Source organism: Variovorax sp. P4_B11, assembly GCF_056402355.1.
Window position 1 is genome coordinate 1 of sequence record NZ_JBFUHO010000029.1, and the last position, 53,870, is coordinate 53,870.

At 69.1% G+C, this 53,870-nt stretch carries 54 protein-coding genes, 1 tRNA gene and 1 pseudogene (1 of these 56 running past the window's edge); 26 read left to right on the forward strand and 30 right to left on the reverse strand.

Features of this window, described 5'->3' with window-relative positions; translation table 11 throughout:
* Positions 1-148 precede the first annotated feature (148 nt).
* The 3 genes from AC1DYD_RS23305 to AC1DYD_RS23315 form a co-directional block, all read right to left on the reverse strand.
* Positions 149-1,126, reverse strand: coding sequence for a Bug family tripartite tricarboxylate transporter substrate binding protein (locus AC1DYD_RS23305; protein WP_478175125.1), 978 nt, complete (start codon positions 1,124-1,126; stop codon positions 149-151).
* Between the two features lie 157 nt (positions 1,127-1,283).
* Positions 1,284-1,487 carry a hypothetical protein gene (locus tag AC1DYD_RS23310; protein WP_478175126.1) on the reverse strand — a complete coding sequence of 68 codons (204 nt, stop codon included), beginning with the start codon at positions 1,485-1,487 and terminating at the stop codon, positions 1,284-1,286.
* Positions 1,484-3,229: an FAD-dependent monooxygenase gene (locus AC1DYD_RS23315; RefSeq protein ID WP_478175127.1), complete on the reverse strand. Its 1,746-nt coding sequence runs from the start codon at positions 3,227-3,229 to the stop codon at positions 1,484-1,486. Before AC1DYD_RS23315 ends, AC1DYD_RS23310 begins: the two co-directional genes overlap by 4 nt.
* A gap of 74 nt (positions 3,230-3,303) precedes the next feature.
* Here AC1DYD_RS23315 and AC1DYD_RS23320 point away from each other — a divergent pair, with 74 nt between their 5' ends.
* The gene (locus AC1DYD_RS23320; protein WP_478175128.1) at positions 3,304-4,080 is read left to right on the forward strand and encodes a LuxR C-terminal-related transcriptional regulator; all 777 of its coding nucleotides are present in this window, start codon (positions 3,304-3,306) and stop codon (positions 4,078-4,080) included.
* A 7-nt stretch (positions 4,081-4,087) separates the two neighbouring features.
* Here AC1DYD_RS23320 and AC1DYD_RS23325 read toward each other — a convergent pair whose 3' ends face one another.
* Positions 4,088-5,104: a fumarylacetoacetate hydrolase family protein gene (locus AC1DYD_RS23325; RefSeq protein WP_478175129.1), complete on the reverse strand. Its 1,017-nt coding sequence runs from the start codon at positions 5,102-5,104 to the stop codon at positions 4,088-4,090.
* Positions 5,105-5,203: 99 nt separating this feature from the next.
* On the opposite strand from AC1DYD_RS23325, the gene AC1DYD_RS23330 reads away from it, so the two are divergent.
* The 3 genes from AC1DYD_RS23330 (at position 5,204) to AC1DYD_RS23340 (ending at position 7,643) form a co-directional block, all read left to right on the forward strand.
* Positions 5,204-6,373 (forward strand): DUF3108 domain-containing protein, encoded by a 1,170-nt coding sequence (locus tag AC1DYD_RS23330; protein ID WP_478175130.1) that lies wholly within the window; start codon positions 5,204-5,206, stop codon positions 6,371-6,373.
* A 116-nt stretch (positions 6,374-6,489) separates the two neighbouring features.
* A complete protein-coding gene (locus AC1DYD_RS23335) occupies positions 6,490-6,768 on the forward strand; it encodes a BTH_I0359 family protein (protein ID WP_478175215.1) in 279 nt (92 codons plus the stop codon).
* 41 nt (positions 6,769-6,809) lie between these two features.
* Positions 6,810-7,643: a ChaN family lipoprotein gene (locus AC1DYD_RS23340; protein WP_478175131.1), complete on the forward strand. Its 834-nt coding sequence runs from the start codon at positions 6,810-6,812 to the stop codon at positions 7,641-7,643.
* Here AC1DYD_RS23340 and aptA read toward each other — a convergent pair.
* Entirely contained in the window at positions 7,627-8,961 is a 1,335-nt protein-coding gene (aptA, locus tag AC1DYD_RS23345) for an omega-aminotransferase AptA (RefSeq protein ID WP_478175132.1), read from the reverse strand. The genes AC1DYD_RS23340 and aptA overlap by 17 nt on opposite strands.
* A 92-nt stretch (positions 8,962-9,053) precedes the next feature.
* Between aptA and purU the strand changes: the two genes are divergently transcribed.
* Genes purU through AC1DYD_RS23360 form a run of 3 tightly spaced genes read left to right on the forward strand, consistent with a single transcriptional unit; the run spans position 9,054 to position 10,987 of the window.
* Entirely contained in the window at positions 9,054-9,899 is an 846-nt protein-coding gene (gene purU, locus AC1DYD_RS23350; protein WP_478175133.1) for a formyltetrahydrofolate deformylase, read from the forward strand.
* Between the two features lie 10 nt (positions 9,900-9,909).
* On the forward strand, positions 9,910-10,257 hold the full coding sequence (locus tag AC1DYD_RS23355) for a CidA/LrgA family protein (RefSeq protein ID WP_478175134.1): 348 nt from the start codon (positions 9,910-9,912) through the stop codon (positions 10,255-10,257).
* A 4-nt stretch (positions 10,258-10,261) separates the two neighbouring features.
* Positions 10,262-10,987 carry an LrgB family protein gene (locus AC1DYD_RS23360; protein WP_478175135.1) on the forward strand — a complete coding sequence of 242 codons (726 nt, stop codon included), beginning with the start codon at positions 10,262-10,264 and terminating at the stop codon, positions 10,985-10,987.
* A gap of 154 nt (positions 10,988-11,141) precedes the next feature.
* Here AC1DYD_RS23360 and AC1DYD_RS23365 read toward each other — a convergent pair whose 3' ends face one another.
* Genes AC1DYD_RS23365 through AC1DYD_RS23375 form a run of 3 tightly spaced genes read right to left on the reverse strand, consistent with a single transcriptional unit; the run spans position 11,142 to position 16,841 of the window.
* Positions 11,142-11,879 (reverse strand): SGNH/GDSL hydrolase family protein, encoded by a 738-nt coding sequence (locus AC1DYD_RS23365; RefSeq protein WP_478175136.1) that lies wholly within the window; start codon positions 11,877-11,879, stop codon positions 11,142-11,144.
* A 35-nt stretch (positions 11,880-11,914) separates the two neighbouring features.
* Positions 11,915-15,214 (reverse strand): acetyl-CoA carboxylase family protein, encoded by a 3,300-nt coding sequence (locus AC1DYD_RS23370; RefSeq protein ID WP_478175137.1) that lies wholly within the window; start codon positions 15,212-15,214, stop codon positions 11,915-11,917.
* A gap of 4 nt (positions 15,215-15,218) precedes the next feature.
* Positions 15,219-16,841 (reverse strand): AMP-binding protein, encoded by a 1,623-nt coding sequence (locus tag AC1DYD_RS23375; protein WP_478175138.1) that lies wholly within the window; start codon positions 16,839-16,841, stop codon positions 15,219-15,221.
* Positions 16,842-16,916: 75 nt separating this feature from the next.
* On the opposite strand from AC1DYD_RS23375, the gene AC1DYD_RS23380 reads away from it, so the two are divergent.
* From AC1DYD_RS23380 to rocF, 3 genes are all read left to right on the forward strand, one after another.
* Complete coding sequence (locus AC1DYD_RS23380; RefSeq protein WP_478175139.1) at positions 16,917-17,651, forward strand: TetR/AcrR family transcriptional regulator; 735 nt, start codon at positions 16,917-16,919, stop codon at positions 17,649-17,651.
* Complete coding sequence (locus AC1DYD_RS23385) at positions 17,648-18,895, forward strand: branched-chain amino acid ABC transporter substrate-binding protein (protein WP_478175140.1); 1,248 nt, start codon at positions 17,648-17,650, stop codon at positions 18,893-18,895. The genes AC1DYD_RS23380 and AC1DYD_RS23385 overlap by 4 nt, the downstream gene beginning before the upstream one ends.
* Before the next feature lie 276 nt (positions 18,896-19,171).
* The gene (gene rocF / locus AC1DYD_RS23390) at positions 19,172-20,083 is read left to right on the forward strand and encodes an arginase (RefSeq protein WP_478175141.1); all 912 of its coding nucleotides are present in this window, start codon (positions 19,172-19,174) and stop codon (positions 20,081-20,083) included.
* A 24-nt stretch (positions 20,084-20,107) separates the two neighbouring features.
* Here rocF and AC1DYD_RS23395 read toward each other — a convergent pair whose 3' ends face one another.
* The 4 genes from AC1DYD_RS23395 to AC1DYD_RS23410 all read right to left on the reverse strand — a co-directional run bounded on the left by AC1DYD_RS23395 (position 20,108) and on the right by AC1DYD_RS23410 (position 26,022).
* The gene (locus AC1DYD_RS23395) at positions 20,108-20,752 is read right to left on the reverse strand and encodes a DUF2242 domain-containing protein (RefSeq protein WP_478175142.1); all 645 of its coding nucleotides are present in this window, start codon (positions 20,750-20,752) and stop codon (positions 20,108-20,110) included.
* A gap of 92 nt (positions 20,753-20,844) precedes the next feature.
* The gene (locus AC1DYD_RS23400; RefSeq protein ID WP_478175143.1) at positions 20,845-21,471 is read right to left on the reverse strand and encodes a nucleoside/nucleotide kinase family protein; all 627 of its coding nucleotides are present in this window, start codon (positions 21,469-21,471) and stop codon (positions 20,845-20,847) included.
* 55 nt (positions 21,472-21,526) lie between these two features.
* Positions 21,527-22,798, reverse strand: coding sequence for a Glu/Leu/Phe/Val family dehydrogenase (locus tag AC1DYD_RS23405; protein WP_478175144.1), 1,272 nt, complete (start codon positions 22,796-22,798; stop codon positions 21,527-21,529).
* Between the two features lie 83 nt (positions 22,799-22,881).
* Entirely contained in the window at positions 22,882-26,022 is a 3,141-nt protein-coding gene (locus tag AC1DYD_RS23410; protein ID WP_478175145.1) for an L-glutamate gamma-semialdehyde dehydrogenase, read from the reverse strand.
* A gap of 93 nt (positions 26,023-26,115) precedes the next feature.
* Between AC1DYD_RS23410 and AC1DYD_RS23415 the strand changes: the two genes are divergently transcribed.
* The gene (locus tag AC1DYD_RS23415) at positions 26,116-26,598 is read left to right on the forward strand and encodes an Lrp/AsnC ligand binding domain-containing protein (protein WP_478175146.1); all 483 of its coding nucleotides are present in this window, start codon (positions 26,116-26,118) and stop codon (positions 26,596-26,598) included.
* On the opposite strand, the gene AC1DYD_RS23420 is transcribed toward AC1DYD_RS23415, so the two are convergent.
* Positions 26,595-27,524 (reverse strand): LysR family transcriptional regulator, encoded by a 930-nt coding sequence (locus AC1DYD_RS23420; protein WP_478175147.1) that lies wholly within the window; start codon positions 27,522-27,524, stop codon positions 26,595-26,597. The two genes, AC1DYD_RS23415 and AC1DYD_RS23420, sit on opposite strands and share 4 nt — an antisense overlap.
* A 150-nt stretch (positions 27,525-27,674) precedes the next feature.
* Here AC1DYD_RS23420 and AC1DYD_RS23425 point away from each other — a divergent pair, with 150 nt between their 5' ends.
* On the forward strand, positions 27,675-28,391 hold the full coding sequence (locus tag AC1DYD_RS23425) for an SDR family NAD(P)-dependent oxidoreductase (protein WP_478175148.1): 717 nt from the start codon (positions 27,675-27,677) through the stop codon (positions 28,389-28,391).
* Between the two features lie 86 nt (positions 28,392-28,477).
* Positions 28,478-28,696, forward strand: a complete 219-nt coding sequence (locus AC1DYD_RS23430; RefSeq protein WP_478175149.1) for a 2-hydroxymuconate tautomerase family protein — start codon at positions 28,478-28,480, stop codon at positions 28,694-28,696.
* A 52-nt stretch (positions 28,697-28,748) separates the two neighbouring features.
* Here AC1DYD_RS23430 and AC1DYD_RS23435 read toward each other — a convergent pair whose 3' ends face one another.
* Genes AC1DYD_RS23435 through AC1DYD_RS23445 form a run of 3 tightly spaced genes read right to left on the reverse strand, consistent with a single transcriptional unit; the run spans position 28,749 to position 31,901 of the window.
* Positions 28,749-29,999, reverse strand: a complete 1,251-nt coding sequence (locus AC1DYD_RS23435) for a metal-dependent hydrolase family protein (RefSeq protein WP_478175150.1) — start codon at positions 29,997-29,999, stop codon at positions 28,749-28,751.
* Between the two features lie 28 nt (positions 30,000-30,027).
* Positions 30,028-30,519 carry a GAF domain-containing protein gene (locus AC1DYD_RS23440; RefSeq protein ID WP_478175151.1) on the reverse strand — a complete coding sequence of 164 codons (492 nt, stop codon included), beginning with the start codon at positions 30,517-30,519 and terminating at the stop codon, positions 30,028-30,030.
* 14 nt (positions 30,520-30,533) lie between these two features.
* Positions 30,534-31,901 carry an MFS transporter gene (locus AC1DYD_RS23445; RefSeq protein ID WP_478175152.1) on the reverse strand — a complete coding sequence of 456 codons (1,368 nt, stop codon included), beginning with the start codon at positions 31,899-31,901 and terminating at the stop codon, positions 30,534-30,536.
* A gap of 124 nt (positions 31,902-32,025) precedes the next feature.
* Between AC1DYD_RS23445 and AC1DYD_RS23450 the strand changes: the two genes are divergently transcribed.
* Positions 32,026-32,940 (forward strand): LysR family transcriptional regulator, encoded by a 915-nt coding sequence (locus AC1DYD_RS23450; RefSeq protein WP_478175153.1) that lies wholly within the window; start codon positions 32,026-32,028, stop codon positions 32,938-32,940.
* On the opposite strand, the gene AC1DYD_RS23455 is transcribed toward AC1DYD_RS23450, so the two are convergent.
* The 4 genes from AC1DYD_RS23455 to AC1DYD_RS23470 form a co-directional block, all read right to left on the reverse strand.
* Positions 32,937-33,353: a GFA family protein gene (locus AC1DYD_RS23455; RefSeq protein WP_478175154.1), complete on the reverse strand. Its 417-nt coding sequence runs from the start codon at positions 33,351-33,353 to the stop codon at positions 32,937-32,939. The two genes, AC1DYD_RS23450 and AC1DYD_RS23455, sit on opposite strands and share 4 nt — an antisense overlap.
* Positions 33,354-33,367: 14 nt before the next feature.
* On the reverse strand, positions 33,368-33,832 hold the full coding sequence (locus tag AC1DYD_RS23460) for an SRPBCC family protein (RefSeq protein ID WP_478175155.1): 465 nt from the start codon (positions 33,830-33,832) through the stop codon (positions 33,368-33,370).
* Positions 33,833-33,834: 2 nt separating this feature from the next.
* The gene (locus AC1DYD_RS23465) at positions 33,835-34,197 is read right to left on the reverse strand and encodes an ArsR/SmtB family transcription factor (protein ID WP_478175156.1); all 363 of its coding nucleotides are present in this window, start codon (positions 34,195-34,197) and stop codon (positions 33,835-33,837) included.
* Positions 34,198-34,345: 148 nt separating this feature from the next.
* Entirely contained in the window at positions 34,346-35,032 is a 687-nt protein-coding gene (locus AC1DYD_RS23470) for a YggS family pyridoxal phosphate-dependent enzyme (protein ID WP_478175157.1), read from the reverse strand.
* A gap of 39 nt (positions 35,033-35,071) precedes the next feature.
* On the opposite strand from AC1DYD_RS23470, the gene AC1DYD_RS23475 reads away from it, so the two are divergent.
* The 3 genes from AC1DYD_RS23475 to AC1DYD_RS23485 are packed head-to-tail and all read left to right on the forward strand — an operon-like array spanning position 35,072 to position 38,263.
* Positions 35,072-36,115: a type IV pilus twitching motility protein PilT gene (locus AC1DYD_RS23475; RefSeq protein ID WP_478175158.1), complete on the forward strand. Its 1,044-nt coding sequence runs from the start codon at positions 35,072-35,074 to the stop codon at positions 36,113-36,115.
* A gap of 37 nt (positions 36,116-36,152) precedes the next feature.
* Positions 36,153-37,289, forward strand: coding sequence for a PilT/PilU family type 4a pilus ATPase (locus AC1DYD_RS23480; RefSeq protein WP_478175159.1), 1,137 nt, complete (start codon positions 36,153-36,155; stop codon positions 37,287-37,289).
* Positions 37,290-37,342: 53 nt separating this feature from the next.
* Positions 37,343-38,263 (forward strand): NAD(P)-dependent oxidoreductase, encoded by a 921-nt coding sequence (locus AC1DYD_RS23485; protein ID WP_478175160.1) that lies wholly within the window; start codon positions 37,343-37,345, stop codon positions 38,261-38,263.
* 17 nt (positions 38,264-38,280) lie between these two features.
* On the opposite strand, the gene AC1DYD_RS23490 is transcribed toward AC1DYD_RS23485, so the two are convergent.
* Complete coding sequence (locus AC1DYD_RS23490; protein ID WP_478175161.1) at positions 38,281-39,048, reverse strand: BON domain-containing protein; 768 nt, start codon at positions 39,046-39,048, stop codon at positions 38,281-38,283.
* Between the two features lie 199 nt (positions 39,049-39,247).
* Here AC1DYD_RS23490 and AC1DYD_RS23495 point away from each other — a divergent pair, with 199 nt between their 5' ends.
* Positions 39,248-40,690, forward strand: a complete 1,443-nt coding sequence (locus AC1DYD_RS23495) for a patatin-like phospholipase family protein (RefSeq protein WP_478175162.1) — start codon at positions 39,248-39,250, stop codon at positions 40,688-40,690.
* Between the two features lie 13 nt (positions 40,691-40,703).
* On the opposite strand, the gene AC1DYD_RS23500 is transcribed toward AC1DYD_RS23495, so the two are convergent.
* Both AC1DYD_RS23500 and AC1DYD_RS23505 read right to left on the reverse strand, forming a co-directional pair.
* The gene (locus AC1DYD_RS23500) at positions 40,704-41,339 is read right to left on the reverse strand and encodes an SIS domain-containing protein (RefSeq protein ID WP_478175163.1); all 636 of its coding nucleotides are present in this window, start codon (positions 41,337-41,339) and stop codon (positions 40,704-40,706) included.
* 63 nt (positions 41,340-41,402) lie between these two features.
* On the reverse strand, positions 41,403-41,801 hold the full coding sequence (locus tag AC1DYD_RS23505) for a YraN family protein (RefSeq protein ID WP_478175164.1): 399 nt from the start codon (positions 41,799-41,801) through the stop codon (positions 41,403-41,405).
* On the opposite strand from AC1DYD_RS23505, the gene rsmI reads away from it, so the two are divergent.
* Positions 41,801-42,748, forward strand: coding sequence for a 16S rRNA (cytidine(1402)-2'-O)-methyltransferase (gene rsmI, locus AC1DYD_RS23510; protein ID WP_478175165.1), 948 nt, complete (start codon positions 41,801-41,803; stop codon positions 42,746-42,748). The genes AC1DYD_RS23505 and rsmI overlap by 1 nt on opposite strands.
* A gap of 98 nt (positions 42,749-42,846) precedes the next feature.
* On the forward strand, positions 42,847-43,341 hold the full coding sequence (locus AC1DYD_RS23515) for a macro domain-containing protein (RefSeq protein ID WP_478175166.1): 495 nt from the start codon (positions 42,847-42,849) through the stop codon (positions 43,339-43,341).
* A 21-nt stretch (positions 43,342-43,362) separates the two neighbouring features.
* Here AC1DYD_RS23515 and AC1DYD_RS23520 read toward each other — a convergent pair whose 3' ends face one another.
* Positions 43,363-44,091, reverse strand: coding sequence for a glutathione S-transferase (locus tag AC1DYD_RS23520; RefSeq protein ID WP_478175167.1), 729 nt, complete (start codon positions 44,089-44,091; stop codon positions 43,363-43,365).
* Between the two features lie 224 nt (positions 44,092-44,315).
* Between AC1DYD_RS23520 and AC1DYD_RS23525 the strand changes: the two genes are divergently transcribed.
* Both AC1DYD_RS23525 and AC1DYD_RS23530 read left to right on the forward strand, forming a co-directional pair.
* Entirely contained in the window at positions 44,316-44,660 is a 345-nt protein-coding gene (locus AC1DYD_RS23525) for a c-type cytochrome (protein ID WP_478175168.1), read from the forward strand.
* 58 nt (positions 44,661-44,718) lie between these two features.
* Complete coding sequence (locus AC1DYD_RS23530) at positions 44,719-45,597, forward strand: lipase family protein (protein ID WP_478175169.1); 879 nt, start codon at positions 44,719-44,721, stop codon at positions 45,595-45,597.
* A gap of 39 nt (positions 45,598-45,636) precedes the next feature.
* On the opposite strand, the gene AC1DYD_RS23535 is transcribed toward AC1DYD_RS23530, so the two are convergent.
* Positions 45,637-46,011, reverse strand: coding sequence for a hypothetical protein (locus AC1DYD_RS23535; RefSeq protein ID WP_478175170.1), 375 nt, complete (start codon positions 46,009-46,011; stop codon positions 45,637-45,639).
* 103 nt (positions 46,012-46,114) lie between these two features.
* Here AC1DYD_RS23535 and soxR point away from each other — a divergent pair.
* Positions 46,115-46,429: pseudogene (gene soxR / locus AC1DYD_RS23540) on the forward strand (redox-sensitive transcriptional activator SoxR); the annotation flags it as partial.
* Between the two features lie 54 nt (positions 46,430-46,483).
* On the opposite strand, the gene AC1DYD_RS23545 reads toward soxR, so the two are convergent.
* Positions 46,484-47,059 (reverse strand): flavin reductase family protein, encoded by a 576-nt coding sequence (locus AC1DYD_RS23545; RefSeq protein WP_478175171.1) that lies wholly within the window; start codon positions 47,057-47,059, stop codon positions 46,484-46,486.
* Between the two features lie 158 nt (positions 47,060-47,217).
* On the opposite strand from AC1DYD_RS23545, the gene AC1DYD_RS23550 reads away from it, so the two are divergent.
* A complete protein-coding gene (locus tag AC1DYD_RS23550; RefSeq protein ID WP_478175172.1) occupies positions 47,218-47,649 on the forward strand; it encodes a VOC family protein in 432 nt (143 codons plus the stop codon).
* Positions 47,650-47,658: 9 nt separating this feature from the next.
* Here AC1DYD_RS23550 and AC1DYD_RS23555 read toward each other — a convergent pair whose 3' ends face one another.
* From AC1DYD_RS23555 to AC1DYD_RS23570, 4 genes are all read right to left on the reverse strand, one after another.
* Entirely contained in the window at positions 47,659-48,549 is an 891-nt protein-coding gene (locus tag AC1DYD_RS23555; protein ID WP_478175173.1) for a LysR family transcriptional regulator, read from the reverse strand.
* 132 nt (positions 48,550-48,681) lie between these two features.
* Positions 48,682-49,284, reverse strand: a complete 603-nt coding sequence (locus tag AC1DYD_RS23560; protein WP_478175174.1) for a hypothetical protein — start codon at positions 49,282-49,284, stop codon at positions 48,682-48,684.
* Positions 49,285-49,556: 272 nt separating this feature from the next.
* Positions 49,557-49,631 (reverse strand) — tRNA-Arg (locus tag AC1DYD_RS23565).
* 40 nt (positions 49,632-49,671) lie between these two features.
* Positions 49,672-50,310, reverse strand: a complete 639-nt coding sequence (locus tag AC1DYD_RS23570) for a TetR family transcriptional regulator (RefSeq protein WP_478175175.1) — start codon at positions 50,308-50,310, stop codon at positions 49,672-49,674.
* Between the two features lie 160 nt (positions 50,311-50,470).
* On the opposite strand from AC1DYD_RS23570, the gene AC1DYD_RS23575 reads away from it, so the two are divergent.
* Both AC1DYD_RS23575 and AC1DYD_RS23580 read left to right on the forward strand, forming a co-directional pair.
* A complete protein-coding gene (locus tag AC1DYD_RS23575; protein WP_478175176.1) occupies positions 50,471-51,724 on the forward strand; it encodes an efflux RND transporter periplasmic adaptor subunit in 1,254 nt (417 codons plus the stop codon).
* A 13-nt stretch (positions 51,725-51,737) separates the two neighbouring features.
* Positions 51,738-53,870, forward strand: partial view of an efflux RND transporter permease subunit gene (locus AC1DYD_RS23580; RefSeq protein WP_478175177.1) — the 5' portion only. Its footprint extends 1,029 nt past the window's final position; the window shows 2,133 of its 3,162 coding nt (coding positions 1-2,133); the start codon lies at positions 51,738-51,740; its stop codon lies beyond the right edge, outside the window.

Below are 53,870 nucleotides of genomic sequence, written 5' to 3' on the forward strand. Positions count from 1 at the left end.
AAGGCGGCCTGCGGCCCCCTCGGGGGGCAGCGACCCACACGCAGCGGGGGAGCGTGGGGGCCCAGGCCGGCGCCGGGCCGCCCCAAGGCGGCCTGCGGCCCCCTCGGGGGGCAGCGACCCACACGAAGTGGGGGAGCGTGGGGGCCCGTCAGTCCAGCTTGATGCCGGCGGCCTTGATGATCGGGCCCCAGCGCTGGGATTCGGCGCGCGACAGGGCCGCGAACTGCTGTGGCGTACCGGGCATCGCCTCCATGCCGAAGTCGTTGAAGCGCTTCTGCACCGCCGGCGTACTGAAGGCGCGGTTGAGGTCGCCATTGAGCCGGGCGACGATCGGCGCCGGGATGCCGGCCGGTCCGACGACTCCCTGGAAGGCGAACACTTCGGAATTCAAGACGCCGACTTCCGCCAGCGTCGGCACCTCGGGCAGCAATTTCGAGCGGCTGCCCGAGCCGATCGCCAGCACGCGCACTTTCTTGCCCTGCATGATCGACAGACCCGAAGCCAGGTCGAGGAACATCGCCGGCACTTGGCCGCCCATCACGTCGGCCATCGCCGGCGCCGCGCCACGGTACGGGATGTGGGTGATGAAGGTGCCGGTGCGGACCTTGAACATCTCCATCGCCAGGTGGTGCGGCGAGCCATTGCCGGGCGAGGCGTAGTTGACCTTGCCCGGATTGGCCTTCACGTAGGCCAGGAAGGCCTTGAAGTCCTGGGCCGGAAAGTCCGGGTGCACCACCAGCGCCAGCGGGAACTTGCCGATCGCGCCGATGTAGCTGAAGTCCTTTTCGGGGTTGAAGGGCAGCTTGCTGAACAGGTGTTCGTTGAAGGCCAGCAGCGCGTTGTCGGCCGACATGATGGTGTAGCCGTCGGGCTTGGACTTGGCGACCAGTTCGGCGCCGATGTTGGTCGAGGCGCCGGGGCGGTTGTCGATCACGATCTGCTGGCCCAGCGTCTGGCGCATGGCCTCGGCCAGGGTGCGCGCGATGACGTCGGTGCCGCCGCCGGCCGGATACGGCACCACCCACTTGATCAGCTGGTCGGGATAGGCGCCCTGGGCGCGCGCCCACGGTGCTGCAGCGGCGGCCGCGGTGGCAGCGAGGGTGGTGAGCAGGGTTCTGCGATCCATCGAAAAGTCTCCTGGTTTTGAGTGTTCTGGAATGTAAGGGCTCCGACCACGAAGTGACGAGCGTGGGGGCCTCTCAGACCGCCGCCGGGCCGCCCCAAGGCGGTCTGCGCCCCCTCGGGGGGCAGCGAGGACACGCAGTGCCGAGCGTGGGGGCCCGTCACACCGACAGCGAAGGCAGCGGCAAGCCGTCGAGCGCCTGCGCGAGCGCGACGCGGCAGCGGGCTTCGTCACCGACCTGCTCGAACAGCAGCAGTGCGAGCCGGGCGAGGAACAGCGATTCTCGCTCGGGGCCGGCCTCGCTGATGGCACGCGCGCATTCGGCATAGACGCGGTCGCGCGCCTCGGATGGCAGGGCAGTCATGCGGTCTCCTTGGGGGTCAGGGATGCGGCGCGCGCCAGGGCCCGGCGCAGCGCACCCGACGGCGGCCGGCGCCAGCGCGCGGCCACATGGCCGTCGGGACGCAGCAGGTAGACGGCGCCCTGCTGCGCACCGAGCGCCGCGAACACCTGCGGCTCGGCATCGCCCGGCGACAGTTCGCACAGCGCGACCGGCAGCGGGCCCGACTGCGCCTGCTCGAGTTCGGCACGCAGCCCGTCGTCGGCCTGCGGGAGGTTCAGCAGCAGCACGGTGAAGGCCGGGCCGATCCGGCTCGTGAGATGGAGGCCGTTGACCAGCGCCTGCTCAGTCATCGCCTCGCCGGGGCACGGGCCGGCCGCCAGGTCGTCGCCCTCGCTCGACAGCGCCGATCCCGCATAGCCCACGGCCTGCGTCTGGCGCGGGTTGATCAGGTTCGCGATGCCGCGGTGCGCGCCCGACAGCGACAGCGCGGCCTCGCGCAGCAGGTCGAAGCCGCGCGAGGGCGGCGACATGAACTCGGTGCTGCGCATCGCGTTCTCGGCGTTGATGGCGAAGGCCGCGATGCGCTCCTGCGAATAGCTGTCGAGCAGCGATGGGGCGGACACGCCGCGGGCCACCAGCGCCAGCTTCCAGGCCAGGTTGTCGGCATCGTCGAAGCCCGAGTTGAGGCCGCGCACGCCGAAGATCGGCATCGCATGCGCGGCGTTGCCGGCGAACAGCACGCGGCCGTGGCGGTAGCGCTCGAGCGTCATCGCACCGGCGCGGTAGACCGAGGTCCACACCGTGTGCCAGGGCAGGTGGCCTTCGCCGATGGCATCGAGATGCCGTTGCACGAACGCCTGCACCGCCGCAGGCTGCAGTGCCTCCTCGGTGCTCTGGCCGGCGCGCAGCTGGTAGTCGATGCGCCAGATGTCGTCGGGCTGCTTGTGCATCAGCACGGTCGAGCCCGGGTTCCACGGCGGGTCGAACCAGGCGCGGCGCTCGGTCGGATGCGTGCTGTGCAGCTCGATGTCGATGATCACGTAGCGGCCTTCGTAGCCGGTGCCCACCAGTTCGAGGCCGAGCGACTTGCGCACGAAGCTCTGGCCGCCGTCGCAGGCTGCCAGCCACTCGCCGCGCAGCGCGTAGTCGCCGAGCGCGTTGCGGGCCGCGAGCACTAGGCCGTCCGCATCTTCCACGAAGCCGGTGAGCTCGGTGCCCCAGCGGATGTCGATCAGCCCGGGCGTGGACGCGTTGCGGCGGACGATCTCGTCCAGCAGGTACTGCTCGATGTAGTACTGCTCGAGGTTGATCATCGGCGGCAGCTTCTGCCGCTCGTCGTGCGGCATCTCGAAGCGGAACACCTCCTCGGTCTTGTAGAAGCTGCGGCCGCCGGTCCAGGGCAGGCCCTTGGCCAGGAAGGCCGGCAGCGCGCCGAGGCGCTCGACGATCTCCAGGCTGCGGCGCGAGATGCAGGCCGCGCGGCTGCCGACGCAGACCGTGTCGTCGGCCTCCAGGATCACGCTGCGCACGCCGTGGTTCGCGAGCCCCAGCGCGAGCGACATGCCGACCGGCCCGCCGCCGGCGATCACGACCGCATGACGGCCGGGCTCGACGCCTTGCTCCAGCGGCGGCAGCCCGGGCGCGAAGCGCGTGTAGTGGAAGGCGCCGACCGAGGGCGGCAGCTCGGCGGCCAGCGGCGGCAGCGGGCCGGTGGCGGCGTCGCCGGCCCGGGCGGCAGGGGAAATCACGGCAGCGGTGTTCATGGAAGGGGATTGTCCGGATGCGCCGGCAACGGCTGTGTCATAACTTCGTACGAAGTGATTACCCTTGAATTGAAATGAAACGCTGGCCCGTTCGTGCCAACAGCGGGGCCCTGGCGGCGCCGGTCGTCAGCAGCGTGCTGGCCGGGATCGGCACGGCGCATCTGGCCGCGAGCTACCTGGCGGCCATGCACGAGGTGCTGCCGGTGACCTTCTGCACCGTGTTCGCAGCCGGCGCCAACGGCCGCATCGAAACCATCTCGGCGGCCAGCAGCTATGGCCATACGGCGGAACGCACCGCCGAACGCTATGTCGCCGAGCGATTCGACCGGCTCGATCCGCACATGGCCTGGCTGGCCGGCCGCAAGCTGCCGAAGCGTCCGCAACTCTGGCTCGGCCACCATCGCGCCGAAGAGGTCGAAGACCCGGCCTACCGGGCCGCCTGCTACGGCGATGTCGGCATTCGCGAGCGCGCCTCGGTGCTGTCGCTGCTGCCGAGCGGCCAGCGCGCCGCGGTGAGCTTCTACCGCAGCCTGGCCCAGCCCGACTTCGGGCTGGCGGATTTCGCGCTGCTCGAAACCCACGCCGCGCTGCTGGCCGACGCCACCGCCGCCCACGGCCGCAGCGCAGTCGCTGCCCGCGAGGCGGCGGAACCGGCGCTGGCCTCGCGCCTGCTGGGGCTGAGCCTGCGCGAACGCGAGGTGGTCGGCCACCTGCTGGCCGGCAAGACCGCCAAGGAGGCGGCGCGCGAGATCGGCATCGCGCTGACGACAGTGCGCACGCACCAGTACCGGGCGTTCCGCCGGCTGGGGATACGGGGTTTGAAGGAACTGTTGCGCGGGGTACCGGGCTGAGCGCCGGCTACCTTGCCGCCGCCGGCGCCACCACTTCCTGGTCGATCGCGCCGAACACCGACTGGCCGTCGGGGTCCTTCATCTCGATGCGGATGGTGTCGCCGTACTTCATGAACTCGGTGCTGGGCTGGCCGTCCTGGATGGTCTCGATGCAGCGTTTCTCGGCGATGCAGCTGTAGCCCTTGGGCCATTCCATGCGGCCCTTCTTCTCGACGCCCTTGTTGCTCACGGTGCCGCTGCCCACGATGGTGCCGGCGCGCACGTTGCGGGTCTTGGCGATGTGCGCGATCAGCTCGCCGAAGTGGAAGGTCATTTCCTCGCCGGCGTCGCACATCCCGACCTTGCGGCCGTTCCAGGTGCTCTGCAGCTGCAGGTGCACGCGGCCGCCCAGCCAGGCCTCGCCGAGTTCGCCCGGCGTCACCGCCACCGGGCTGAAGCCGGTCGCCGGCTTGCTCTGGAAAAAGCCGAAGCCCTTGGCCAGCTCGGCCGGGATCAGGTTGCGCAGGCTGACGTCGTTGGCCAGCATCACGAGCCGGATGCCGTCGAGCGCCTGGGCCGGCGTGGCGCCCATCCTGACGTCGCCGGTGACCACCGCGATCTCGGCCTCGAAGTCGATGCCGAAGGCCTCGCTGGCGACGACCACCGGATCGCAGGGGCCGATGAAGTCGTCGCTGCCGCCCTGGTACATCAGCGGGTCGGTGTAGAAGCTCTCGGGCACCTCGGCATTGCGCGCCTTGCGCACCAGCTCGACATGGTTCAGGTAGGCCGAGCCGTCGGCCCACTGGTAGGCGCGCGGCAGCGGCGCCATGCATTGCGCCGGATCGAAGGGGAAGGCGTGGCGGGCCCGGCCGGCATTCAGCGCATCGTAGAGATCCTGCAGCTGCGGGCTCATGAAGCCCCAGTCGTCGAGCACCTGCTGCATGCGGCTGGCGATGCCGGTGGCGTAGTGGGCGCTGGCAAGGTCGCGCGAGACGACGACGAGCTGGCCGTCGCGCGAACCGTCTTTGAGGGTGGCGAGTTTCATGGGTGGCGGCGGATGCCGGCGCGGCATCGCTACTAAACTGGTTGGACGGGCGGCAGTGTACCGAGGTGAACCTCTGGACCGGCGCCCGCTCCATTCTCGATGCCGCCCGCCACCCTGCCCGATGCCCCCGACCTTCCGCGCGCGCCCTGGCGCGGGCTGGCACTGCTCACCGCGGTCGTGGCGCTGGTGCACCTGGCGCTGCTGGAGCTGGCGCCGCCGTTCACGGGAGAGCGTCCCTCGCCGCTGGCGAACACCTTCATCACGCGCAGCATCGTGATCGCGCCGCCGCCGGCGCCGCATCCGGAGCCCGCCGCCGCGGCACCGGCGGCCAGGACGCCGCCACCGCCCAGGCCGGTGCGGCCACGGCCCGCGCCACGCCCTCGCCCCGCGGTCGAGCCGGCACCCGCGCCGGCCGTCGACCACGCGATGCCGCCTCCCGCACCGCCGCACGACCTCATCGCCCAGGCGGCGATCGATGCGGGCGACGCACCGGTGCCCGACGCAGGGGGCGCCGGGCAGGCACCCGGCGCCTCGGGCGTATCCGGCGACTCGACGCCGAACGCCGGGGCCGGCGGCGGCGACACCGCGGGCAGCATCCCGGGGCCGGCGACGCTGCAGGTTCCGGGATCGGTGCGCCTGGCCTTCGCCGCCACGGCCCAGCAAGGCGCGCAGCCGCTGCAGGGCGTGTTCGGCGAGCTGGTCTGGCTGCAGGATGGCAGCCAGTACGACCTGAGGCTGGCGTGGACCTTCCTCTTCAAGACGCTGCGCAGCCAGCACAGCAGCGGCCGCATCGGCGCGACCGGCATCGAGCCCCTGCGCTTTTCGGACACCCGCAAGACCGAGGTCGCGTCCCATTTCGACCGCGACCGGGGACAGGTCGTGTTCAGCAGCAACGCGCCCAGCGCGATGCTCCTGGCCGGTGCGCAGGACCGGCTCAGCGTGGTGCTGCAGCTCGGCGCCCTGCTGGCGGGCGATCCGGCGCACTACCCGCCGGGCGCGGTGATCGCGGTGCAGACGGTCGGCCCGCGCGACGCCGAGATCTGGACCTTCAACGTCGAAGGCGAGGAGGAGCTCGGCGTGCCGGCCGGCCAGTTCAAGGCACGCAAGCTCACGCGCAATCCGCGCGAGCCCTTCGACGACAAGATCGAGCTCTGGCTGGCGCCGGCGCTGGGCTGGCTGCCGGTGCGGATCAAGCAGACCCAGACCAACGGCGACTTCATCGACCTCCAACTGCGCAGCCAGAGCGCGTTGCGGGCGTCGAATCCGTGACAAAAACACACACGGATACAGGCGCCCGCCTACAAAGCAACGCTGGATATTGAAACTGGCGCGTTGATTGCTATCTAAACACCATGAATGCCATCGACATCCTCACAGGGCCCGATATGCAAATGCTCTACGACTCCGACTCCTTCGTCGTCGTGCACGTGCAGCCGACCGAAGGCGATGCGCCCGCGGCGCCCCACCTGCCGGTGTTGGCACGCCACGGTTTCGAGATCGTGGACAAGCGCTCGGGCAAAGAGGTCTACCTCGACGGCTCCTGGGCCGAGTTGTTCCAGCAGCAGATCGCAGCCTGGCAGCGCAACACCCCCACCCAGGAAGAGGTCGAGGACACGCTCGAAGGCTACGCCGAGTTAGCGCACACTCCGGTCCTGGTTCACTGAAGACTGCGGTCCGGCAGCACCCTCCGGGGTAGCATCGCGGGATGACGCCCCGACGCTCTCGCGCCCCCTCCTTGCCGTTGCGCCCTCTGGCGCTGGTCGTCGGCATCGCCTGGCTGGCGGCCTGCACCACCCCCGCCCCTTCCGCATCGGAAGGGCTGACCGCCGCCCGCGTCGCGGCGCAGATGCCGGCCGACGCCCTGTTGCTGGGCGAGCAGCACGACGCCGTCGAGCACCAGGCGATCGAACGCGAGACCGTGCTCGCCCTGGTCCAGAGCGGCCACCTGGCCACCCTGGCGCTGGAAATGGCCGAGGAAGGCCAGAGCACCGCCCACCTGCCGGCCGATGCGACCGAATCGCAGGTGCAAGCCGCCCTCGCCTGGAACGACAAGGGCTGGCCCTGGGCCGCCTACGGCCCGGTGGTGATGGCCGCGGTCCGCGCGGGCGTGCCGGTGATCGGGGCCAACCTGCAGCGCGCCCACATGCGGGACGCGATGGCGGATGTCTCGCTCGATGCGCAGTTGTCGAGCAGCGCACACACCGCCCAGCAAAAGGCCGTGCGCAGCGGCCACTGCAACCTCTTGCCCGAATCGCAGATCGTCCCGATGACGCGGATCCAGATCGCCCGCGACCGCGCGATGGCCCAGGCCATTGTCAAGGCCAGGACACCGGGCAAGACCGTGCTGCTGGTCAGTGGTGCCGCCCACGGCGACAAGCGGCTGGGCGTGCCCCAGCACCTGCCGACCGATGTCTCGGTGAAGGCGGTGCGGATGCAGGCCGGCGCCGCAGGCAGCGGCGCCGGGAGCTTCGATGCCGTCTGGCAGACCCCGGCCCTGCCCGAGAAGGACTACTGCGCCGACGTCAGGCGTTCTTCCTGATCGAATCCGCCAGCGTGTTGACCAGCGTGTCGATGTGCGACTTCTCGACGATGTAGGGCGGCGCGATCACGACCACGTCGCCGGCCGGGCGCACCAGCGCGCCCTTGTGATAGCAGTCCAGGAAGATGTCGTAGGCGCGCTTGCCCGGCAGGCCGGCGATCGGCGCCAGCTCGACCGCCGCGGCCAGGCCCAGGCTGCGGATGCCGATCACGTTCGGCAGCCCCTTGAAGGTGCCGTGGAAGGCATCGCCGAGCACCTTGCCCATCTCGCCGGCGCGCGGGAACAGCTGCTCCTTCTTGAACAGGTCCAGCGTCGCAATGGCCGCGGCGCAGGCCACCGGATGGCCCGAGTAGGTGTAGCCGTGGAAGAACTCGACCACGTGCTCCGGCGCCGAGGTCTTCATCATCTCGTCGTAGAGCTTGTCGCGGCAGATCACGCCGCCGAGCGGAATCACGCCGTTGGTCACGCACTTGGCGAAGTTCAGCATGTCCGGCACGACGCCGTAGTAGTCCGACGCGAAATTGGTGCCCATTCGCCCGAAGCCGGTGATGACCTCGTCGAAGATCAGCAGGATTGCGTGCTTGTCGCAGATCTCGCGCAGCTTCTGCAGGTAGCCCTTGGGCGGCAGGTACCAGCCGGCCGAACCCGCGACCGGCTCGACGATGATCGCCGCCACGTTGCTCGGGTCGTGCAGCGGCAGGATCCGCTGCTCGAGGTCGGCCAGCGGATCCTCGGCCCAGACCGGCTCCTGGTTGTGGATGTAGGCATGGTTCACCGGATCGTGGATGAAGCGCATGTGGTCCACGCGCGGCAGGAAGGCCGAGCCGAACACCTTGCGGTTGCCCGGGATGCCGCCGACCGACATGCCGCCGAAGCCGACGCCGTGGTAGCCCTTCTCGCGGCCGATGAACAGGTTGCGGTGCCCTTCGCCGCGGGCGCGGTGGTAGGCCAGCGCGACCTTCATCGAGGTGTCGGCCGCCTCGCTGCCCGAATTGCAGAACAGCACCTTGTTGAGGTCGCCGGGCGCCATCGCGGCGATTCTCTCGGCGGCGGTGAAGGCTTTGTCGTTGCTGACCTGGAAGGCGGTGGCGTAGTCGAGCGTGTCGAGCTGCTTCTTGATCGCCTCGTTGATCGGCTTTCGGTTGTGGCCCGCCCCGACGCACCACAGCGACGAGATGCCGTCGATCACCTTGCGGCCGTCGTGGGTCGTGAACTCCATGCCGTCGGCCGCCACGAAGACCCGCGGGTCTTTCTTGAACGAGCGGTTGGGCGTGAAGGGCAACCACTGGTTGTCCATGTTGAGGTCGTTGAAGGCCATGAAGTCACTCCTGCAAGTTCGGGCTGTCGGGTAAACGGGCATTTTGGCACCAGCCGCCGCCCGCTGGCGGCCCTGCGACAATGTGCGGCCTTATGAACTCCGCGTACATCCTCACCCTCTCATGCCCCGACCGCACGGGCATCGTGCATGCCGTCTCCGGCTTCCTGCTCGAGCGCGGCGGCAACATCGAAGAAGCGGCGCAGTACAACGACCACGACACCGGCCTTTTCTTCATGCGCGTGCGATTCGCCTGCGAACACGGAGAGAACATTCTGTGCGAGCAGATCGGCGCACTCGCGGCCGAATTCGGCATGCGCTGGAAACTGCACGCCGCCGCCGAACCGATGAAGACCGTGATCCTGGTCAGCAAGGAGGGTCACTGCCTGAACGACCTGCTGTTCCGCTGGAAGAGCGGCCTGCTGGCGATCGATGTCCGCGCCATCATCTCGAACCACCGCGACTTCTACCAGCTGGCCGCCAGCTACAACATCCCCTTCCACCACATCCCGGTGACCGCCGCGACCAAGGCGCAGGGCGAGGCGAAGCAGCTCGAAATCATCGAGGCCGAAGGCGCCGACCTGGTGGTGCTGGCGCGCTACATGCAGATCCTCAGCAACGACCTGTGCGGCAAGCTGGCCGGCCGCGCCATCAACATCCACCACTCGTTCCTGCCGAGCTTCAAGGGCGCCAAGCCCTACTACCAGGCGCACGACCGCGGCGTGAAGCTGATCGGCGCCACCGCCCACTACGTGACGGCCGACCTCGACGAAGGCCCGATCATCGAGCAGGATGTCGAGCGCGCCGACCACACCGACACCGTCGAGGCGCTGACCGCCCGCGGCCGCGACACCGAAAGCCAGGTGCTGGCACGGGCCGTCAAGTGGCACAGCGAGCACCGGGTGCTGCTGAACGGCCACCGCACGGTGGTCTTCAAGTAGCGCTGCCCTCATGAACGGTCTGCGCGGCATGGCCTGGCTGCTGGTGTTCCAGTCGGTCGGCGAACTGCTCTCGCGCGGCTTGTCGCTGCCGCTGCCGGGTCCGGTGCTCGGGATGATCCTGATGCTCGGGGGCCTGCGCTTCGCGGTGGTGCGCGAGCCGGTGGCCGAATGCGCCAGCTTCCTGCTCGCCCACCTGTCGCTGCTGTTCGTGCCGGTCGGCGTCGGCGTCATGACGCACCTCGCACTGCTGGGCCAGTACGGCGGGCGCATGCTGCTGGTGATCGCGCTGTCGACCTGGATCGGCCTCGCGGTGACCGCGCTGGTCCTCTATGGGCCCGACCGCCGCAAGAAGGCGTAGCCGCATGCCGCGCTTCGTCGAACTCTGGATCTACCTGTCGGCCACGCCGCTGTTCGGCCTGACCGCGACGCTGGTCGTCTACCTGCTCGCGAACGCGGCCTACACCCGGACCGGCGGCGCCCCCTGGGCCAACCCGGTGCTGTGGTCGGTGGTGCTGCTGGCCGGCGGCCTGCTGGCCACCCGCGTCGACTACCCGACCTACTTCGCCGGCGCGCAGTTCATTCATTTCCTGCTCGGGCCGGCCGTCGTGGCACTGGCCTGGCCGCTGTGGCTGCGGCGCGCCGAACTGCGGGCGCGCTTCGGCCGATTGCTGCTGGCCTCGTTGCTCGGCGGCGCGGCGGCCGGCGGTTCGGCAGTGGTGCTGGGCTGGGCCGTCGGCCTGCCGCACGATGTGGTGCTGTCGCTCGCACCCAAGTCGGTCACCGCGCCGGTGGCCATGGGCATCTCGGAAAAGATCGGCGGCATCCCGGCACTGTCGGCCGTGTTCGCGGTGCTCACGGGCATGATCGGCGCGCTGTCGGGCAAGTACCTCTTCGATGCGCTGCGCATCGGCACCGACGCCACGGGCTACGCCGCCCGCGGCTTCGGCCTCGGCACTGCGGCCCACGGCATCGGCGCCGCACGCGCGCTGCACGTCAATGCCGACGCCGGCGCCTACGCGGGGCTGGCGCTCGGCATGCAGGTCGTGCTCGCCGCCCTGCTGATGCCGCTGATCTTCAAGCTGTTCTAGGGCGTGTTCCCACTATTTCCAGGGTCGCGAAATAGCGGGAACACGCCCTGGCTGCGGTTCGGATTGTCCGGTCGGCGGCCGTAGGCGTTCGGCACGCCGTCGTGGTCACGGCTCCAGACATCGCGATGGCCGTTCCACTCGCAGTGACCAAAGGCTATTTCCGAAACACCCGCAGATCGATCGCGTCCGCCATCGCCGCGTAGCCTGCATTGCCCGGATGGAGGTGGTCGCCGCTGTCGTGCAGTGGATTCAACGCCCGCGGATCGGCCGGATCGCGCATGACCGCATCGAAGTCCACCACGGCCGCGACATTGCGGCGGCTTCGGATCCAGCGGTTCACGGCATCGCGGCGCGATTCCTTTTCCTTGCTCCAGTAGCTCGCGCCCTTGAAGGGCGGCAGCGTGCCCAGCAGCACCCGGATGCCGCGCGCCTGCGCCTGCTGGATCAGCAGTTGCAGTCCCGCGGTGATCTCATCGGCCGCCGGCTGCCCACGGATCGGTCCGGCCGCGCCTTCCGGCATGCTGAAGCCGATGTCGTTGATGCCGATCAGGACCAGGACGTGGGTCACGCCGGGACGCGACAGCGCGTCGCGCTCGAAGCGCGCGATACCCTTGAGACCCACCCCGTCGGCCAGCAGCCGGTTGCCCGAGAGCCCGGCATTGATGACCGTGACCGGCCCGTCGCCGGGCAGTGCACGCAGCCGGGCCGCCAGCCGATCGGGGTAGCGGACCGGCCGGCCGTTGTCCTCGACCGAGCCGGCGCCCTCAGTGATCGAATCGCCGAAGGCCACCACCATGCCGGCACCGGCCGCCCATGCCGGCGCGTGCGCGGCCACGGCCACGGTCAGGGCGCCGAGCAAGAGCGCGGCGCGGCGTCGGGAGAGCAGCTTCATGCGAAGCGCAGTGTACGGGCCCGGCGGCCCGGCCTTCACCAGGTGTCGACGTAGGCCTGCGCCGGCTCCCGCGGTGCCGATGCCGACGCCAACCCGCGCACCAGCCAGGCCCGCGTGTCGGCGGGATCGATGACCGCATCGATCTCGAGCGTCTGCGCCATGTGGATCGCCTCGCCGTTGGCGTACTGCTGCGCCACCAGCTTCCTGAACAGCGCATCGCGCTCGGCGCCCTCAGCGGCGGCTTCGAGTTCCTTGCGGAAGCCGAGGCGCACCGCACCCTCGAGCCCCATGGCGCCAAACTCGCCGGTCGGCCAGGCCACCGTGAACACCGGCGCGTCGAAGCCGCCGGCGGTCATGGCCTGCGCGCCGAGGCCGTAGCCCTTGCGCAGCACCACCGCGAAGTAAGGCACGCGCAGGTGCGAGGCCACCATGAACATGCGGCACACGTGGCGCACCTGCGCCTGGGCCTCGATCTCGGGGCCGACCATGAAGCCGGGCGTGTCGCACAGCGCCACCAGCGGCAGGCCGTGCGCATTGCACAGCTGCATGAAGCGTGCCGCCTTGTCCGCCGCCTCGACGTCGATCGCGCCGCCGAGGTGATGCGGATTGTTGGCCAGCAGGCCGACCGGCTTGCCCTCGATGCGCGCCAGCGCGGTCACGATGCCGGCGCCAAAGCCGGCACGCAGTTCGAGCAGCGAGCCGGTGTCGGCGACGCCGCGCATCGCGGCGCGCACGTCGTAGACGCGCAGCCGGTTCTCGGGCACCGCATGGCGCAGCGCACGCGGATCGGCGCACTGCCAGTTGCCGGTTGCGCCCTGGAAGTACGAGAGGTACTGCTTTGCCGCGGCAACCGCCTCGGCTTCATCCTTGACCAGGATGTCGATCACGCCGTTGCGCGACTGCACGCCGCTCGGGCCGATCTGCTCGGGCGCGAATGTGCCCAGGCCACCGCCTTCGATCATCGCCGGGCCGCTCATGCCGATGTTGCTGGCCTCGGTGGCGATGATGACGTCGGCGCAGCCGAGCAGCGCCGCATTGCCCGCGAAGCAGCGGCCGTGCACGATGCCGACCACCGGCACCTTGCCCGACAGCGCCGCGAACTGGCTGAAGGTGTGGTTGTTGAGTCCGGCGACGATCGGCATATCGGTATCGCCCGGCCGGCCGCCCCCACCTTCGGCGAACAGCACCACCGGCAGCCGCAGCTGGTGCGCGATGCCCAGCATGCGGTCGGTCTTGTGGTGGTTGCGCATGCCCTGCGTACCGGCCAGCACCGTGTAGTCGTAGGACATGACCACGGCACGCGACTTCTCGGGGCCGAACTGCCTCGCGTTGATGCTGCCGATGCCGGTCACCATGCCGTCGGCCGGCGTGTTGGCGATCAGGTCCTCGAGAGTACGGCGACGCGTCTGGGCGGCGATGGCGAGCGCGCCGTACTCGGTGAAGTTGTCCGGATCGTCGGCCGTCTCGCACAAGTCGGCGATGTTGGCGCGCGCGGTACGCCCGCCTTGGCGCTGGCGCTTGGCCACCGCGGCGGCGCGATTCGCGTCGAGCGTCGGCGCGTGGCGGTCGATGACCTTCTGCAGGTCGGGGCGGATCAGGTCGAGGTCGTGCGCGGCCTGCGCCTCGGCTTCGACGGCCTGGGCATCGACCGCCTCGAGCCGCACCAGCGACTGGCCCTCGACCAGGTAGTCGCCGGCAGCTGCCAGCAACGACACCACACGACCGGCGAAGGGCGCATGCAGGAGATGCTCCATCTTCATGGCCTCGAGCACGCCCAGCTGCGCACCCGCCGGCACGAGGTCGCCGACATCGACCTCGAACTGCACCAGCTTCGCGGGCATCGGCGCCTTGACCACCCGGGCATCGTCTTCGTCCGGCGGCGAAGTTGCTTCGACATGCACGTGCAGCCCGCGTACCGCCCTGGCGTTCGCCGCATCGATGTGCGTCGCGGCGGCGAGCAGGTCGGCCAGGTGCGCCTCGACGAAGCGCGTGTGCACCGCCTGCGTCGCGAACTCGGGTCGCTCTGCAATCGCACGCAACAGGGACAGATTGGTTGCGATGCCCTCGATGCGGCACTCCTCGAGCGCGCGCAGCGAGCGCCGCACCGCATCGGCGAAGCGCGGCGAGGCCGAATGGACGATCAGCTTGGCCAGCAGCGTGTCGTAGTGCGGCGACGGCGCGAGGCCCGCATAGCCGTGGGTGTCGACCCGCACGCCGGGCCCGGCGGGCAGGTCGAAGCGCGCCAGTGTGCCGCCGGACGGCCGCGCCTGGCCATCGGCATCGAGGGTCTCGGCGTTGATGCGCCACTGGACCGCGAAGCCGCGCTGCGGCGCGCTGCGATCGGCATCGACCGCGAGGTCGCCCAGCGTCTGGCCGTCGGCGATGGCGATCTGCAGCTGCACCAGGTCGAGGCCGGTGACCGCCTCGGTCACCGTGTGCTCGACCTGCAGGCGCGGATTGGCCTCGATGAAGACGAAGGGCAGTGTCGTCGAGCACTCGTCGACCAGGAATTCGAAGGTGCCCAGGCTCTGGTAGCCGACCGCGCGGGCCATGCGCAGCGCCGCCTGCGTGACCTGCAGGCGCAGCGCCTCGGGCAGCGAGGGGCTGGGCGCGATCTCGACCAGCTTCTGGAAGCGCCGCTGCAGCGTGCACTCGCGCTCGCCGAGGCTCGCCACCGCCTGCCCGTCGCCCAGCACCTGCACCTCGATGTGGCGCGCATTGCGCATCAGGCGCTCGACGTAGACGCCGTCGACGCCGAAGGCGGCCCTGGCTTCGGAGGTGCAGCGTGCATGCGCCACGGGCAGCTCGGCGGCGTTCAGCACCGCGCGCATGCCGCGGCCGCCGCCGCCGCCGATCGCCTTGACCATCACGCCCGCGCCGTCGGCCTGCTGGGCGGCGAAGAAGGCCTGCGCCTCGGCCAGCGTCACCGCGCCGGCGCTGCCCGGCATCACAGGCACCTGGCACTGCCCGGCCAGCGCCCGTGCGCGCGCCTTGTCGCCGAACAGCGCGAGCTGCGCCGGCGTCGGGCCGATGAATCGCAGGCCGGCGTCGGCGCAAGCCTGTGCGAAGTCGGCGCGCTCGCTCAGGAAGCCGTAGCCCGGATGCACCGCATCGCAGCCCTGCGCGCGAGCGATCGCGATCAGCGCGGCGCCGTCGAGGTAGGCCGAGGGGCCGGTCGCGTCGAGCGCCACCGCGGCGTCGGCCAGTTGCACGTGCAGCGCGGCGGCATCGTCCCTGGCATGGACCGCGACGCTCGCGATGCCCAGGTCGCGCAAGGCGCGCACCAGCCGCACCGCGATCTCGCCGCGGTTGGCAATCAACACTTTCTTCGGCATCGGATCAGTCTTTCAGCAGTCGGCGCAGCACCTTGCCGGCACCGGTGGTCGGCAGCGCGTCGAGGAAGCGCACGGCACGCGGCGCCTTGTAGCTCGCCATGTTGTCGCGGGCCCAGGCCATGAGTGCGTCGGCGTCGAGTTCGGCGCCCGGCTTGCGCACGATGAAGGCCTTGACCACCTCGCCCTTCGCTGCGTCGGGCTGGGCGATGACCGCGGCCTGCGCCACGGCCGGGTGCTTGATCAGGATGGTCTCGACCTCTTCGGGGAACACGCTGTAGCCCGAGACCTTGATCATCTCCTTGAAGCGGCCGATGAAGCTGAGGTAGCCGTCGGCATCGATCTTGCCCATGTCGCCGGTGTGGACCCAGCCCTCGCGCAAGGTCGCGGCGGTGGCCTCGGGCTTGTTCCAGTAGCCCTTGAACGAGCCCGGGCTGCGCAGCACGATCTCGCCGACTTCGCCGGTGGGCTTGTCCTTGCCGGTGTCGCCGTCGACGATGCGGATCGTGACGCCCGGCACCGCGATGCCCTGCGTGCCCCAGCGCGGCGCGTGGTGCGGCGTGTAGGTGTCGCAGGTGTGGGTTTCGCTCAGGCCGTAGGCGGCCTCGAAGGAGCTGCAATGCTTCGCGAAGCCGCGCCACTGCTGCGCCAGCGGCTCGGTGAAGGCGATGCCGAAGCTGGTGACCGGGTTCATGCGCAGACTGGAGAGATCGAAGCTCGCGATGTCCGGCAGCTGCATGCAGGCGACGTTCATCGGCGCGATGCTGTACCACCAGCCGACCTTGTGGCGGTCGATCGCCTGCAGGGCCGCGCGCGGGTCGAAGCGGTGCAGCAGCACCGAGGTGGCGCCGGTCAGCACCGGCACGTTGACGCCCATCAGCATGCCCGCGATGTGATAGAGCGGCGCGATCGACAGCAGCACGTCGCCGCCCGTGACGCCGTTGCAGTCGGCGGCCGCGCGGGTCTTGAAGAGCGCATTGCCGTAGCTCAGCATCGCGCCCTTGGGCAGGCCGGTGGTGCCCGAGGTGTAGGTCATCAGCGCCACGTCGTCGAGCGAGAGCGCGACCGGCGCCGGGCGCTCGCCGCTCTTCGCGACCGCGAGGAAGTCCTCGCAGCCGGCCGGCACGCCGCGCGGCTCGCGCTGCGCCGCGGCCAACTCGGCCGGCAGGTCGAGCGCGGGCGCCGCCGGCAGCAGGTCGGCGTAGTGCACCACGAACACGTGCGCGAGCGCGCTCTGCGCGCGCACCTTGTCGACCACCGGCAGCAGCGACGAGGCGGCGACGATCACGCGCGCCTGCAGGTCGTTGACCTGGTAGGCCAGCTCGTGCTCCTTGTTGAGCGGCCCGCTCGGGCAGACGATGGCGCCGATCTTCTGGATGCCGAAGTGCGCGATCAGGTACTGCGGGCAGTTGTTGAGGAACAGCACCACGGGCTCGCCCTTCTTCACGCCGATGGCCTGCAGCCGGGCCGCGAAGGCGTCGCTGGCCGCATCGAGTTCGGCATAGCTCATCGCGTGGCCGTACCAGAGGCAGGCCGGGTGCCCGCCGCGCTCGCGCGCATGGGTGCGAAGGTACTCGTGCAGCGGCTGCCGCGGACGATCGGGAAGTTCGCGAAGGGTGCTTGTCTCCATGGCGTCAGTCTCTCAGGGTTATCGATAGAACTCGGGCGCTTGCCAAGCGCAGCATGGTGCACCAAGATCCTACCCATGGGTATAACTTCGGCGACACCGCACAAACCCTCTGGGCGCGAGGATGCGCCCTCCCCGCGCAGCGACCTTCCGCAGGGCAGCGGCCGGCAGCGCGCCGCCACGGCCGGCACCGACGTCCAGCGAGAGCGCATCCTGCAGGCGGCGGCGCAGCTGTTCGCCGCGCAAGGCTACGCCAACACCACAATGGCGCAGATCGTGCGCGCGCTCGACGTCACGAAGCCCTTCGTCTACTACTACTTCCGCGACAAGCAGGAGATCTTCGAGACGCTGTCGTGGCGGCCCGCGGTCGACTGCTTCACCGCCATGGACTTCGCCGCCGGCGACGATCGCCGCGCGGTCGACAAGGTCAAGGACGGCATCGAGCGGCTCATTCGCGCGACGGTGGCTCACCACCCCTGCGCCTTCTTCGCCTACAAGGAGCCGCAGGTCTATCGGCCCGAGTACATCGCGGCGCAGAAGAAACTGGCCCATCACTTCTATGACCAGCTCTTTCCGCTGCTCGAGCAGGCCCGCAGCGACGGCGACCTCGACTTCGGCGAAACCAAGATCACCGCCTTCGCGGCGCTGAGCCTGCCGGGCTTCCTCTACAGCTGGTACCGGCCAGACGGCCGGCTCACGCCCGACGAGGTGGTGGCCGAGCTCAGCAAGCTGGCCTGGCGGGTGCTCGGGCTGCGCGAGCGCACGGCCTGCGCCGCGCCACTCTTCTTTCCCCAAGAACCGGAGACTCCATGACCTTCCCCTGCCCGCTTGCGCCCCTCGCGGCCGCCGCCCTGCTCGCCGCCGGCGCCGCCCATGCCCAGCAGACCTACAAGATCGCCTACATCGATCCCCTGTCCGGCCCCTTCGCCAACGTCGGCGAGTTGATGCTCACGCACACGCAATATGCGATCGAGGACATCAACGCCAAGGGCGGCGTGCTCGGCGGCACCCAGCTGCAGCTGCTGCAGTTCGACAGCAAGCTGTCGGCGCAGGAGAGCCAGAGCGCGCTGCAGGCGGCCATCGACCAGGGTGCGCGCGCCATCGTCACCGGCGGCTCGGGCTCCTCGGTGGTCAGCGCACTGGTGCAGGCGGTCAACCGCTGGAACCAGCGCAATCCGGGCAAGGAGCTGCTGGTGCTGAACCATTCGTCGATCGACCCCGACCTGACCGGCAAGTCCTGCAGCTTCTGGCACTTCCAGACCGACGCGAACACGGCGATGAAGATGAAGGCGATCGCCAACACGATCAAGAAGACGCCCGAGGTCAAGAAGGTCTACCTGCTGAACCAGGACTACGCGCACGGCAAGCAATGGGCCAGCTACGGCCGCCAGCTGGTCGGCCTGGCGCGGCCCGACATCCAGTTCGTCGGCGAGACGCTGCACCCGATCGGCAAGGTGAAGGACTTCGCGCCCTACCTCGCCAACATCAAGCAGTCGGGCGCCGATTCGGTGATCACCGGCAACTGGGGCCAGGACATGACGCTGCTGCTCAAGGCCGCAGGCGATGCCGGCTACGACCTGCACTACTACAACCACAGCGCCGGCTCGGTGCCGGGCACGGTGCTGGCGGTGTCGCAGGCCAGGCTGGGCCGGCTGACCTGGGTCGCTGAATGGCATCCCGGCCAGGCCGATTCGCCCAAGGTCGATGCGCTCGCCAGAAGCTACAAGGCCAAGACCGGCAAGGACTTCCTGGCGCCCCGCATCGAGATGACGCCGCGCCTGCTGGCCGCCGCGATCAACAAGGCCGGCAGCACCGACACCACCAGGGTGGCGCTGGCCATGGAAGACCTGAGCTTCGACTCGGTGGTCGGCCCGGTGCGCATGCGCGCCGACGACCACCAGCTGCTGCTGCCGCAGGTGGTCAACACGATCGCGCCGGTCGACGGCAAGGCGGTCAAGGTCGGCTGGGAAGGCACCCAGTACGGTTTCCGCACCGATGCGATCTACACCGGCAACGAGCTGGCGCAAGGAACGGACTGCAAGATGCCCCGCCCCTAGATGTTGCTCGCCCCCAGGTTGGGCTCACTTCGTGTCGCCCGCCCACCCCCTGCCGAGGGCAACACCAGCGGCCCGGCAAAGCCGGTTCCGCGGTAGCGCTGTTGCTCGCCCCCAGGTTGCCCCGCACTTCGTGTCGGGGCGCCCACCCCCTGCCGGGGGCAACACCAGCGGCCCGGCGAAGCCGGTTCCGCGGTGTTCCTGGAATTCGTTCGGATTGCTCTTTGTCATGGGCGTGCGCTACCGTAGCGGCTGTTCCGTGCAACAGGAGACCCGCGCATGACCCGCACCCTTCGACTGATCGGCGCACCGACCGACATCGGCGCCAGCACCCGCGGCGCCGGCATGGGGCCCGACGCGCTGCGGGTGGCCGGGATCGCCAACACGCTGGCCGGTCTCGGCTTCGAGGTGATCGACGGCGGCAACCTGGCCGGTCCGGGCACGCCGTGGGAGGCGCCGGCCGAAGGGCTGCACCACCTCCCCGAGGTGATCGCATGGAACCGCCTGGTCTACGACGCGGTCGACCAGACGCTGGAAGCCAGGCAACTCCCCGTGCTGCTGGGCGGCGACCACTGCATCGCGGTCGGCTCCATCAGCGCGATCGCCCGGCACGTGCGCCAGCGGCGGCAGAAACTGCGCGTGCTGTGGCTCGACGCCCATACCGACGTCAACACCGAGACCACCAGCCCGAGCGGCAACCTGCACGGCATGCCGGTGTCCTGCCTGCTCGGCCACGGGCCGGCGGCGCTCAGCGGATGGAGCGGCGAGCCGGCGGCGCTGGCGCACGACGCGATCCGCTTCCTGGGCATCCGCAGCGTCGATGCCGAGGAGAAATCGGCGATCCGGGCGCTCGGCCTCGGTGTCTTCGACATGCGCCACATCGACGAGCACGGCATGCGCACCACGATGACCGAGGCGCTGCAGGACGTCGATGACGACACCCACCTGCACGTGAGCTTCGACCTCGACTGCCTCGATCCGGACTACGCCCCGGGCGTCGGCACCGGCGTGCGCGGCGGCCCGACCTGGCGCGAGATGCAACTCTGCATGGAAATGGTCGCCGACACCGGACGGCTCGGTTCGCTCGACGTGGTGGAGCTGAATCCGGCGCTGGACGTGCGCAACCGGACGGCCGAGATCGCGGTCGAGCTGATCGAAAGCCTGTTCGGCAAGTCGACCCTGGCGCGTTGACGCGGCATGCCCGCCTGGAGCCCCTCAGCCGCGCGACGGCGACGGCGGCACCGGCGAGAGCGGCGCCTCGATCAGCGGCTGCGGCGTCGACACCGGCGAGGCCTCGACCGGCTTGCCCTCCGCCGCGGCCGGCAGGAAGCGGTCGATCAGCGAGAAGAATCGGTCGTAGAAGCGCTCGTCGGTCAGTGTCTCGCTCGCCACCTTGACCAGCGCGTCGTCGCTCGAACTGAAAGGCAGCGACAGCGAGCCGAGCGCGCCGACGCCGACGGTGGCCGAGTTGTTGACCTTCTTGATGCCGTAGCGGTCCTGCAGCGCACTGGCGAAGGCGATGGTGCTGCGCCCCCCGCTGCGGCCATTGCTCTCGCGCGCGCAGACGACCCGGAACTCCACCTCCACGTGCACCTCGGCGGCCGGCTGGAAGCTCTTGCGGCCGGTCACCTGGTCGGCATTGGCCGTGGTCACCATGTAGCCCTGGCTCAGCAGCGCGCGCCGGGCCGCCTCGCAGGTCTGAGCCTCGTTGGCGGCGTAGCTGCGCGTGTGGGTGGTCGTGGAATCGAACCCTTCCGGCTCGTAGGACACGCGGTGCGGCGTGCTCAGGCTGCAGCCGGCGACCAGGGACGAAAGCAGCAGCAGCGCGGTGGCGGCGGCGCGGCAGGACGTAAAGCGCATGGCAGGCATGGGATGGGCGGAGTGCTGAATGCTAGCAAGCCGCGGGAGCGCGGCCCAGCCTTGGACAGGCCGGGCGCTCCAGCGTTCCCCGCTCAGGCGTCGAAGCGAATGACGTGCTGCGCCCGCAGCCGCGTGGCGGCGATGCGCTGCGCGTTGGGCTCGTCGGTCTGCGCCACCCAGGCCAGCGCCGCCTCGCGGCTGCGGCCGAACTGCTGGTGCCGCAGCAGCAGGCGCTCCCGGCGCAGCGCATCGTCGACATCCACGTACCAGATCTCGTCGAGCAGCGGCGCCACCCGGGCCCAGGGGCCCTCCTCCAACAGCAGGTAATTGCCCTCGGTGATGACCAGGCGGGTGTCCGGCCGCACCGCGATCGCCCCGGCGACCGGCTCCTCGATCTCGCGGCGGAACTCGGGCGCATAGACGGTCTCGCCGGCCGGCTGGGCCCGCAGGCGCTGCAGCAAGGCCACGTAGCCGGCGCTGTCGAAGGTGTCGGGCGCGCCCTTGCGGCCGGCCCGGCCCAGCCGCTGCAGCTCCGCATTGGCCAGGTGGAAGCCGTCCATCGGCACGACCTGGGCGCGGCCCGGCAGGGCCTCGAGCAGCGCCCGCGCCAGGGTCGACTTGCCCGAGCCCGGCGCGCCGACCAGCCCGAGCAGGCGGCGCCCGCCGCCGGCCAGCAAGGCCTCGATGCGCGCCAGCTCGGCGGCAGGCAACGCAGGCATCAGGGAACCTCCGCGCTGCGCGCTGCGGTGTTCGCCTTCGGAGCGGCCGTGCGGCTCATGGGTACAGGCCGCGCTCCTCGCGCGCCATCAGGATCCGCTCGCAGGCCACCGCGTAGGTGGCGGTGCGCAGCGTGATCTTGTGCTTGTCGGCGGTGTCCCAGATGTGGTTGAGCGCATTCATCATGATGCGGTCGAGCCGCACGTTGATCTCGTCCTCGTCCCAGAAGAAGGAGGAGAAGTCCTGCACCCACTCGAAGTAGCTGACCGTGACGCCGCCGGCGTTGCAGATCACGTCGGGCACCACCAGCACGCCGCGCTCGGCCAGGATGTCGTCGGCGCTCGGCACGGTCGGGCCGTTGGCGCCTTCGAGCACCAGCTTGGCCTTGGTCTTCTCGGCCCGCTCGGCCGTGATCTGGCCTTCGAGCGCGGCCGGGATCAGGATGTCGCAGGCGACGTCCCAGAAGGCTTCGTTGTCGACAACCTCGCCGCCCTTGAAGCCGACCACGCCGTCGGTGCGCGAGACCGGCACCAGCTTCGCGAGGTCGAGCCCCTTGTCGTTGACGATGGTGCCGGTGTGGTCCTGCACCGCGACGATCTTCGCGCCGGCCTCGGCGAACAGTTCGGCCGCGACCGAGCCGACGTTGCCGAAGCCCTGCACCGCGATCCGGGCGCCGCGCAGGTCGAGCCCGAGCCGGCGCGCCGCCTCGCGGCCGGTCACGAAGACGCCGCGGCCCGTGGCCTTGACCCGGCCCAGCGAGCCGCCCAGGTGCAGCGGCTTGCCCGTGACGACGCCGGTGGCGGTGCCGCCGACGTTCATCGAATAGGTGTCCATCATCCAGGCCATGATCTGGGCGTTGGTGTTGACGTCGGGCGCCGGGATGTCGGTGTGCGGGCCGATGATGATGCCGATCTCGCTGGTATAGCGGCGCGTGACCTTTTCCAGCTCCTTCAGCGACAGCTTCTTCGGGTCGACCCGGATGCCGCCCTTGGCGCCGCCGTACGGCAGGTTGACCGCGGCGGTCTTGACCGTCATCCAGGCCGACAGCGCCATCACTTCCTCGAGCGTGACGTCGGGGTGGAAGCGCACGCCGCCCTTGCCCGGGCCGCGCGACAGGCTGTGCTGCACCCGGTAGCCCTCGAAATGGGCGATCGAACCGTCATCCATCTCGATCGGCACGTCGACGATCAGCGCGCGCTTCGGGCGCTTGAGGGTCTCGACCCAGCGGGCCAGGCCGCCGAGGTAGGGGACGACGCGATCGACCTGCGACAGGTAGGTGCCCCAGGGGCTGTTGGCGGTCGGATGGACGTAGGAGAGTTCAGAGCTCATGGAATCCTTGGTGTTGAACGGACAGGCGCCACGATAGTCGCGCGGCGCCCGCCGCGCCATGCCTATGCACGTTGCTTTGGCGGTTATGCGATGGCGGCAAGCAAGGCCGCGTTGCCGCCCGCGGCGGTGGTATTGATGGTGAGCGTCTGCTCCGCACAGAAACGCAGCAGGTAGTGCGGACCGCCGGCCTTCGGGCCGGTCCCGCTGAGCCCCTCGCCGCCGAAGGGCTGGACCCCGACGACCGCACCGATGATGTTGCGGTTGACGTAGACGTTGCCCACATGGGCCCGCGCCGCCAGCATCAGGGCCCGGCTGTCGATCCGGGTCTGGATGCCCAGCGTGAGCCCGAAGCCGAGCCGGTTGATGGCGTCGATCACGGCCTGCGGCTCGCCGGACCAGCGCACCACCTGCAGCACCGGGCCGAAGATCTCGGCGGTCACGCGGTCGACGCCGGGCACTTCGAAGGCGTGGGGCGGGATCAGGTTCTCGGCCACGGCAATGGCGGCCGGTGCGACCAGCACCCTGGCCTGCGCATCCAGCCGCCGGAGGTGGCGCTGGATGTTCTCGAAGGCCTCGCGGTCGATCACCGGGCCGACGTCGGTGGCCAGCGCGGCCGGATCGCCGGCGCGGAGCTCCTTCGCCGCGCCGCGGATCATCTCGATCACCGGCTCGGCGATGGTCTCGTGCACCAGCAGCAGGCGCAGCGCCGAGCAGCGCTGGCCGGCCGAGCGGAAGGCGCTCTGCACCACGGCATCGACCACCTGCTCGGGCAACGCGCTGGAGTCGACCAGCATCGCGTTGATGCCACCGGTCTCGGCGATCAACGGCACGATCGGGCCGTCCTTGGCCGCCAGCGCGCGGTGAATGATCTTCGCCACCTGGGTCGATCCGGTGAAGACGACGCCCGCCACGCCGGGCGCCGCCACCAGCGCGGCGCCGACGGTCTCGCCCGGGCCGTGCAGCAGCTGCAGCGCCCCGCCCGGCACGCCGGCGGCATGCAGCAGCCGTACCGCCTCCAACGCCACGGCCGGCGTCTGCTCCGCCGGCTTGGCCAGCACCGTGTTGCCGGTCGCCAGCGCGGCCGCCACCTGGCCGACGAAGATCGCCAGCGGGAAATTCCACGGGCTGATGCAGACCCAGGGGCCGCGGCCGGTGAGGCGCAGCTCGTTGCTCTCGCCGGTCGGTCCGGGCAGCGCGACCGGCTGCATCAGCCGCTCGGCCTCGTCGGCGTAGTAGCGCAGGAAATCGACCGCCTCGCGCACCTCGGCCACCGCGTCGCCCCAGGTCTTGAAGGCCTCCTTGACCAGCAGGGCGCAGAAGCGCGGCAGCTCGGCCTGCAGCGCATCGGCCGCATGGCGCAGCGCGGCGGCGCGCTGCGCCACCGGCGTGCGGGTCCAGGCGCGGTAGGCGGCGACCGAGGTCGAGAGGGCCTCCTCGGCCCGCTGCGCATCGAATTCAGGCACCACCGGCACCACGGCATCGGCGTAGGCGGCCAACAGCGGGGCACGCATCGATTCCACCGCGAGGTCGACGCCGCTGCTGTTGCGCCGCGCGGGCGCCGGGCCGTAGAGCTCGGGCGGCAGCGGCAGCGCGGCCTGGCGGTCGAGCCACAGCGGAGAGACCAGCAGCGCGTCCATGCCGACCGATTCGTCGCCGAGCTGGTTCACGAACGAGGAATTGGCGCCGTTCTCGAGCAGCCGGCGAACCAGGTAGGCCAGCAGGTCCTTGTGGCGGCCGACCGGGGCGTAGACGCGCACCGGCACGGTGCTGCTCTTCATCACCTCGCGGTAGATCCCCTCGCCCATTCCGTGCAGCCGCTGCAACTCGAACCTGGCCCCCACGCTTGCCACTTCGTGTGCTTCGCTGCCCCCCGAGGGGGCTGCCTTTCCTTGGGGCGGCCCGGCGGAAAGACTGGCCCCCACGCTTGCCACTCCGTGTGCTTCGCTGCCCCCCGAGGGGGCTGCCTTTCCTTGGGGCGGCCCGGCGGAAAGACTGGCCCCCACGCTTGCCACTCCGTGTGCTTCGCTGCCCGCCATTGCAAGAATCGCCGCGATCGTGCCCGCGTTGTGCGTCGCGAACTGCGGATAGATCGCGTCGGGCGCCGCCAGCAGCGCCCGCGCGCAGGCCAGGTAGCTCAGGTCGGTGTGGTGCTTGTGCGTGAAGACCGGGTAGTGCGGCAATCCGAGTTCCTGGGCGCGCTTGATCTCGGCGTCCCAGTAGGCGCCCTTGACCAGCCGGCACATCAGCCGCAGCTTGTGCTTGCGGGCGATTCCGGCCACGTGCTCGATGAGTTCCAGCGCACGCGTCTGGTAGGCCTGCATCGCCAGGCCGAAGCCGCGCCACTGCGGCTTTTCGGCCGCCACCTTCCCGGCCAGCGCCTCGAACACGTCGAGCGAGAGTTCGAGCCGGTCGACCTCCTCGGCGTCGATCGTGAGATTGAGCTTGGCGTCGGCCGCCAGCACGCACAGCTGCCAGACGCGCGGCACAAGCTCGCGCATCACGCGCTCGTGCTGGGCGTCCTCATAGCGCGGATGCAGCGCGCTGAGCTTGATCGAGATGCCGTCGTTCTGCTCCGGGGTGCCGTCGGGGTCGGCGCCGGCGGCAATCGAGTGGATCGCGTTGACGTAGCTGTCGAGGTAGCGCAGCGCATCGGCGTCGGTGCGCGCGCCCTCGCCCAGCATGTCGTAGCTGAAGCGCAGCGCGGCCTGCCTCCTGTGCGCCGAACGGGCCTCGGCCATGCCCTCCTCGATGGTCTGGCCGAGCACGAACTGGCGCCCCAGCAGCTGCACCGCGCGCAGGGTCGCGGCGACCACGGTGCGGGCGCCCAGCCTGGCCATCAGGCCCGGTTCGGCCTCCGCGCCGGGCAGGAACTTCTTCGACAGCGCGATCGCCGAGGACGACAGCCGCGCCAGGGTCGAATCAGTGCTGCTCTCGAAGTTGGCGCGTCCCAGTTGGTCGGCGGTCAGCGCAATGGCGGTTTCGGCGTCGGGCACGCGCAGCAGCGCCTCGGCCAGCCGCATCAGCGCCAGGCCCTCGGCGCTCGAGATCGGGTACTCGCGCAACAGGCTCTCCATGGCCCAGAACGGCGGCGGGCTGTGGCGCACGGCGCGCACCCAGGGCGTGGCGAGGGGCACGATAGACGCCCAGTCGAGGGCGCCCTTCAGCGAGGCGAGGCGGTGCGCGACGATGTCGGCTTCGGGCCGGTAGGGGCTGGGCAGGCGCATGGCGAAAACTCCGGGTGGTCGATGGAAGCGATGCTCCGCTTTCCTGCGCCGAGTTATTCACCAAAGTTTGCGACCCAACCGGATAATTCGCTAGTGACAAACGAATCAGCCACCGATCTCGACCGCATCGATATGAAAATCCTGAAGGTTCTTCAGGAAGACGGCCGGATTTCGAATCTCAAGCTGGCCGAGGCCGTCGCGCTCTCGCCGACGGCCGTGCTGGCCCGGGTGCAGCGCCTGGCGCGCGACGGCTTCATCCTGGGCTACGAGGCCCGCCTCGACCCGCACAAGCTGGGCCGCGGCTTCACGGTCTTCGTCGAGGTGCTGCTCGACCGCACCACGCCCAATGTGTTCGACGAGTTCAAGGCCGCGGTGCAGGTGCGCGACGAGATCATGGAATGCCACATGGTGGCGGGCGGCTTCGACTACCTGCTCAAGACCCGCATGGCCGACATGGCGGCCTACCGCGACTTCGCCGGCACGGTGCTGTGGCAACTGCCCGGCGTGCGCGAGACGCGAACCTATGCGGTGATGGAAGAAGTGAAGAGCAGCGCGCGGATTCCGCTGCCCGGCTAGGGCTGCGCCTGCGTCCATGCCGAACGCTGGCCGAGCAGATAGTCGACGAACACGCGCACCCGCAACGGCACGAAACGCCGGTGTGGATACAACAGGCTGTGCGGCCGCGACCGGCCGCTGAAGTCCTTCAGCAATTCGACCAGCCGGCCCGTGCGCAAGTCCTCCTCGACCACGAAGCGATAGACCTGGAACACACCCGCGCCGTAGCGCGCCAGCGTGGCGCCGGCGACCACGTCGTCCGAGCATGCATAGCCGCCGGCGGTCTGCAGATCGAGGTCCTGCCCGTCCTGCCGGAACTGCCACGGGACGGTGCGTCCGCTGCTCGGCAGTTCGAACTGGATGCACTCATGGGCCCGCAGGTCATCGAGGGTCGATGGCTTTCCGTGGCGCTTCAGGTAGTCGGGCGAAGCGACGACGACGAGCGGCGTGTCCTCCAGATGCCGTGCCACCAGTGTCGAGTCGCCCGTCGCCCGGGCCCGTACGGCCAGGTCGTAGCCCTCGTCCGCGAAGTCGATGTTGCGGTTGCTGACGTTGACCTCGACCTTCACCTCCGGATAGCGCTCGCGGAATGCCGGCACGAGCGGCAGCAGGCGGTAATGGCCGTAGGTGGTCGGCGCGCTGATGCGCAGCAGGCCGGACGGCGCGAGCTGGTGGCCGCTGAGCTCCCGTTCGGCTTCGACCAGCTGGTTCAGCGCCTGCCGGCACTGCTCGAAATAGCCGCGCCCCGCCTCGGTCAGGCGCATCTGGCGCGTCGTCCGCGTGAAGAGCCGCACGCCGAGCCGCTGTTCCAGCCGCGAGACTGAACGGCTGACGGCCGCAGGCGTCACCGATGCGGTCGCCGCCGCGGCCGTGAAGCTGCCTTGCTCGGCGGCGAGGCAGAACAGTTCGATGCTGCCCAGCATCACGTCGTCGAACTGTCGATTCATGGGGTGTGGCTCGCTTGATTCATTACATCATGTACTCATAGATGTTCTTTGTAGCCACTTTAAGCCACAAAAGAACATCAATAAAGTCTGGGCAACAGATCCAGCAACCCGCCGAGGTCTGTCAACCCTCCACTTCAAAGGACTGTTTTCATGACCCCCAACGTTTCCAAGGTCGCCGTCATCACAGGCGCCTCCAGCGGCATCGGTGCAGCGCTCGTCAAGGCCTATCGCAAGGCCGGCTTCCGGGTCGTCGCCAACTCGCGCTCGATTGGCGCCAGCCCCGATCCGGACATCCTGGCGATCGCCGGCGACGCCGCGGAGCGCGCGACGGCCGACCGGATCTTCAGCGAGGGTGTGGATCGCTTCGGCCGCATCGACACGCTGGTCAACAACGCCGGCATCTTCACGGCCAAGCCGTTCACCCAGTTCACCAGCGAGGACTGGGCGGCGAACATCGGCACCAACCTGGCCAGCTTCTTCCACATCAGTCAATTGGCCCTGAAGCGGATGGAAGCGCAGGGCTCGGGACACATCGTCCAGATCACGACGAGTCTCGCCGAGCAGCCGATCAACGGCGTACCGTCGGTTCTCGCGTCGCTGACCAAAGGCGGCCTGAACGCCGCCACCAAGTCGCTGGCCATCGAGTACGCGCCGCGCGGCATTCGCGTGAATGCGGTCTCGCCCGGCATCATCAAGACGCCGATGCATCCGGCGGAGACCCACGCCACGCTCGACGGCCTGCATCCGCTGGGCCGCATGGGCGAAATCGGAGAGATCGTCGACGCGGTGCTGTTCCTCGAGCACGCTTCGTTCGTGACGGGCGAGATCCTTCACGTCGACGGCGGGCAAGCTGCGGGCCACTGGTGACATTCGCCGCGTCGACGCACCGCCGGAACAACACCCCAACACCCACGCAACGGAGCGCCGCGGGCGCAAGCCCCCGGTGACGCGACATGCCCTACATCAAGATTGAAATCACGCGCGAAGGCGTGACGCAGGAACAGAAGCAGCAGCTGATCGCCGGCGCCACGGAGCTGATGGTGCGCGTGCTGGACAAGGACCCGGCCACCACCTTCGTGGTGATCGACGAGGTGGATCTCGACAACTGGGGCGTGGGCGGACGCCCAGTCGCCGAGCTGCGCCGCGAACAGGCCGCGGCCCGACGCCCCTGAGGGGCTGGCTCGAAGCGGGAAGCCAGCGGGGCCGCTCGCGCCGCAGTCCTGGCTAGCGCAGTTCGTCGAACTCGACCACGCCTTGCTTCATGACCAGCGCAATCCGCTCGCCCTGCCCCAGCAGGCAGTTGACGTCTTTGAGCGGATTGCCGTCGACGACAAGCAGGTCGGCCAGCGCGCCGGGCACGAGACGGCCGAGGCGGTCGCTCATGCCCAGCACCTCGGCCCCCACGACGGTCGCGCTGGCCACAGCCTCGGCGGCCGACAACACCTCCGCGCGCAGGCGGAATTCATTGCTCTGCAGACGTTGCGATTCCCCCAGCAGGTCGGAACCGAAGCCCATCTTCACGCCGGCTGCCTTGTAGATTTCGAGCGAGCGCAGGCCCGCCTCGCGCACGTCCGCCACCTTGGCCACGCTTTCCTTCGGCAGGCCGAAGCTCTCGCCTTCGCTCGCCAGCGCGTCGTAGGTCACCAGCGTGGGCACCGCATAGGCGCCGGCCTGCGCCATCAAGGCGGCGGTCGGCGCATCGACCAGGTTGCCATGCTCGATCGTGCGGACCCCGCAGCGCACGGCCCGCGCAATGGCGGCCGCGGTATAGGCATGGGCCAGCACGTAGGTGCCACGCGCGCTGGCCTCGTCCACGATGGCGCGGATCTCGTCCTCGGAGTATCCGAACGCGCCCACCGGATCGGTCGGCGACGCCACGCCGCCGGAGGCCATGATCTTGATCTGGTCGGCGCCCATCTGGAGTTCTTCCCGCGTGGCCTTGCGGACCGCATCGACGCCATCGACCACGCGCGCCAACGCGCCGACGCGCACGCAGCAGGCGCATGTCGGATCGTTGCTCAGGAAGTCCGAGCGCGCCCGCATGTCCCCGTGTCCGCCGGTCTGGCTCAGGGCACGCCCCGAGACAAACAAGCGGGGCCCTTGCGCCAGCCCGAACTCGACGGCCTGCTTGAACGCGAAGCCCGCACCGCCCGCATCGCGCACGGTGGTGAAACCACGGCGCAGCATGCCGCGCAGCATCGGCACACTGCGCAAGGTCACGAGCACATTGGGCATGTGCACCTGGCGCGCGAGGTTGAGCTCGACGGCGACGACATGGACATGGAGATCGATCAGGCCGGGCATCACCGTCTTGCCCTTGACGTCGATGACGCGCGCCGCCGCAGCGCTGCGGATCGGCCGATCCGAGACCTCTTTCACCACGCCCTGCTCGGCCAGGATGTCACGGTCCTCCTGCAACTCGCCGAGCAAGGGGTCGAGCAGATGGGCGTTCTTGAAAAGCACGGATTCGGTCATGCGAGGCCTCCGGGGTCGGATCTGAAAATCAGGATTGCGCCATGACGGCCGGAACCGCCATCTGCGCCAGTACGCCGGCAAGTTCGACATGCCGGTCCTCGTACCAGTTCTCCTGGTGGAGCAGGTTGAGCGTTCCGAGCGTCTCGCCGCGCCAGCGCAGGGGAATGTTCAACACGCTGCGGCAGCCCAGGGAGATGATCAGCTCATGGTCGAAGAACACATCCCGGATGTCGTCGGCATTGCGCCCGATGTAGGGCTCGCCGCGCGCCATGACCTGCTGCATCCACGGCGAATCGGTGACCGGCTTGCGCCCTCGCACCGGGTAGGCGTCGGTCATGTTGGTGTAGATCCGCTCCGACTCCCGGGCCGCGCGATGGTGGACCAGGATCGTGAACAGCCGGTGGCCGATGGCCGCGGCCGCGGCCCGGTCGATGGCCTCGAAAGTGGCCTGCGGCTGGCGCAGGTCGTCGTGGGCACGGGCCACGCCCGCGAGCAGATGGGTGACGTCGGTGTGCGGCATGCGTGCGCGCCTCCTCAGGAAAGTTCGGCTGCCGCAATGTCCTCGAGCGAGCGTCCGCGGGTCGGCACGCCCATCACCATCACGGCCGCCGAGCCCAGCAGCAGCACGGCCGTGGTCATCCCGAAGACGCCGCCAAAGCCGAAGTTCGGGTAGATGAAGCCGACCAGGATCGGCGCCGTGATGCCGCCGATGCGCCCCACCGCCGAAGCGAGTCCGGCGCCGGTCGCCCGCACCTGGGTCGGGAACACCTCCGGCGTGTAGGCGTACACACCGGCATAGGTGCCGTTCATGAAGAAGGACAGCAGCACCCCCGCCAGCATGATCTGGCTGTCGCTGTGGGTGAACGCGAGCCCCAGGGCAGCCAAGCCGCCCATCAGCATGTAGCCGACGATGGTGGCCTGGCGGCCGATCCGGTCGTTGAGCCAGGCGGCGGAGAAGTAGCCCGGCACCTGCGCCAGGTACATCACCAGCGAATAGCCGAAGCTCCTGGTTATCGTCATGCCGTTCTGCACCAGCAGGCTCGGGATCCAGGTGAAGAAGGAGTAGTAGCTGAAGGTAATCGACAGCCACATCAGCCAGGTCATGCTGGTGGTCCGCAGGAGCTTGCGCGAGAGCAAGGTGGCGTAGTTCTTCCACAGGCCGCCGCGGCGGCTGCTGGGCGGCGGCGCCGCGACATCGGCGGGGTCGAGCGCAGGCAAGGCATGGCCGCGCCGCGTGACGTCGGCTTCGACCGCGTCCATGATCGCCTCGGCATCGGCGACGCGGCCCTGGCTTTCCAGCCAGCGCGGCGACTCCGGCAGCACGCGGCGCCACCACAACAGCATCACCACCGGCGTGGCGGTGATGAAGATCACGAAGCGCCAGCCGTCCGCGTGCGCCGGCACGATCAGGTAGCCCAGCACCGCCGCGGCAACGAAGCCGAAGGAGAAGAAGCCCGCCAGCGCACCGGTGAAGGCGCCCCGGTAGCGCCGCGCCACGAATTCCGACAGGTAGGGCGCGATGATCACGCTCTCGGCGCCGGTGCCGAAGCCGGCGACGATCCGCAGGCCGAGGAAACTGGTCCAGTCATTGACCAGGCCGCTGAACAGCGAAGCAACGCAATAGATCGCCAGCGCCCACATCATCACCTTGCGCCGCCCGATCAGGTCGCCCAGGGACCCGGACACCAGGGCACCGAAGAAGAAGCCGATGAAATTCGCGCTGGCCAGTACGCCGATCTGCACGCTGCTCAGGTCCCAGGCGGTGCGCAGCACCGGCAGCACGAAGGCGATCACCGCCGCATCCATGGCATCGAAGCTGTAGCCCAATCCGCCGACGATCAGCAACCGGCGATGAAAGCCGGAAAACGGCAGGCGCTCGATACGAGCGGACAGCATGGTCATGTGAATCCCTTCCCGGTTGGCCGATGGCGCATCGGCGGACGGGCCGGATCGTAGGACCGATGGGTCATAGAAGAAAATTTATACTGATGATGTGGTCCATTGATCTGGTGAATGAATTCGCACGATGAACTACCGCAACGCCGATCTCAATCTGCTGAAGGTCTTCGAGGCCCTGATGACCGAAGGCACGGTCACCCGCGCAGCGCAGAAGCTGTCGCTCACCCAGCCGACGGTGAGCAACGCCCTGCGCCGCCTGCGCGACACCTTCGACGATCCCCTGTTCGTGCGCAGCGGCGCGGGGGTCAAGCCGACCCGACGGGCGCTCGACCTCTGGGAGCCCCTGGCCGCCTCGCTCCATGCCATCCGCGACACGCTCGACGCCGAGCGCTTCGATGCGCTGCGCAGCACGGCCAGCCTGAGCATCGCGATGTCCGACTACGTCGCCGGCATCGTGGTCCCACGGCTGGTGGCCCGGCTGAGCAAGGCGGCGCCGTCGATGCAGATCCACACCATTCCGAACACGCTGGTGGACTTCGGTCCGGTGCTGGCGGACAACAAGGCGGATTTCGCGATCAGCGTCTACAACGAGGAGGTGCAGCGACCGGCCTTCCTCAAGTCGAGGGCGCTGTGGTCGCCCAGCTTCGTCTGCGTCATGCGCGCCGGTCACCCGCTCGATCGCCCGGACAGGATTCCGCTGAAGAAATTCCTGGCCGCGCGCCACGTGGACGTCAGCCTGGCCGGCAAGACCACGCCAACGTACGACATCTTCCTGCGCAGCCGCGGGCTCCAGCGCCACCTGGTCGCAACGGTGAACCACTACGCAGCCGCCTACGACGTGGTGCGGCGCTCCGACCTGATCGCCGTGCTGCCGTGGTCGGAAGCCCTGGAACCCGGGCGAATGGCCGGCCTGCGCCATGCGCCCGTCCCGCTCGAGGCGCCCCCGCGCGTGATCGAGCTGTTCTGGCACCAACGCCATGAAACCTCGGCCCTTCACCAGTGGCTGAAGAACGTCCTGCTGGGCCTGTTCGAAAGGCCCTAGCTGGACGGCATCCGCTCGAATGCCTGCAACGAAGGATCGATGGCGTCCCACGCCAACCCGCGGACGCTGTAGGTGAGGACCTGCGGCACGAAGCGGCCCGGGTCGTCCAGGCTGCCCGCGTGGACCGCGATCAGGTCCGGCATCGCGGCGAAGCGCAGGAAGACCGGCGTTCCGCAGACCGGGCAGAAGGCGTGGAGCTTCACGTTGCCGCTGTCGCCCGCGACCTCCCACAGCGTCGCCTCGCCGGTGATCGACATCTCGGCCCGCGCGGGAAAGGTCAGGTAGGAGCCGTGCCCCGTGCCGCTTCGCCGCTGGCAGTCGCGGCATTGGCAGTGGTTCTGGAAGACCGGCGCGTGCCGGGTGGTGTAGCGGATCGCGCCGCACGCGCATCCGCCGGTGTAGGGCTGGGTCATGAGCAACTCCCGGTTCAAGCCGCCAGCGGCTTGGCGAAGACATCGATCCCCTGCCCCGTCTCCAGCAGGGACTTGAGGCTGGAAAGAACGATCGGCCAGCCCTGCTGGATGCCCTTGGCCATCCCGCTGCCGGCCTCGAGTTCGTCGTGGGTGACGGTCAGCCGCACCATCTCCTCGTACGCCTCGACATCGAAGCGCACGCGGCTGTAGCTGGCCGGATCGTCGGCCTGCGAGGGACTCGCCCAGGTGATGACAAGGCGCGTCGGCGGCGCGACCTCGACCACCTTGCCCAGCACGTTGACCGTGCGCTGCTCGTTGGCGCGCACGTGCTCCCAGGTCGAACCGGGTTTCCAGTCGGAGACGTTCTCGTGGCCCCAGTAGCGCCGCGCGATCTCCGGTTTCGTGATGGCTTCGAACACCTTTTCCGGCGTCGAGCGGATGTAGGTCACATAAACGAAGCTGGTCTTCTCTTTGCTCATCGTTACTCTCCTTCGAGTTCTTTCTTCAGGTCGTGCAGCAGGCCGAGCCGCTGGCGTTCGAATTTCCGCACCCACCGTTCGTAGACCTCGTGCAGCGGCACCGGGTTGATGAAATGCAGCTTCTCCCGGCCACGCCACACGGTGCTCACCAGATTGGCCGCCTCGAGAAGCCCGATGTGCTGCGCAGCGGATTGCCGCGCCATGTCCAGGTGCTCGCAGAGTTCGCCCAGCGTCTGCCCGTTTTTTTCGTAGAGCAGGTCGAGCAGCTTTCTGCGAGTCGGGTCGCCCAGTGCCTTGAAAACCTTGTCAGCGTCCATCCGTTGTGTGTGTGCGTCGGGCAATGATATGCAGGCAAATACCTGCATGTCAAGCAGCACATCGGCCTACGTGCCGCGCGATGGCTCGCTTGAAGCTACCGCGCTATCGCCACGCGCTACGACAAGACCGTCGCGGCCTTCCTGGGCGCTGTGCACTGGGCGGCATCCATGGTTTGGCTCCATGGATTGCAGGCCCCTAGCGCCGACCGAAGATCGCGGCGCCGATACGAACCATGGTGCTACCGGCGGCGACCGCGGCTTCGAGGTCCGCCGACATCCCCAGCGACAAGGTGTCGACTTCGATCCCCGCCGCCCGGACCTCCTCGAAAACGGCCGCCGCGCGCAGGAACAGCGCCCGCTGCGCCTCGAAATCCGGCGCCGGTTCCGGGATCGCCATCAGCCCGCGCAGCCGCAAACGTGGCAAGGCCGCCACGGCCCGCGCCAGCGCCAGGGCCTCCTGCGGCGACACGCCGGACTTGTTGGCACCGCCGTCGACATTGACCTGCAGACAGACCTGCAGCGGCGGCAGGTGGGCCGGCCGCTGCCCGGCCAGGCGCTCGGCGATCTTCAGGCGGTCGATGCTGTGCACCCAATCGAAATGCTCGGCCACCACCCGTGTCTTGTTGCTCTGCAGAGGGCCGATGCAGTGCCATTCGAGCCGGTCCCGCAGATCGGCCAGCGCCTCGATCTTGGCCACGCCCTCCTGGACATAGTTCTCGCCGAAGGCAGTCTGGCCCGCGGCATGGGCGGCGCGCACCGCCTCGGCGTCGAAGGTCTTGGACACCGCGAGCAAGCGCACGCTCGCCGGATCGCGTCCAGCGGCCGTGCAGGCGATCACGATCCGGGTCCGAACTTGCTGGAGCTTGTCGCCAATCATCGTCATAATCTTCAAAGTCGTATCAAAACGTCACCGAGGAACTGCGTGGACATTACCCAACTGCTCGCCTTCAGCGTCAAGAACAAGGCGTCCGACCTGCACCTCTCGGCCGGGTTGCCGCCCATGATCCGTGTCCACGGCGACGTACGCCGCATCAATGTCGACGCGCTGGACCACAAGGCCGTGCACGCCATGGTGTACGACATCATGAGCGACACGCACCGCAAGCATTACGAAGAATTCCTGGAAGTCGACTTCTCGTTCGAGATCGACGGCCTGGCGCGCTTCCGCGTCAACGCTTTCAACCAGTCGCGCGGCGCGGCGGCGGTGTTCCGGACCATTCCGTCCAAGATCCTCACGCTCGAGCAGCTCAACGCGCCGAAGATTTTCGGCGATCTGGCGCTCAAGCCGCGCGGCCTGGTGCTGGTCACCGGCCCCACCGGCTCGGGCAAGTCGACCACGCTGGCGGCGATGGTCAACTACCTGAACGAAACCGAATACGGCCACATCCTCACGGTGGAGGACCCGATCGAGTTCGTCCACGACTCCAAGAAGTGCCTGATCAACCAGCGCGAGGTCGGGCCGATGACGCTGTCCTTCGCCAACGCGCTGCGCTCGGCGCTGCGCGAGGACCCCGACGCGATTCTCGTGGGCGAAATGCGCGACCTCGAGACCATCCGCCTCGCGATGACCGCGGCCGAGACCGGCCACCTGGTGTTCGGCACGCTGCACACCTCGTCGGCGGCCAAGACCATCGACCGGATCATCGACGTCTTCCCGGGCGAGGAAAAGGAAATGATCCGCGCCATGCTGTCGGAGTCGCTGCAGGCGGTGATTTCGCAGACGCTGTGCAAGACCAAGGACGGACAGGGCCGCGTGGCGGCGCACGAGATCATGCTGGGCACGCCCGCCATCCGCAACCTGATCCGCGAGGGCAAGGTGGCGCAGATGTATTCGTCGATCCAGACCGGCAGCGGCCAGGGCATGCAGACGCTCGACCAGAACCTGTCCGACCTGGTGCGCCGCAATGTCATTTCCTCGGCGGAAGCGCGCGGAAAGGCCAAGATCCCCGAGAATTTCCCCGGCTGACCCCGCAGTCCTGCAGCAGCCGCACCGGAGTACCGTCATGGAACGCGATCAAGCCAGCCAGTTCATCAACGACCTGCTCAAGCTCATGGTGAGCCGCAACGGCAGCGACCTGTTCATCACCGCCGAGTTCCCGCCCGCGATCAAGGTCGACGGCAAGATCACCAAGGTGTCGGCCCAGTCGCTCGGCGCGCAGCACACGCTGGCGCTCACGCGCTCGATCATGAACGACCGCCAGACGGCCGAGTTCGAGCGCACCAAGGAGTGCAACTTCGCGATCTCGCCGACCGGCATCGGTCGCTTCCGCGTCAATGCCTTCGTGCAGCAAGGCAAGGTCGGCATGGTGCTGCGGACCATTCCGGCCAAGCTGCCGACCATCGACGGCCTGGGCATGCCGCAGGTGCTCAAGGACATCGCGATGACCAAGCGCGGCCTGACCATCATGGTCGGCGCCACCGGCTCCGGCAAATCGACCACGCTGGCGGCCATGATCGACTGGCGCAACGAGAATTCCTACGGCCACATCGTGACCGTCGAGGACCCGGTGGAGTTCGTGCACCCGCACAAGAACTGCGTCGTCACGCAGCGCGAGGTCGGCATCGACACCGACAGCTGGGAGGCGGCGCTCAAGAACACGCTGCGCCAGGCGCCCGACGTGATCCTGATGGGCGAGATCCGCGACCGCGAGACGATGGAGCACGCGGTGGCCTTCGCCGAGACCGGCCACCTGTGCATGGCCACATTGCACGCCAACAGCGCCAACCAGGCGCTCGACCGGATCATCAACTTCTTCCCCGAGGAGCGCCGCGCCCAGCTGCTGATGGACCTGTCGCTGAACCTGCGCTCGCTGGTCTCGCAGCGGCTGATCCCGACCGAGGACGGCCACGGCCGCATCGCCGCGGTCGAGATCCTGCTGAACACGCCGCTGGTCTCCGACATGATCTTCAAGGGCGAGGTCGGCGAGATCAAGGAGATCATGAAGAAGAGCCGCAACCTGGGCATGCAGACCTTCGACCAGGCGCTGTTCGACCTGTTCGAGGGCAACGCGATCAGCTTCGACGACGCGATCCGCAACGCCGACTCGGCCAACGACCTGCGCCTGCAGATCAAGCTGAACAGCCAGCGGGCACGCACCACTGACCTTTCGGCTGGCACGGAGCACTTCGCGATCGTTTGACTCGCCCCCAGAACGAAGTGCGGGGCAAGCTGGGGGCGAGCTAAAGTACCCCCATGACGAGCCTCAACCCCAGAACCTACGACTCCACCCCTTCCCAGAAGGTCGCCTTCCTCGGCCTCGGCGTGATGGGCTATCCCATGGCCGGCCACCTCGCGCTGGCCGGCCACCACGTCACGGTCTACAACCGCAGTGCCGGCAAGGCCCACGACTGGGAGCAGGAATTCGCGCCACAGGCCTCGGCGTCGGTGAGCCACTCGGCCACGCCGCACGGCGCCGCATCGAACGCCGACATCGTGTTCTGCTGCGTCGGCAACGACGACGACCTGCGCTCGGTGGTGCTGGGCGAGAACGGCGCCTTTGCCGGCATGGCCCCCGGCGCGGTCTTCGTCGACCACACGACCGCCTCGGCCGATGTCGCGCGCGAGCTGTCGAAGGCGGCGATCGAAGGCGGCCTGCAGTTCATCGACGCCCCGGTGTCCGGCGGCCAGGCCGGCGCCCAGAACGGCGCGCTGACCGTGATGTGCGGCGGCGACTCGGCCACCTTCGAGCGCGTCAAGCCGGTCATCGCAGCCTTCGCGCGCGCCGTCACGCTGCTCGGCGAGAGCGGCGCCGGCCAGCTCGCCAAGATGGTCAACCAGATCGCGATCGCCGGGCTGGTGCAGGGCCTGTCGGAAGCCATCGCCTTCGGCCAGCGCGCCGGGCTCGACATGAACGAGGTGCTGGCCGTGATCGGCAAGGGCGCCGCCCAGAGCTGGCAGATGGACAACCGCGGCAAGACCATGATCGAGGGCAAGTTCGACTTCGGCTTCGCGGTCGACTGGATGCGCAAGGACCTCGGCCTGGTGCTCGACGAGGCCAGGCGCAACGGCGCCCGGCTGCCGGTGACCGCGCTGGTCGACCAGTTCTATGCCGACGTGCAGCAGGCCGGCGGCAGTCGCTGGGACACCTCCAGCCTGATCACCCGCCTGAAGTGATGCGCCGCTGCAGCGGCTCAGCGCACCGGTGAGGTGACCGGGCCACCGGCCGGCGGCGTCGACGACGAGGGCAGCGGCTCCATCGGCGGCAGCGGCACGCTCGAGCGCGAGGCCGGCGCGCTGCCCGACGATGCGCCGTTGCCTCCCGGCTGACTCTGCTGCTGCTGTTGAAGCTGGTTCTGCAGTTCCGCTTCGCTGACGATCTCGACCACCCGCACCACCTTCGTGACGCCCGCGACGCCGCGCGCGATGTCGGTCGCGCGATCGGTCTCGCGGCGGGTCGCGATGCCCATCAGGTAGACCGTGCCGCGCTCGGTCGTGATCTTGAACGAGTTGGCGAAGATGTCCTTGGCATCGAGCAGCGAGGCCTTGACCTTGCCGGTGATGAAGGTGTCGTTGGAACGCTCCTGGAAGGTGGTCGGCGGGCCGACCACCAGCTCGTTGACCACCGAGCGCACGCTGTCGACGCGCCGCACCACGTCCTCGACGCGGCGCTTGTCGGCCTCGCTGCCGACCGTGCCGGTCAACAGCACCTGGCGGTTGAAGCTGGTCACGCTCACGTACATCTGGTCGTTGGCGATTTCGCGCACGCGAGCGCCGGCCCGCAGCTCGATGGCCTGGTCGTCGACTTGCGCGCCCGAGCTGCGGCGATCGGTCGCCACCATGCCGACACCGGCGGCCGCGGCCCCGCCCACCACCAGCGGCACGCAGGCAGTCAGACCGGACACCAGTACGGCGCCCGCGGCCAAAACCATTGCGATGCGTTGCGTGGATGTGGTCTTCATGGGTGCGGGCCTTCCTGTGCGTTGTGTCCGCGGCGAGTTTAGCCCAGGGTTTTCACCGCTCCGTTACGGGCTGTCATCGCGACCTTCGCGCCAGCGGCATGTCGCGCCCCTTGCCTACAATTCGACGCGGTCGATGGCGCACATGTTGCATGGTCCTCGTCCGACATCGATACCGACCCGTTCGATCAAGGAAGCCACCGTGAATCAACCCATCGCGCGATCGCCTGTCCTGCAACGAATGGCCGGCACCCTGGCGCTGCTGCTGCTCGCCGGATGCAATGCGCTGGCGCCGGTGAACCCGCCGATCGCCAGGGCCGACCTCGACAGCGGCTACCGGATCAACCGGATGCTCAAGCGCCCGCTCGACGGCGTCACCAACGATCCCCACACGCTCTTGCTGCTGACCTTCTCGGGCGGCGGCACGCGCGCGGCGGCGTTCTCCTACGGCGTGCTCGAGGAGCTGCGGCGCACCGACATCGTGGTCCGGGGCGTGCAGCGCAATCTGCTGGCGGAGGTGGATGCGATCGCCGGCGTCTCGGGCGGCAGCTTCACCGCGCTGGCCTACGCGCTCTATGGCGACCAGCTGTTCACCGAGTACGAGCCGCGCTTCCTGAAGCGCGACGTGCAGGGCGCGCTGACGCGGCGCACGCTCAATCCGCTCAACTGGTTCAGCCTCGGCAGCGGGTTGTACGGACGCTCCGAGCTGGCCGCCGACTACTACGACGAGATCCTGTTCAACGGCGCCACCTTCGCCGACCTGCTCGAGAAGCCGACCCCCGTGACCGCGGTCACCGGCACCGACCTCTCGACCGGTGCCCGTTTCCCGTTCTCGCAGGACCACTTCGACCTGCTGTGCTCCGACCTCGGCACGGTGCGGCTGGCCCGGGCCGCGGCCACCTCCTCGGCCGTGCCCGCGGTGCTGTCGCCGGTCACCTACCACAACTACGGCGGCCGCTGCGGTGCCACCATGCCGGTCTGGGTCTACGACGTCACCAAGCCGGGCGGCCCCTCGCGCCCGGCCGGCCGGGCCCTGCTGCGCTACCGCGACATCCAGAACTTCGAGGACAGCAAGAACCGGCCGTACCTGCACGTGGTCGATGGCGGCGTCTCGGACAACCTGGGCCTGCGCGGCCTGCTCGAGGCCCTCGAAGAGCTGGAGGCCAGCCCGAACTTCCAGCGCCAGGTGGGGCTCGCATCGATCCGGCGCATCGTGGTGGTGGTGGTCAACTCGCGCTCGGCGCCGGCCACCGACTGGGACCAGCGGGCGCGCGCGCCCGGCATCGTCTCGCAGCTGCTGCAGTCGTCGAGCGTGCCGATCGATCACTTCTCCTACGAATCGGTCGAACTGCTGAAGGACATTGCACAACGCTGGGCCGACAAGCGCGAACTCCAGGTCGCCGAGCTCCGGCTGTCGGGCATGCCGCGGGCACAGGCAGAGGCCGCGGTGCCGAAGCTGCGCTTCGACGCCATCGACGTCAGCTTCGACGCCATCGAGGACCCCAAGGAGCAGCGCTACTTCATGGACCTGCCGACCAGCTTCGTGCTGTCGGACGAGGCAGTCGACCGCCTGCGCGCGCTGGGCGGCCGGCTGCTGCGCGAATCGCCCACCTATCGCGAATTGCTCGGCGAGTACACGAAGTGACGAGCGTGGGGGCTCAAGTCGAGAGCAGGGACGAGTCGCTGTCCTGGTCGCCGAGCAGTTGGGCGTCGACGCCGTCGCACAGGCAATGCAGCACCAGCAGGTGGACCTCGTGGATGCGCGCGGCACGCTCGTGCGGCACGCAGACCTGCACGTCGGTTTCGCGCAGCGCGCGGCCCACGGCGCCGCCGGTGCCGCCGCCCGAGGGTGCGGCGTTGCCGAGCAGGGCCACCACCGTCATGTCGCGCGCATGGGCGGCGTCGACCGCCGCCAGCACCGCGGCCGACTGGCCGCTGACGCTCAGCGCCAGCAGCACGTCGCCGGCTTGGCCCAGGGCCCGCACCTGGCGCGCGAAGCGATCGGCGCCGAGCGATTCGGCCGTGTCGGCGGCCGGGTCGGTGGGATCGCCGGGCAGCGCGATCGCGGCCAGCTCGGGGCGGTCGCGCTCGAAGCGGCCGACGAACTGGGCCGCGAACTGCGCCGCCAGCAAACCGGACACGCCGGAGCCGCACGCGAGGATCTTGCCGCCGCTGGTGACGCAGGCCAGCAGTGCCTGCATGGCCTGGGAGATCGGTTTTCCGAGCAGCGGCCCGGACTGGTATTTGAGGTCAGCACTGTCGATGAAGTGCTGCTGAATCCGTTGCTCTAGCATTTGGCCCGGATGATAACTGCGGGTCCATGGCCGACCCTTGAAACAAAACGTGATGCGTCCCGCTCAGCCTGCGTCGAAAGCCCCCTGGATCCATTCGATGCGCTGTTCGACCAGCACGACGTCGAATCGGCAGGGCGGCAGCACGCGCAGGCGGCTGATGTAGTGCCGCGCCGCGAAGACGATACGGCGCTGCTTGGCGCCCGTGATGCTGCCGCCGGCGCCGCCATGCGTCGCACCGGCACGGCCGCGGACCTCGACGAACACCAGCGTGCCGTCGCGCGGATCGCGCATGATCAGGTCGATCTCGCCGCCGCCCCGGCCCGGGGTTCGATAATTGCGCGCGACCAGCCCGAGGCCGGCCGCCTGCAGGTGTTCGAGCGCGGCGTCTTCGGCCGCGTCGCCGCGCTGCTTGGTCGTCGGCAGCGATGTCCGCCCTGCTGCCTTGTTCTGGAGATAAGCCATTGACTTCCATCGCTCCCGCTTCGTTCGGCGCCGCCCTGCTCGCCGCGCGAGATGCCGCGGGTTCGCAGCATTATCCGCAGGCCACGCTCTACGTGGTCGCGACGCCGATCGGCAACCTCGCGGACATCACGCTGCGCGCGCTGCACGTCCTGCAACTGGTCGACGCGGTCGCTTGCGAGGACACGCGCCACACGCAGAGCCTGCTGCGGGCCTACGGCATCGACCGTCCGGGCGCGCAGCTGCTGGCCCTGCACCAGCACAACGAGAGCGAGGCGGCGCAGGCGGTGATCGCGCGGCTGGCCGCGGGCGAGCGCATCGCCTATGTCAGCGACGCCGGCACGCCCGGCGTCAGCGACCCGGGCGCGCGGCTGGTGGCCGCGGTGCGCGAGGCCGGCCACCGGGTGCTGCCGCTGCCCGGCGCCAGCAGTGTGACCACCCTGGTCGGCGCCGCCGGACTGGTCGCTGCCGGCGACCCGGGCAGCGGCTTCGTGTTCGCCGGCTTCCTGCCGAGCAAGGCCGGCGAGCGCGATGCCGCGGTGCTGCGGCTGGCCGACGAATCCCGCAGCGTGGTGCTGCTCGAAGCGCCGCACCGCATCGAGGCGCTGGCGCGCTCGCTGGCCAGCCTGGGCGAGCGCAAGGTCACCGTCGGCCGCGAGCTCACCAAGCAGTTCGAGGAGATCGCGACCGTCGCCGCCACGGCCTTGCCCGACTGGTTCGCGGCCAGCCGCGACCGCACGCGCGGCGAATTCGCGCTGGTGCTGCACCCTCGGCCCGCGGCCGTCGATGACGGCGCCGAGGGCGAGCGCGTGCTGCGCCTGCTGCTGGCCGAACTGCCCGTGAAGAGCGCGGTGCGCGTCGCGGCCGAGATCAGCGGTGCGCCGCGCAACGCGCTCTACGAAGCCGCACTGCGCATGCGCAAGGACGGCGACGAGGCCGTCGAACCGTAGCGCGCCCGCCCGCAGTACTGATCTCCGCTTGCTTGACCCAGGTCAGGGCTCGGCGCCGGCGCGCGGGCTATGGTCGGTCAAACCATCCAGGAGCACCCATGTTGCATGAAGTCAGCGGCGATATTCTTCTTTCCAGGGCACAGGCCATTGCGCACGGTGTCTCGCCCAACGATTCGTTCAGTTCCGGCCTCGCGCTGGCGCTGCGCGAGAACTGGCCCTCGCTGTACAAGGACTTCCGCCACTATTGCCAGACCCGCCACCCGCAGCCGGGCGAGCTGTGGACCTGGACCAATGCCGAGGGCCAGCGCGTGATCAACCTCATGACGCAGGACGCCGCATACGACACCGGCGCCAAGCCGGGCAAGGCGACGGTCGAGCGCGTCAACCACACGCTGCGGACGCTGCGCAAGCTGGTCGAGGAAGAAAAGGTCGCCAGCCTCGCCCTGCCGCGCCTCGCCACCGGCGTCGGCGGCCTCGACTGGAAGGACGTCGCGCCGCTGGTCGAGCGCCACCTGGGCGACCTGGAGATCCCGGTCTACCTGTACACGACCTACCGCAAGGGCGTCGCCGCCGCGGAAACGGCGGCCCGCTGATCCGGACGGCGGCCCCGCCGCTCAGCCGTCGAGCTCGGGGTAGGCGCGGAAGATGCCGTCCTCGTTGAAGGCGATCCGCCGCGGACTCCGCAGGTAGTCGTGCACCCGCTGCCGCCGGCCCACGTTGGCATGCAGCTTCGCCACCGCCGGCGTGTCGGCCAACGCACGCGCGGCGGCCTTCGGGAAGGCATAGCGCAGCCCGGCCACGAGCTGGAACAGCGAGAGATCGGCGTAGGTCAGCGCGTCGCCGACCAGGTGCAGGTCCCCGGACGGATTGCGCTGCAGGATCTTCTCGAACCAGCCTAGGAATTTCGGAATGCGTTCCTCGCGAAAGGCCTTGGCACGCGCCAGCGCCGCCTCGCGCTGGTCCTCGTAGTAGAGCCCGGTCGACAGCGGATGGTGCGTGTCGTGCGCCTCGGCCACGCAGTCGGCGATGGTCAGCTGCAGCTGGTGCGTCCACAGCCCATCGGCCTCGCCCACGCCCGCCAGCCCGAGCCGCGGCCCGAGGTACAGCAGGATGGCCGCCGTCTGGCCCACCACGATGTCGCCGTCGACCAGGAAGGGCGGCGCGAACGAAGGCCGGGGGTTGTCCGGGTCGTCGAGCCGACGGGCCAGGTGCGACTCACCGCCGCCCTTCGACGGCGGTTCGCGCGCCACATCGACATAGGCGGCACCGGCGGCCTCGAGCGCGAGGCGGACGAATTCGCCGCGGCCCTGGATCGTGGGCCAGTAGTGGAGTTGATAGGCCAAGCGTCCTCCGCATGAAGGTGGTGGGAAGCGGAGGATACGAGAGCCGTGCCGCCCCTTCCAAGCCGCGCATCCGCGGACGGCGACCGGGATGCGCTGAGCGCACCCGGCCCTCGCCTCAGTTGCGGACGATCGCGCAGGCCACCACGCCCGTCACGACACCGGCGCGCTGCTGCGTGCGTCCCCCCCTGACGAATTGGGCAGAATCCAGGCCGATGCGCTTGACGATGGATCGAACCCTGATGCCGATGCTTGGCGGACTGCTGCCGATGCTGCTGGCCGCTCCGGCAGGCGCCGAGGACCTGGCCCAGGCCCTGGCCCGCGAGAACGGCTGCATGGCCTGCCACGGCCTGGTGCACAAGCAGGTCGGCCCCGGCTTTGCGCAGGTCGCGGCGCGCTACCGCGACGACCCGGCGGCGCCGGCGCGCCTGGCCGGCAAGATCCGAAGCGGCAGCGTCGGCACCTGGGGCCGCGTCATCATGCCGAGGCAGACCCAGGTCAGCGACGAGCAGGCGAAGCGGCTTGCGCAATGGGTGCTGACCCAGCCGTCGCCCCGCCCTCCCACCGATTGATGAGGCGGGCGGCCATCGAGCCAGAACACAATGCCTCAACAACAACGGAGGCGAAGCGATGAGTAGCGGGGCCGATGCGCAGGTATCCATCGAATACGACGCATCCCGCGAAGCGCTGTTTCATCCCGAGCAGCGGCCCACGGCCTTCGTCGAGGACCCGGACGACACGCTCACGCTCCCGGGGCTTGCAGTCGAAGCGGCGCGCCTGGCCTACCTGCGCGCCGATTCGAAACTGGACGCGTCGTGCAGGCTGACCGCGGCGCTGCACCTGGCGGGCTTCGGCGAGCCCGTCACATTTTTCGACCGGGCCACGGGCGCCTACGCCTTTGGCTCGATTCGCGCCCAGGACGGCTTGGCGATGCTCGCCTATCGCGGAACCCAGCCCGACGATCCCAGGGATGTCATGGCGGACCTGGGATTCCTGCCGAGCCCCTGGGCCGAAGGCAATGTGCATTCGGGATTCGGCCGTGCGGCCGAGTCGCTGAAGGCGAAGGTGCTGCAGTGGCTGGCGAACGAGGCCTCGGGCCGCAGGCAGTTGCTGCTGTGCGGCCACAGCGTGGGCGCCGCCATGGCGACGATCTTCGCCGGCCTGGTCGAGCCGACGCATGTCATCACGATCGGCTCGCCCCGTGTCGGCGACATCGACTTCATCGGCTCGCTGCCGGCGAGCGCGATGACCCGCATCGTGAACTGCGCCGACGTCGTGCCCACCCTGCCTCCGCGGATCACGCCCTACCACCACGTCGGCCACCTTCTCTACATCGACAAGGACGGCCTGCGGCACGACAACCCGGAAACCCCGTTCGTGCTCAAGGACCGCATCGTGGGCCAGGCCGAGCATGCCGCGCGCATGAGCGCCGCGCCGGAGCCCGACGCCATCGCGCTCCGGGCCCTGACCGATCACTCGCCGGTCAACTACCTGCGCGCATTCTTCTGAGGCGCATGCCCGCGGCGTCCGCGGGCCCTCATCGCAGTCTCAATCGATGCGCCGCGGCCAGTTGCCGGTCTTGCCTCGCTCCGACGCCGAGGTGTAGCAGGTGATCGACTTGAAGCCAACGCAAAAATCGGCATCGCAGACCTTGCCGTCGGAGGCCAGCCGGGTCGGACGGGCGGGCTCGGTGTCAAAGCGCACCGAGCGCTCGTAGCCTTGTGCCCGGCAGTAGGTGTCGGCGGCCATCTTGCCGCAGTACCTGCCCCAGACGTAGCACTGGTCGAGGCGCGCGAGCTTCTTGTAGGTCGGGTGGTTGAACGTGCCTTCGAGCGCGAAGGACGAAGTGGCCGCGAGCATGCCGATCGCGAGCAACGCGAACGACCTGCATGCGCCGGGCCATGGCCGGCCTGTGTGCTTCATGACGTTTCCCCGCGAATGATCGATGCAGCAAGACTAGGGCATCCGCCGCCGAATTTCCAGGCGGTGCCCCGGCGCGACTCACCACGGCGGTGGAGCCGTCGCGCGCGCGGTGCTGCGGCGCGTGGCCTTCATCCGCGTCGCGCAGCGCGTGGGCATTGCGCTGTCGGACATCGCCGAGGCCCTGGACACCCTGCCGGCCTCGGCCGCGCCCACGCGCGCCGACTGGGCGCGGCTTTCCGCACGCTGGCGCGCCGAGCTGGACGAACGCATGGCGCAGCTGAAGAAGCTGCGCGACACGCTCGACGATTGCATCGGCTGCGGCTGCCTGTCGATCGACCGCTGCCGGCTGCGCAATCCGGCCGACAAGCTGGCGGCGAAGGGGCCTGGGGCGCAGCGGCTGTGGCTGAAGCAGGAATAGGCGTCGGCGGACCGAGCGCCTTGCTCCGTGGCGCCGCGGCGACGCCACTGCGCACTACAGCGGCGCAGCCTTCAGCACCCCCCCAGCGCGCACGAAGTTGCCTCCGCCCAGGTGATGGATGGTCTGCAATGCCGCGTTGGCCTCGCTGAACGACCAATGCCCGCCGGCAAAGATGCGTGCATCCGCCGCCGCGGCCACCACCTCGCCGAAGCAGGTGTCATAGGCGTCTTCGGTATGCGGCTCGCTGATCAACCGGCATTCGAGCCAGGCAGCGCAGCCCGCCTCCGCCACGGGCAGCCCCAGCATCGGGCCGCGGCCCGCTTCGATGCCATAGCGCGCGAACTTGTCGAGCGTGCGGCCGCTCGTGCTGCCGATCGCGTGGGTCAGGTCGACCAGCGCCGTGCCGGGCAGGCAGATGCCGAAGGCGCCGCTGGCCATGACGAGTTCTCGCGTGAAGGTGTTCTTGTCGATCACCACTGCGATGCGAGGCGGCGTGAACTCCACCGGCATCGACCACGCGGCCGCCATCACGTTGCGGCGGGCGCCGTCGGCGCTGGTCACCCACACGGTCGGGCCATGGTTGACGAGGCGGCTGGCGTGTTCGAGCGCGACCGGCTGGAAGTGATTCATCGTGGACATCCTTGCGTTTCGACCCGGCATTGTGGCTGTCCCTGGCTCGCGTCGATTCATCGAGAATCGTGGTGCTGAGCAAGAAAACATATCGCTTTCGACAATGGGATCCGCTGCTTAGAGTCTGGTCACCGGCACTCCCCACAGCGATGACATCCATGACCACTCCCAGCACACCCATTCCGTTTCACCTGGCTTTCCCCGTGCGCGACATTGCCGAGGCCCGCGTCTTCTACGGCGAGCTGCTGGGCTGTCCGGATGGCCGAAGCGCCCCCGAATGGGTCGACTTCAATTTCTACGGCCACCAGATCGTGGCGCACCTGGCCCCTGACGAATGCGGCCACCGGCAGCACAGTCCCGTCGACGGCCACGACGTGCCGGTACGCCATTTCGGCGCCGTGCTGCCGATGGACCAATGGCGGGCCTTGGCCGACAAGCTCGTCGCGCGCAAGACCGAATTCGTCATCGAGCCCTACATCCGCTTCAAGGGCGAGCCGGGCGAACAGGCGACGATGTTTTTCCTCGACCCTTCGGGCAACGCGCTCGAATTCAAGTCCTTCGCGAACCTGGATTCGTTGTTCGCCGTCTGAAGGCGGCGCTCAGGCGCGCCGCTTGTCCTTGCGGACCTCGGCGGCCTCCCGCAAGGACTGGGCGAACTGCGCGACGATGGGCGGACTCGCCCGGGGCTTGCGCTGGAGCAGGCCGATTTCCCGGTGGAAGGTCGATTCGCCCAGCGAGACCACGCGCACGCCCGCAGGGAGCGGCAGGTGCGCTTCGACCAGCGGCACCAGCGCCACGCCCAGGCCCTTCGCGGCCAGGTGGATGAGGCCCGGGATTTCGTCGATCTCGATGGCATCGTTGACCGAAAGGCCCTCGCGGCGAAGGAATGCTTCCACCATCCGGCCGCCGAAGGAGGCACGGTCATAGCGAAGAAAGGGCTGCGACTCGATGAGCGTTCGCCAGTCCTTGCCCGGCACGGTCCTGGGCACGATCAGCACATAGGGCTCATGCACCAAGGCCTGCCACGCCATGTCCGGCAGCGCGCCGAACGGCGGCCGGATGATCAGGGCGGCATCGATCTGGCCGGCGTCCAGGTCGTCCATCAGGCGCATCGACACGCCGGGCGACACATGCACGCGAACCAGGGGAAGCGCCTTGCGGAACGCTTCGAGCGCACGCGCCAGCAGGGTCGGCTGCGTCGATGCGATGGCGCCCACGCGCAGCAGTCCGCGCGTGGCTGTGCCGCCGGGCGGATCGCCGAGCCTGGCGTAGAGGGTGCAGATTTCTTCCGCACGCGCGAGCGTGGTCTGGCCGGCGACGTTCAGGGTGGCGGACCGCCCGGTGCGCTCGAAGAGCTCGAACCCCAAGGATTCTTCGAGCCGCTTGATCTGGCTGCTGACCGCCGACTGCGTCAGGCCGATGCGCTCGCCGGCCGCCGCGAAGGTGCCGTGCTTGCAGACGGCGATGAAAGTCTTGAGTTCGCTGATCACCGGCCGAGCATCTCAAGGATCGATGCTCGGGTCAACGATGCATGGACGTTCGTTGTTGATGCGAACGCGCGGGCGGCAGTCCCGACGCCACGGCTGCCGAGGCTCGATGCCTCCGCAGCCGGGCTCTCTCGCTCACTTCGCCCGTGCCGGCCTCACGCTCAACGCCACCGATTCGGTGATGTTCGCAACCACCTGGTCGCCCACCTTGACGTCGCGCAGCACCTCCGGGTCGCGCACGTGCACGTCGGTCAACTGGCCGCTGGGCCCTCGCAGCGTGGCGATGTTCTTCTTGCGGTCGACGGCGAAGACATTGGCGATGATGGTCGTGCGCGTGGTGGCGACGCCGCCCGGCCTGGCGCCCTTGGCGGCCACGGCGGCCGACTCGGTCTCGACCCGCTCGCGGATGCCGTCGCCGCCCTTCATCAGCGCCAGCGCGACGCCGATGCGGTAGCTCAGGCGGACCCGGTCGCCGACCTTGACCTGCTCGAGGTTCCTCACGGCCGGATCGACCCGGAGATCGGAGATGTCGCCCTTCGGGCCCTTGATCGACACGATGCGGTGCGCCACGTCCACCGCCGTGATCTCGCCGGTGACCGACAGCACGGCCGAACCGCCCCGGGCGTCTTCGAGGTGGATGGTCCTGCGCTCCGGTGGTGTCTGCGCACCGGCGGTGCCGACGTAAAGGGTCAGCGCGGCGCATGCCGCAAGCAAGGCGAGTCTTTGGGGGTTTTTCATGTTGGGCCTGCGTTGGTGTGGAAAGGCCGGGCCACCATACGCGCACGCAGGCCGGATGTCACTCGCACTTAAGTGCAATGCCGGCCAAAGGAAAAAACCGCTACGTCGGTCAACGTGCGGGTCGCGGGGCTCGACGAGCCGAAATCGGGGTGATCGGCGCCGCGGCACGGGAGCGACGGGATGCGGTCAACACGCTTCGACACAACAGGTCGACATCGAGTTTGGAGTCGATAGCTGCGAAAGAAGCGTCTGCACGCTTCCGGACATGTATCTGGTCCCGCCGCCAGGAATCGAACCTGGATCTCAGCCTTCGGAGGGCCGAATTCTATCCGTTGAAATACAGCGAGAGGAGCTTCCGAAGCATCGGAAGCTCTCTATTATCGCTGATCAGACGGCGCCTGGCACAGGCCGGGTAAAACCCAGCCCCGCGAGGTACACGCGGAAGGCCTGGCGCCCGGTCGCCACGAGGTCGAACGCGGCCGGGTCCAGCAGCCAGTTCTGGATCAGCCCGCTGATCAGCGCATGCAGCCCCTGAGCCGCCGCCGGTGCCGGGATGGGCAGGCGCCTGCGGGTGCGGCGGACATCCGCCACCATCGCTTTCTCGAACTCGATCACGCAGGCATTGCGCGCCGTCAGGTGGCGCTGCTGCACCGATTCCATGTCGTGGGTGTATTCGACCTTGTGGGTGGCGATGTCGAACACGCGGCGCACCTGCATGTCGGTCGTCATGAGCTTGAGCGCCTCCACCATCTGGTGCTCGAGCTCGTCCATGGCCTCGGCGCCCCCGCCCGCGGACGCCCTGGCCACCTCGGCCTCCAGCGGCAGCGTGACCCGGTCCATCATGGCGTTGAAGAGCGCCGCCTTGTCCTTGAAGTGCCAGTAGATCGCGCCCCGGGTCGCGCCAGCCTGGTGCGCAATTTGCTGCAGGCTGGTCTGCGACACACCCTGGGCCTGAAACAGCACCTCCGCCGCATCGAGCAGGCGGTTGCGCGTCTCCTGCGCCTCTTCCTTGGTGCGTCTGACCACTTTCACACTCCGTTCATAAAATCCATCGGCCGGGCAAGGTCGCCACTATACATTCATGAATGTATGTAAGATAGAGGCCTTTTGCCGATAGTCAAGATCGCCGCGATGCTTTAGGCACCCGCGCGCCAAACGTCTTCTGTCCTCCCTTCAAAGGAATCACATGCCCGACTTGCATGTCTCGCGCCGTTCGCTGATCCCCCCGCGCCTCGCGGCCGTTGCCGCCGCCACTGTCGTGCTGCTCGCACTGAGCGCCTGCGGAAAGGGCGAGGCCCAGAAGGCCGACGGCGGCGGCCATCCCGCGCCCGAGGTCGGCGTGGTGGTCGCGACGCCGACCAACGTCGGCCTGGTGACCGAGCTGCCGGGCCGGCTCGAATCCACCCGCGTGGCCGAGGTGCGTGCACGCGCCGCGGGCATCCTGATGCAGCGCGTGTTCCAGGAAGGCAGCGACGTCAAGGCCGGGCAGGTGCTGTTCCGCATCGACCCCGCCCCCTACGCCGCCGCCGCGCAGAGCGCCGAGGCCAGCCTGGCGCGCGCCGAGGCCAACGCGATGCAGGCCCGTGCCCTGGCCGAGCGCTACAAGCCGCTGGTCGAGGCCAATGCGGTCAGCAAGCAGGAATACCTGAACGCGGTGGCGGCGGCCAAGACCGCCGAGGCCGACATCGCGGTCGGCCGCGCCGCCGTGCAGACCGCCAGGATCAACCTGGGCTACGCGACCGTGACGGCGCCGATCTCGGGCCGCATCGGCCGTTCGCTGGTGACCGAGGGCGCGCTGGTGGGCCAGGGCGGCGACGCCACGGCGCTGGCCGTGATCCAGCAGATCAACCCGCTGTACGTCAACTTCACGCAGTCGGCCACCGAGGTGCTGCGGCTGCGCCGGGCGTTGCAGGACGGCCAGTTCAAGCACGCCCAGGGCGGCGAGGCGGCCAGCGTGCGCATCGCGCTCGAGGACGGCAGCGAGTACCCGCTGCCTGGCCGGCTGCTGTTCTCGGACCTGACGGTCGACCAGACCACGGGCCAGATCACGCTGCGCGCCGAGGTGCCGAACCCGAAGGGCGACCTGCTGCCGGGCCTGTACGTGCGCGTGCGCCTCGAGCAGGCGCAGGCCGTCGACGCCATCACGGTACCGCAGCAGGCCGTGACCCGCACCCAGCAGGGCGACACGCTGACGGTGGTGGGCGCCGACGGCAAGCTCAGCAAGCGCACGGTGAAGATCAGCGCCGCCCAGAACAACCAGTGGGTGGTGCTCGAAGGGCTGAAGGCCGGCGAGCAGGTGATGGTCGACGGCTTCCAGAGGCTGCAGATGATGCCGCCCGGCACGCCCGTGAAGGCCGTTCCATGGACCGGTCCGAAGGGCGCCGCCGCCCCGGCACCGGCCGCCTCCGCTGCGGCCGCCCCTGCTGCGGCCGCGAAGTAAGGAGCCCGCCCGCATGGCCAAGTTCTTTATCGACCGTCCGATCTTCGCCTGGGTGATCGCCCTGTTCATCCTCGTGGTGGGCGGCGTGGCGATCACGCAGTTGCCGATCGCCCAGTACCCGCCGGTGGCTCCGCCGGCCATCGTCATCAACGCCGCCTACCCGGGCGCGTCCGCGCAGACGCTCGAGGACAGCGTGCTGGCGGTCATCGAGCGCGAGATGAACGGCTCGCCCGGCATGATCTACATGGAGTCGGTGGCCCAGGCCGACGGCACCGGCTCGATCACGATCAGCTTCGCGCCCGGCACCGACGCCGACCTGGCGCAGGTGGACGTCCAGAACCGGCTCTCGCGTGCCACGCCGCGGCTGCCCGCGGCCGTGACGCAGCAAGGGGTGCGGGTCGACAAGTCGCGCACCAACTTCCTGCTGTTCACGATTCTGTCGTCCGACAACCCGGCCTACGATCCGATCGCGCTGGGCGACTATGCCGCGCGCAACGTGGTGCCCGAGCTGCAGCGCGTCAAGGGCATCGGCCAGGCGCAGCTGTTCGGCACCGAGCGTTCGATGCGGGTCTGGATCGATCCGGCCAAGCTGCAGGGCTTCAACCTGTCGTCGAGCGACGTCACCAACGCCATCAAGGGACAGAATGCGCAAGTGGCCTCGGGCACGATCGGCGACCTGCCGAACGTGACCGGCCAGGCGATCGCGGCCACGGTGGTGGTCAACGGCCAGCTCACCAACGTCGAGCAGTTCCGCAACATCGTGCTGCGCGCCAACACCGACGGCTCGGCGGTTCGGCTGCGCGACGTCGCCCGCGTCGAGCTCGGCGGCCAGGCCTACGCGACCTCGGCGCGCCTGAACGGCGAGCCGGCGGTCGGTATCGGCGTCCAGCTCGCGCCCAACGGCAACGCGCTCGAATCGGCCAGGCTGATCCGCACCAAGATGGAGGAGCTCTCGCACTTCTTCCCGCAGGGCGTGAAGTGGGAGATTCCGTACGACAGCTCGCGCTTCGTCAAGATCTCGATCTCGCAAGTGGCCGAGACCCTGGTCGAAGCCGTGGTGCTGGTGTTCCTGGTCATGTTCCTGTTCCTGCAGAACTGGCGCTACACCATCATCCCGACCATCGTGGTGCCGATCTCGCTGCTGGGCACCTTCGCGGTGCTGCTGGCGCTGGGCTTCTCGATCAACGTGCTGACCATGTTCGGCATGGTGCTGGTGATCGGCATCGTGGTGGACGACGCCATCGTGGTGGTCGAGAACGTTGAGCGCATCATGAGCGAGGAAGGGCTTTCGCCACTGGAGGCCACGCGCAAGGCGATGCGGCAGATCTCGGGCGCCATCATCGGCGTCACCGTGGTGCTGATTTCGGTGTTCGTGCCGCTGGCCTTCTTTGCCGGCTCGACCGGCAACATCTACCGCCAGTTCTCGGCGGTGATGGTGGCGTCGATCAGCTTCTCGGCCTTCATGGCGCTGTCGCTCACGCCGGCGCTGTGCGCGGCGCTGCTGAAGCCGGTGGAAGCCGGCCACCACCATGCCAAGACCGGCTTCTTCGGCTGGTTCAACCGCGGCTTCACGCGCACCGCCAAGGGCTACGAGGGCCTGGTCTCGCGCATCCTGCGCCGCGCCCTGCGCTACATGGTGGTCTACGTGGCGATCATCGGCGCCGTGGTGTTCACCTACCTGCGGGTTCCGACCTCCTTCCTGCCGCAGGAAGACCAGGGCAACATCATCGTCAACGTGCAGCTGCCGCCGGGCGCGACCCAGGAGCGCACGCTCGACGTGATGAAGCACGTCGAGGGCTTCATCCTCAAGCAGCCCGAGGTGCAGAGCATGGTGGGCGTGATGGGCTTCAGCTTCTCGGGCCAAGGCCAGAACGCGGGCCTTGCCTTTGTGACGCTGAAGGACTGGCACGAGCGCAAGGGCCCCGGCGAGACGGCCGACGCGCTGGCGGGCCGTGCCTTCGGTGCGCTGTCGAGCGTTCGCGATGCCTTCATCTATCCGCTGAGCCCGCCGCCGATTCCCGAACTGGGCAATGCCAGCGGCATCACGTTCCGCCTGCAGGACCGCTCCGGTGCGGGCCACGAGGCGCTGGTCAACGCGCGCAACCAGCTGCTGGGCATGGCGTCGCAGAGCAAGATCCTGACGCAG

What these genes read in the sequence shown, in the direction of transcription:
- AC1DYD_RS23305 (WP_478175125.1), bottom strand. Translation starts at nt 1,126, where the DNA reads ATGGATCGCAGAACCCTGCTCACCACCCTCGCTGCCACCGCGGCCGCC.
- AC1DYD_RS23310 (WP_478175126.1), bottom strand. Translation starts at nt 1,487, where the DNA reads ATGACTGCCCTGCCATCCGAGGCGCGCGACCGCGTCTATGCCGAATGC.
- AC1DYD_RS23315 (WP_478175127.1), bottom strand. Translation starts at nt 3,229, where the DNA reads ATGAACACCGCTGCCGTGATTTCCCCTGCCGCCCGGGCCGGCGACGCC.
- AC1DYD_RS23320 (WP_478175128.1), top strand. Translation starts at nt 3,304, where the DNA reads ATGAAACGCTGGCCCGTTCGTGCCAACAGCGGGGCCCTGGCGGCGCCG.
- AC1DYD_RS23325 (WP_478175129.1), bottom strand. Translation starts at nt 5,104, where the DNA reads ATGAAACTCGCCACCCTCAAAGACGGTTCGCGCGACGGCCAGCTCGTC.
- AC1DYD_RS23330 (WP_478175130.1), top strand. Translation starts at nt 5,204, where the DNA reads ATGCCGCCCGCCACCCTGCCCGATGCCCCCGACCTTCCGCGCGCGCCC.
- AC1DYD_RS23335 (WP_478175215.1), top strand. Translation starts at nt 6,490, where the DNA reads ATGCAAATGCTCTACGACTCCGACTCCTTCGTCGTCGTGCACGTGCAG.
- AC1DYD_RS23340 (WP_478175131.1), top strand. Translation starts at nt 6,810, where the DNA reads ATGACGCCCCGACGCTCTCGCGCCCCCTCCTTGCCGTTGCGCCCTCTG.
- aptA (WP_478175132.1), bottom strand. Translation starts at nt 8,961, where the DNA reads ATGGCCTTCAACGACCTCAACATGGACAACCAGTGGTTGCCCTTCACG.
- purU (WP_478175133.1), top strand. Translation starts at nt 9,054, where the DNA reads ATGAACTCCGCGTACATCCTCACCCTCTCATGCCCCGACCGCACGGGC.
- AC1DYD_RS23355 (WP_478175134.1), top strand. Translation starts at nt 9,910, where the DNA reads ATGAACGGTCTGCGCGGCATGGCCTGGCTGCTGGTGTTCCAGTCGGTC.
- AC1DYD_RS23360 (WP_478175135.1), top strand. Translation starts at nt 10,262, where the DNA reads ATGCCGCGCTTCGTCGAACTCTGGATCTACCTGTCGGCCACGCCGCTG.
- AC1DYD_RS23365 (WP_478175136.1), bottom strand. Translation starts at nt 11,879, where the DNA reads ATGAAGCTGCTCTCCCGACGCCGCGCCGCGCTCTTGCTCGGCGCCCTG.
- AC1DYD_RS23370 (WP_478175137.1), bottom strand. Translation starts at nt 15,214, where the DNA reads ATGCCGAAGAAAGTGTTGATTGCCAACCGCGGCGAGATCGCGGTGCGG.
- AC1DYD_RS23375 (WP_478175138.1), bottom strand. Translation starts at nt 16,841, where the DNA reads ATGGAGACAAGCACCCTTCGCGAACTTCCCGATCGTCCGCGGCAGCCG.
- AC1DYD_RS23380 (WP_478175139.1), top strand. Translation starts at nt 16,917, where the DNA reads ATGGGTATAACTTCGGCGACACCGCACAAACCCTCTGGGCGCGAGGAT.
- AC1DYD_RS23385 (WP_478175140.1), top strand. Translation starts at nt 17,648, where the DNA reads ATGACCTTCCCCTGCCCGCTTGCGCCCCTCGCGGCCGCCGCCCTGCTC.
- rocF (WP_478175141.1), top strand. Translation starts at nt 19,172, where the DNA reads ATGACCCGCACCCTTCGACTGATCGGCGCACCGACCGACATCGGCGCC.
- AC1DYD_RS23395 (WP_478175142.1), bottom strand. Translation starts at nt 20,752, where the DNA reads ATGCGCTTTACGTCCTGCCGCGCCGCCGCCACCGCGCTGCTGCTGCTT.
- AC1DYD_RS23400 (WP_478175143.1), bottom strand. Translation starts at nt 21,471, where the DNA reads ATGCCTGCGTTGCCTGCCGCCGAGCTGGCGCGCATCGAGGCCTTGCTG.
- AC1DYD_RS23405 (WP_478175144.1), bottom strand. Translation starts at nt 22,798, where the DNA reads ATGAGCTCTGAACTCTCCTACGTCCATCCGACCGCCAACAGCCCCTGG.
- AC1DYD_RS23410 (WP_478175145.1), bottom strand. Translation starts at nt 26,022, where the DNA reads ATGCGCCTGCCCAGCCCCTACCGGCCCGAAGCCGACATCGTCGCGCAC.
- AC1DYD_RS23420 (WP_478175147.1), bottom strand. Translation starts at nt 27,524, where the DNA reads ATGAATCGACAGTTCGACGACGTGATGCTGGGCAGCATCGAACTGTTC.
- AC1DYD_RS23425 (WP_478175148.1), top strand. Translation starts at nt 27,675, where the DNA reads ATGACCCCCAACGTTTCCAAGGTCGCCGTCATCACAGGCGCCTCCAGC.
- AC1DYD_RS23430 (WP_478175149.1), top strand. Translation starts at nt 28,478, where the DNA reads ATGCCCTACATCAAGATTGAAATCACGCGCGAAGGCGTGACGCAGGAA.
- AC1DYD_RS23435 (WP_478175150.1), bottom strand. Translation starts at nt 29,999, where the DNA reads ATGACCGAATCCGTGCTTTTCAAGAACGCCCATCTGCTCGACCCCTTG.
- AC1DYD_RS23440 (WP_478175151.1), bottom strand. Translation starts at nt 30,519, where the DNA reads ATGCCGCACACCGACGTCACCCATCTGCTCGCGGGCGTGGCCCGTGCC.
- AC1DYD_RS23445 (WP_478175152.1), bottom strand. Translation starts at nt 31,901, where the DNA reads ATGACCATGCTGTCCGCTCGTATCGAGCGCCTGCCGTTTTCCGGCTTT.
- AC1DYD_RS23450 (WP_478175153.1), top strand. Translation starts at nt 32,026, where the DNA reads ATGAACTACCGCAACGCCGATCTCAATCTGCTGAAGGTCTTCGAGGCC.
- AC1DYD_RS23455 (WP_478175154.1), bottom strand. Translation starts at nt 33,353, where the DNA reads ATGACCCAGCCCTACACCGGCGGATGCGCGTGCGGCGCGATCCGCTAC.
- AC1DYD_RS23460 (WP_478175155.1), bottom strand. Translation starts at nt 33,832, where the DNA reads ATGAGCAAAGAGAAGACCAGCTTCGTTTATGTGACCTACATCCGCTCG.
- AC1DYD_RS23465 (WP_478175156.1), bottom strand. Translation starts at nt 34,197, where the DNA reads ATGCAGGTATTTGCCTGCATATCATTGCCCGACGCACACACACAACGG.
- AC1DYD_RS23470 (WP_478175157.1), bottom strand. Translation starts at nt 35,032, where the DNA reads ATGACGATGATTGGCGACAAGCTCCAGCAAGTTCGGACCCGGATCGTG.
- AC1DYD_RS23480 (WP_478175159.1), top strand. Translation starts at nt 36,153, where the DNA reads ATGGAACGCGATCAAGCCAGCCAGTTCATCAACGACCTGCTCAAGCTC.
- AC1DYD_RS23485 (WP_478175160.1), top strand. Translation starts at nt 37,343, where the DNA reads ATGACGAGCCTCAACCCCAGAACCTACGACTCCACCCCTTCCCAGAAG.
- AC1DYD_RS23490 (WP_478175161.1), bottom strand. Translation starts at nt 39,048, where the DNA reads ATGAAGACCACATCCACGCAACGCATCGCAATGGTTTTGGCCGCGGGC.
- AC1DYD_RS23500 (WP_478175163.1), bottom strand. Translation starts at nt 41,339, where the DNA reads ATGCTAGAGCAACGGATTCAGCAGCACTTCATCGACAGTGCTGACCTC.
- AC1DYD_RS23505 (WP_478175164.1), bottom strand. Translation starts at nt 41,801, where the DNA reads ATGGCTTATCTCCAGAACAAGGCAGCAGGGCGGACATCGCTGCCGACG.
- AC1DYD_RS23515 (WP_478175166.1), top strand. Translation starts at nt 42,847, where the DNA reads ATGTTGCATGAAGTCAGCGGCGATATTCTTCTTTCCAGGGCACAGGCC.
- AC1DYD_RS23525 (WP_478175168.1), top strand. Translation starts at nt 44,316, where the DNA reads ATGGATCGAACCCTGATGCCGATGCTTGGCGGACTGCTGCCGATGCTG.
- AC1DYD_RS23530 (WP_478175169.1), top strand. Translation starts at nt 44,719, where the DNA reads ATGAGTAGCGGGGCCGATGCGCAGGTATCCATCGAATACGACGCATCC.
- AC1DYD_RS23535 (WP_478175170.1), bottom strand. Translation starts at nt 46,011, where the DNA reads ATGAAGCACACAGGCCGGCCATGGCCCGGCGCATGCAGGTCGTTCGCG.
- AC1DYD_RS23545 (WP_478175171.1), bottom strand. Translation starts at nt 47,059, where the DNA reads ATGAATCACTTCCAGCCGGTCGCGCTCGAACACGCCAGCCGCCTCGTC.
- AC1DYD_RS23550 (WP_478175172.1), top strand. Translation starts at nt 47,218, where the DNA reads ATGACCACTCCCAGCACACCCATTCCGTTTCACCTGGCTTTCCCCGTG.
- AC1DYD_RS23560 (WP_478175174.1), bottom strand. Translation starts at nt 49,284, where the DNA reads ATGAAAAACCCCCAAAGACTCGCCTTGCTTGCGGCATGCGCCGCGCTG.
- AC1DYD_RS23575 (WP_478175176.1), top strand. Translation starts at nt 50,471, where the DNA reads ATGCCCGACTTGCATGTCTCGCGCCGTTCGCTGATCCCCCCGCGCCTC.